This window comes from Pseudomonas sp. LFS044 (assembly GCF_047978245.1).
Taxonomy (GTDB): Bacteria; Pseudomonadota; Gammaproteobacteria; order Pseudomonadales; family Pseudomonadaceae; genus Aquipseudomonas.
Window position 1 is genome coordinate 1 of the sequence record NZ_JBFPFX010000018.1, and the last position, 57,325, is coordinate 57,325.

Sequence of the window (57,325 nt, forward strand, 5' to 3'; positions counted from 1 at the left end):
GCTGCGAAGCAGTCGTAAATTCTGTATCCGGGTTCTGTCTGACACTGCGCGGATACCGATTTTACGACTGCTTCGCAGCCGATCGCCGGCAAGCCAGCTCCTACAATGATTGCGATCCTTAAGCTGAAGCCACCGCACCAATGAAGTTGGCCAGCTCCGCAGTCCTTGGCGCGGCGAACACTTCGCGGGGGTGCCCCACCTCATGCACCTTGCCATGGTGCATGAACACCAGCTTGTCGCCGACCTCGCGGGCAAAGCGCATTTCATGGGTGACCATGATCAGGGTCATGCCCTCGCTGGCCAGCTGGCGCACAACCCCCAGCACTTCATTGACCAGCTCAGGGTCGAGCGCCGAGGTGATCTCGTCGCACAGCAACACTTTGGGTGACATGGCCAGCGCCCGGGCGATCGCCACCCGCTGCTGCTGGCCCCCTGAAAGCCGGTCCGGGTAGGCGTCGAACTTTTCCGCAAGGCCCACCCGCGCCAGCATCTGCTCGGCCAGCTTGCGCGCTTCGGCCCTGCTGGCCTTTTTCACCACCTGCGGCGCGAGCATCACGTTTTCGCCCACACTCAGGTGGGGGAACAGGTTGAACTGCTGGAACACCATGCCCACCTTCTGGCGCAGGGCACGCAAGTCGGCGCGGCCGGCATCGAGGTATTCACCGTCCACCTCGATCACCCCGTCGCTGATCGACTCCAGGCCGTTGAGCGCACGCAACAAGGTGCTCTTGCCCGAGCCGCTGCGGCCGATGATCGCCACCACCTCGCCTTCTTCGATGCTCAGGTCGACACCCTTGAGCACATGGTTGTCGCCGTAGTATTTGTGCAGCGCAGACACTCTAAGCAGGGGCATGCAGCCTCCTCTCCAAATAACGGGCGCTCAGCGAGAGCGGGTAGCAAAGGATGAAGTAGCCCAGCGCGACCAGGCCATAGACCATGAACGGCTCGAAGGTGGCGTTGGCCAGCATGCCGCCGGTCTTGGTCAGCTCGGTAAAGCCGATGATCGAAGTCACCGCCGTGCCCTTGACCACCTGCACGGAAAACCCCACGGTCGGCGCCACGGCAATGCGCAGCGCCTGCGGCAGGATCACATGGCGCAGCTGCTCCATGCGGCTCAGCGCCAGGCTGCCGGACGCCTCCCACTGGCCACGCGGGATGGACTCGACGCAGCCGCGCCAGATCTCGGCAAGGAACGCGCTGGTGAACAAGGTCAGGGCAATGGCGGCCGCCATCCAGGCAGACACATCCAGGCCCAGCAAGGCGATGCCGAAGAACACCATGAACAGCTGCATCAGCAGCGGCGTGCCTTGGAACAGCTCGATGTAGCCCCGCGCCAGGCCGCGCAGCACCGGCCACTGGGCAATTCGAGCGACCAGCACCAGCAGGCCCGCCAGGCCGCCAAACACGAACGCCACCAGCGACAGCAGCAAGGTCCATTGCAACCCCAGCAACAGGTTGCGCAGGATGTCCCAGAAGGTGAAGTCCATCAGCGTTTCCCCATCAGCAGGCGTTGCCCCAGCCAGGCCAGCAACTGGCGCAGCACAATGGCCATCAGCAGGTACAGCACGGTGGTCAGCAGGTAGGTTTCGAAGGCCCGAAAGTTGCGCGACTGGATGAAGTTGGCGGCGAACGACAACTCCTCGGTGGCGATCTGCGAGCACACCGCCGAGCCGAGCATGACGATCACGATCTGGCTCGTCAGCGCCGGCCAGACCTTGGCCAGCGCTGGCTGCAACACCACATGGCGAAACGCTTCGAAGCGGCTCATGGCCAAGGCCGCAGCTGCCTCCAGCTGGCCTTTGGGGATGGCCTGGATACCGGCGCGGATGATTTCGGTGGAATAGGCGCCGAGGTTGACCACCATGGCCAACACCGCCGCCTGCCATTCGCTCAGGCGAATGCCCAGAGCCGGCAGGCCGAAGAAAATGAAAAACAGCTGAACGATGAAAGGCGTGTTGCGGATCAGCTCCACGTACAGGCCGAACAGCGCATCGAACGGCCGCACCCGCCAGGCGCGCACACCGGCGCCGAGCACGCCGATAGCCACGCCCAGCAGCGTGCCGACTGCCGTCAGCTGCAGGGTGAACCAGGCGCCCTTGACCAGCAGGTCGGCCTGGGCGAGTACGGGGGCGAAGTCGAATGCATAGGCCATGATTCAGGCTCCAGGCCGCTCAGAGGTCGGCCGGCAGCGGCTGCTTCAGCCATTTTTCGGCGTTGCGGTTCAGGCTGCCGTCGGCCTTGGCGGCTTCCAGGGTGGTGTTGACCTTGTCCAGCAGCGCCGGCTCGTTCTTGGCCAGGCCGACATAGACCGGCGAATCCTTGAGTTTGACCTTGACCACCGGCACCTTGGCCGGGTTTTTCTCGGCGATGGCCGCCATCACCACACTGCCACTGGCGATCAGCTCGACCTGGCCCGACAGGTAAGCGGCGATGGTCGAGTTGTTGTCTTCGAAGCGTTTGATCACGGCGCCCTTGGGCGCTACGGCGCTCAGCTCCATGTCCTCGATCGAGCCGCGGGTCACGCTGATGGTCTTGCCAGCGACCGCATCGATGCCGGCGATGTCGGCCTCGGCCGGGCCGAACACGGCGAGGTAGAACGGTGCATATGGCCGGGAGAAATCAATCACCGCAGCGCGCTCGGGGTTCTTGCCCAGGCTGGAGATCACCAGGTCGACCTTGCCGGTGGTGAGAAAGGGAATGCGGTTGGTGCTGTTGACCGGGGTCAGGGCCAGCTTCACGCCCAGCTTGTCCGCCAGCAACTGTGCGGTGTCGATGTCCAGGCCACGGGGTTTGAGGTCGGGGCCGACCGAACCGAACGGCGGGAAGTCCTGCGGCACGGCCACCTTGAGCACGCCACGGGCGCTGATGTCGGCCAGCGCGTCAGCCTGGGCGGTTGGCAGCATCAGGGCGCCGCTGCAGCACAGGCTGGCCAGGAACAAGGTGCGGAATGTCTTCATGGGATGGCCTCGCAGGTTACCAGGGGATTGAGTGCTGGCTGGGCAGTGCACGGGGCATGCCAGAATGCTCGCAAACCTCCCCGACAGCCGCCGAGGCCCGGCATTGAACGGTCTTACTGGTCTGAACAGTTAACGGCTGCCCCTTCATGCCTGAGCGGCCACGCCCCGCTTTCGTGCAAGCCTTGCATCACCTGCGCCAGTGCGGAGCAACGCTTGCCAGCGCGCGGCAATGGCCGTAAAAAGCCAAGGTCATTGCCCTCCGACTGGTCTGAACAGCATGCTCGACACCCTCCCCCGCGCCGTCCCCGAACAGGCCCTGCACAGCATCCGCAAGCTGATTGATGAAGGCGGCTATCAACCGGGCGACGCGTTGCCCTCGCAGCGCGACCTGGCGGAGCAGTTGGGGGTGAGCCGAGCGTCACTGCGTGAAGCGCTGTCATCGCTCAGCGCGCTGGGCTTGGTCAGCGTGCAACCAGGCAGAGGGGTGTTCGTGCAAGCGCCAGCACCCTCGGCGTTCGCCTGGCCGTATGCCGAGCAGGTTTCTGCCACCGATACCTTTCAGCTGCGTTATGCCCTGGAGGGCTTTGCCGCCGGGCAGGCCGCACTGGCGCTGACCGCCGATGATATCGATCGCCTGGAAGAGAACGTCGAAGCGATGCGCCAGGAGCTGCGCGCGGGCCGCTTTGAAGCCGCTGCCCGCCTCGACTTCGCCTTTCACCAGCAGTTGCTGCAAGCCTGCGGCAACCACGCCATGCTGCAAGTCATCACCGCCAGCCAGGAGATCTTCCTGGAAAGCCAGAAGCTGCCCTTCATCCGCCCCGAACGGGCCATGGAAACCTGGCAGGAGCACCGCAAGATCCTCCGCGCCCTCGCCCGCCGTTCGCAGGCCTCGGCGCAGAAGGCGATGCAGGAGCACATCCGCAACGCGGCGTCGCGCACCGGGGTGGTGTTTTCGGTTTAGCGGTTGCTCAGCGCTGCGCCGACACCAGCAGCATCATTGGCCGTTCCAGTTCTTCGGCCAGTGCCGGTAGCGCTGCAATCTGCGCTGCAGTGGGGGCGAATTCGTCGATGCGGTCGATCCGCAGGCCTGCCTCGATCAGGGTGTTGAGCGTGGTTGCGAGGGTGCGGTGATGCTTGAGCACGCCCTTGGCGAACCAGTCGGTGCGCCGCTCGCCTTCCACCGAGTAACCATTGACCGGCCAAGTCAGGCGACCGTCCGCATCCCTGAGCCAGTCCGGTTTGGCAGCCGCCATGTAGATGGGGTGCTCGATGGTGAACACCAGGTGGCCGCCGGGTGCCAGTGACTGGACCAGCGTCGCGATCAGGCGAGCGAAATCCTCGACATAGTGGAACGTCAGCGCGCTGTAGGCCAGGTCGAAGGCCGCCGGGGGCAACTGCAGGTTGTCGAGGTCGGCGATGCGGTATTCGATGGCAGGGTCGGGGGTGTCGCGACGGGCACGTTCGATCATGTTCTGTGACAGGTCCAGGCCCAGCACCGAAGCTGCGCCCTGCTCACGCATCCAGCGCGAGGCCCAGCCAAAGCCGCAGCCCAGGTCGACCACGCGTTTATCGCGCAGGTCGGGCAGCATGGCACGGATTGCCGGCCACTCGGGTGCGCCGTCCAGGCCCAGCACCTGGCGGGGGAGCTGGCTGTAGCCGGCGAAAAAGGCGGGGTTGTCGTAGATGTTCTGGGCCATGGGGGCTCCTGGAAAAGGCGGTAGACCCAGACTTTAATCCATTGCCTCGATCATTTGCTCCGGCCTGTACGCGGGCAAGCCCGCTTTGGGGTGGTCAAAAAAGATATCCCGGTGTCGCCCTCGACAAAGCGCCCTCCCACCTGCGCCGGTCTACTGGCTGTAACAAAAATGATGAAGCGGCCCGGACCGCCTCACTTTCCCTCCAGGCTGCCTTTGGAAACCGGAGCGTTCCCACATGTCTGCAACTCATGAGGTATCCCCCGCCACCCTGCGCCGGGTGATCGCCGCCTCGGCGATCGGCAATTTCGTCGAGTGGTTCGACTTTGCCGTCTACGGCTTCCTCGCCACCCTCATCGCCAGCCAGTTCTTCGCCAGCGGTGATGCCAGCGTGGCCTTGCTCAAGACCTTCGCCGTGTTTGCCGTGGCGTTTGCCTTGCGGCCGCTCGGCGGGATCGTGTTCGGCGCCTTGGGCGACCGGCTCGGGCGCAAGCGCATCCTGTCGCTGACGATCCTGCTGATGGCCGGCTCCACCACGCTGATCGGCCTGTTGCCGACCTACGCCAGCATCGGCCTCGCCGCCCCGGCGCTGCTGACCCTGGCGCGCTGCCTGCAAGGGTTCTCGGCCGGCGGCGAATACGCCGGGGCATGCGCTTACCTGATGGAACATGCGCCACAGAACAAGCGCGCGTTCTACGGCAGCTTCGTGCCCGTGTCGACCTTCTCGGCGTTTGCCTGCGCGGCCGTGATCGCCTACGGCCTGGAAGCCAGCCTGTCGGCCGAGGCGATGGCGGCCTGGGGCTGGCGCATACCCTTCCTGGTCGCGGCGCCGCTGGGCCTGGTGGGCCTGTACCTGCGCTGGCGCATGGAGGAAACCCCGGCGTTCCGCGAGGCCATCGCCCAAGGCAAGGTGCATGAGCATTCGCCGCTCAAGGACACCTTGCGCCACCATGGCCGGGCCATACGCAACCTGGGGGCGTTCATTTCGCTCACGGCGCTGTCGTTCTACATGTTCACCACTTACTTCGCCACCTACCTGCAACTGGTCGGCAACCTGACCCGCGCGCAATCGTTGCTGGTCACTACCGTGGCGCTGCTGTTCGCCGCCATCGGTTGCCCGTTGGCCGGCGCGTTCTCGGACCGGGTGGGGCGGCGCAAGACCATCGGCTTCACGTGCCTGTGGGTGATGGTCTGCGTGTTCCCGGCCTACTGGCTGGCCAGCTCCGGCTCGATGTCGGGGGCGCTGCTGGGGGTAATGCTGCTGGCGGTGGGAGCATTGAGCAGTGGCGTGGTGACCGCGGCGCTGTTGTCGGAGAGCTTCCCCACCCGCACCCGCTATACCGCCTCGGCGATTACCTACAACGTGGCCTATACCCTGTTTGGCGGTACCGCGCCGCTGGTGGCGACCTGGCTGATCGGGCAGACCGGCAGCAGCCTGGCACCGGCGTTTTACCTGGTGGTGATCGCACTGGTGGCGATGGTGGGCGGGTTGGCGTTGCCGGAGACTTCACGGATTTCGTTGCATGAAGAGCCGGCTGTGGACGGCCAACGGCGAGCAGCCGGTAGCGCCCTTTGAGCATTTGCGGCCCCTTCGCGGCAAGCACGCCCCCAACGCTGTAGCTGTGGGAGCGGCCTGGTGTCGCGAATGGGCTGCTCAGCAGCCCCGGCCATCTCAACCCTCCTCAGCCTCTTCACGCCGATACGCCCACTGGTAAAGCGCCGGCAACACCAGCAAGGTCAGCGCCGTGGATGAGAGGATCCCGCCAATCACCACCGTCGCCAGCGGCCGCTGCACTTCAGCCCCGGTGCCCGTGGCCAGCGCCATCGGGATAAACCCGAGCGATGCCACCAGCGCCGTCATCAGCACGGGCCGCAAGCGCGTCAGCGCCCCCTCCTCAACGGCAACGCGCAAGCTGCGCCCTTCTTCGCGCAAGCTACGGATAAAGGCAATCATCACCAGGCCATTGAGCACCGCCACCCCAGACAACGCGATAAAACCAACGCCGGCCGAAATCGACAGCGGAATGTCCCGCAGCCACAGCGCCAGCACACCGCCGGTCAAGGCAAAAGGAATACCGGTGAACACCAGCAGGCCATCGCGCAGGTTGTTGAACATCATCAGCAGCAAGCCCATCACCAGCAGCAATGCTACCGGCACCACCACCTGCAGGCGCTCGGCGGCCGACTGCAACTGCTCGAACTGGCCGCCCCAGCGGGTCCAGTAGCCGGGTGGAATCGGCACTTGCTGCAGCAGGGTCTGCTCTGCCTCTTCGACAAACGAGCCCAGGTCACGTCCGCGCACGTTGGCGCTGACCACCACCACACGCTTGCCGTCTTCGCGGCTGACCTGGTTCGGCCCTAGTTGCAGGTTCAGTGTCGCCACTTGCGACAGGGGAATGAAACCGATTTGCCCAGCCCCGCCTGCCGCGTTTGCAGGCACTGGGATCAACAGGCTGGCCAAGCCATCGACATCGGTGCGCAGCGTCTCGGCAAGGCGCACCACCATGTCGAAGCGGCGGTCGCCTTCATACAGCGTGCCCGCCGTGCGCCCGCCCACGGCAATGGCGATGGCGTCCTGCACATCACCCACGTTCAAGCCATGCCGCGCTGCCTTGTCGCGGTCGATGTCGATGGTCAGCACTGGCAGGCCGGTGGTCTGTTCCACCTTCACTTCCGACGCACCCGGCACCTGCTGCAGGCTGGCGGCGATCTGCGCGGCGGTGCGGTTGAGCACCTCCATGTCGTCACCGAATACCTTCACCGCCACGTCGCTGCGCACACCGGAAATCAGCTCGTTGAAGCGCAGCTGGATCGGTTGCGACATCTCATAGTTGCTGCCAGGCACGCTGGCGGCGGCGCGTTGCACCTCGGCAATCAGCGCCTCACGCGGCTTGCCAGGGTCGGCCCATTGCTCGCGCGGGTGCAGCATCACGTAGGCGTCGGAGATGTTCGGCGGCATCGGGTCGGAGGCGATTTCGGCCGTGCCGGTACGGGCAAACACCCGCTGCACTTCCGGGACCTGGGTGATGATCGCGCGCTCCAGGCGCTGTTGCATGTCCACCGACTGCGACAGGCTGGTGCCCGGTACACGCAGCGCCTGCAAGGCAAAGTCGCCTTCGCTGAGGCTGGGGATGAACTCGCTGCCCATGCGGCTGGCCATGATGCCGGACAGCAGCACCAGTAACGCGGCGCCGGTAAACGCCAGCTTGCGCCGGCCCAGCACCCAGGCCAGCACAGGGGCATAACGTTTGCGCGCAGTGCGCATCAGCACGCCCTCTTCCTCCTTGACCTTGCCGGTGACGAACAACGCGATGGCTGCCGGCACGAAGGTCACCGAGAGGATCATGGCGCCCAGCAGGGCCATTACCACGGTGAAGGCCATGGGGTGGAACATCTTGCCTTCGACCCCAGTCAGGGCAAAGATCGGCAGGTACACCACCATGATGATCAACTGGCCGTAGATCAGCGGCCGGCGCGCTTCACGGGCGGCAGCAAACACCTCGTGAAAACGTTCGCCACGGGTCAGCATGCGGCCGTGGCGTTGCTGGGCATGGGCGAGGCGGCGGATGGCGTTTTCGACGATCACCACCGCGCCGTCGACGATGATGCCGAAGTCCAGGGCGCCAAGGCTCATGAGGTTGGCGCTGACCTTGTTGCTGAACATGCCGGTGAAGGTGAACAGCATCGACAGCGGGATCACCATGGCAGTGATGAGCGCGGCGCGAATATTGCCCAGGAACAGGAACAGCACGGCGACCACCAGGATCGCGCCCTCGATGAGGTTCTTCTTGACCGTGGCGATAGCCTTCTCGACCAGGTTGGTGCGGTCATACACCGTCACCGCGACCACGCCCTTTGGCAGGTTACGGTTGATCTCTACGAGCTTGGCCGCGACCGCCTGGGCCACCGTGCGGCTGTTTTCACCGACCAGCATGAACACCGTGCCCAGCACCACTTCACGGCCGTTTTCGGTGGCAGCACCGGAGCGCAGCTCCTCGCCCAGGCCGACCTGCGCGACATGGCTGACACGGATGGGCGTGCCGTCGGCGCTGGAGATGACGATATTGGCGATGTCCTCGGCCGAGGCCAACTGCCCCGGGGCACGGATCAGCAACTGCTCGCCGTTGCGCTCGATGTAGCCCGCCCCGACGTTGGCGTTGTTGCGCTCCAGGGCGGCGATCAGGTCGTTGAGGGTGAGTTTGTACGCCGACAGGCGCTTGGGCTCTGGGGCGATCAGGTATTGCTTGGCGTGGCCACCGATGCTGTTGACCTCAGCCACCCCCGGCACGTTGCGCAACTGCGGCTTGATGATCCAGTCCTGGATCACCCGCAGGTCGGTGGCCGTGTAGGGCGTACCGTCGTCCTTGAGTGCGCCCTCCTCGGCTTCCACCGTCCACAGGAAGATTTCCCCCAACCCGGTGGAAATCGGCCCCATGCTGGCCTCAATACCGGCGGGCAACTGCTCGCGAGCCACCTGCAGGCGCTCGTTGACCAGTTGCCGGGCAAAGAACAGGTCGGTGCCATCGTCGAAGATGACCGTCACGTGTGACAGGCCGGAGCGCGACAGCGAGCGGGTCTGCTTGAGCCCCGGCAGGCCGGCCATGGCGGTTTCGATGGCGAAGGTGATGCGCTGTTCGGTTTCCAGCGGCGAATAGCCGGGCGCGGCAGTGTTGATCTGCACCTGGACGTTGGTGATATCGGGTACCGCATCGATCGGTAGTTGCTGGTAGCTGTGGATACCCACGGCGGCCATCAGCACCACGGCAAGCATCACCACCAGGCGCTGCTCGATGGCGAATTGGATCAGGCGTTCGAACATGCAAGCATCCCCATGATCAATGACTGTGCTCGGCGGAGCCCTTGCCGAGCTCCGACTTGAGGACGAAGCTGCCCGCAGCAGCCACCTGGGTACCGGCCGCGAGGCCTTCGGTGATTTCCACCTGGCCTGCGTCACGCCGCCCGGCCTTCACTGGGCGAGCCTCGAAGCCCTCTTCGGTACGGGCAAACACCACGGTCTGCTGCTCCCAGGTCTGCAGTGCGCTTTCTGGTACCACCACGGCGGCGTTGAAGCGCTCGACGCTGACAGCGATGTTGACGAACAGCCCGGGGCGCCAGGCGCCGTTGGGGTTGGCCAGGGTGGCGCGGACGGTGGCGGCGCGGTTCTGCTCGCCGAGCAGGCTGCCGACGTAGTTGACCTTGCCCTCGACCTCGGCGCCGAGGTCCGGTGCGCTGACGGTGACGCTGCGCCCGGTGGTGACCTTGAGCAGGTCGCGTGGGGCCACGGCGAACGTGGCCCAGACCCTGCTCAGGTCAGAAAGGGTGAACGCGTTGCTGGTCTCATCGACCACTTCACCCACGGTCAGGTGCTTCTCCACCACCACCGCATCAAAAGGCGCCCGCAGCTCGTACCGGTTGCCCGCCCCGGCCGGGCCGACTGCGGCGACTTTCTGCCGGGCATTGGCCAAGGCGATCTCGGCCTCCTGCAGGGCCTGACGGGCCTGCTGATAGTCCTGCTCGGCACTGATGCGCTCCTGCCACAGTTGCTGCTCGCGCTGGAAGGTCAGGCGCGCCAGCTCGAGGCGGCGCTGGGCGGCCTGCTGCTCGCTGCGCAAGTCGGAAATCTGCTGGCTGGCGATCACAGCCAGTACCTGGCCACGCTTGACCGCCTGGCCGAGGTCGGCGTGCACCGCCTCAACCACGCCGGGCACTCGGGGGACCACGTGCGCGGTGCGATCCTCATCGAAGCGGATTTCGCCGGGGAAACTGATCGCGGTGCCCAGTTCACGCGGCGCTGCAGCGGCCAGCTGAATGCCGGCGGCCTCGATCTGGGTGCTGCTCAAGTGCAACTGGCCTTCTTCTTCCTCATGCACTTCACCCGCTTCTTCAGCGTGGCCGTGGCTGCCTTCACCGTGGTCGTCGTGGCTGGCCTCGCCACTGCGGGCTTGCCCGAGGTTGCCGGTCCAGGCGAGGCCGCCAAGGCCGAGCACGGCGATGGCGGCGGCCAGAAGGGCCAGCTTGCGTGGGTTATTCATGGTTGCTCCTGCTGTTCGGTGTTTTGCTCAAACCCTCAAGGTCGCCGTAGATTCGCTCGACCTGTGCACGCGCGTCGGTCGCCGCAGCGAGCGCCTCGAGGTACAGCCCGCGCGCCTCGATCAGCGTGCGTTGGGCATCGAGCACGTCGAGGAAGGCGAACTTGCCCATCTCGAAACCACGGGTGGCGGTGTCCACGGCCTGTTGCGCCGAGGGCAGGATGGTCCGGTCATAGGCGTCAACCTCCTGCATTGCCGTGTGCCACTGGCTGACGGCGCTGCGGGTTTCGCTGCGCACGCGCAGCTCGACGGCATTGCGCAGGTCGCGGGCCTGGTCGGTACGGCGGGCTGCGGCCAGCACATTGCCTTGGTTGCGGTCGAACAGCGGCAGCGGCATGGATAACCCCACCACGTTGACCTGCTCGCGATCTTCGCGGCTGTACTGGCTGCCGATGCTCACGGTCAGGTCCGGAATACGCTGGGCTTTGGCCGAACCCAACGAGGCCTCGCCACGTTCGATCTGCGCAGCGGCCAGGCGCCAGTCGGCGGTCTGCTCCACCTTGTCGAGCAGGGTTTCGGCCTTTGGCGCCGTACCGGGGGACAATTCGGCAGCCGACAACCGGTCGAACATCGTCACCGGGCTGCCAGTCAGCCGCGCCAGTGCCTGATAGGCCACTGCCTGTTGGGTTTCGGCGCGACGTACCTCGGCTTGCGCCTGAGCCAGCTGCACCTGGGCGCGGGTGCTTTGCACCGGCGACGACTGGCCTGCGCTGACCCGGCCCTGCACCACCCGCACCCCTCGCTCGGTCAGCGCCTGCGATTGCTGCGCCAACGCCAGCGCGGTCTGCGCGCGCAGGGCGGCGTGAAATGCCTGCACCACATCGGCACGCAGGCCGTTGCGCTGACGCTCCAGTTCGAGCTGGGCGATGGCCTGGCCGCTGCCGGCAACGGCGATGCGCGCACCGCGCTTGCCGCCCAGCTCCAGCGGCTGGCTGAGGGTAACGGTGGTGGTGCTGGTGTCGCGGCGGGTGTCTTCGACTTCCCAGGACAATTCAGGGTTGGGCAGCAGCCATGCCTGGCGACGCTCGCCCTCGGCAATGCCAATCTCGCGGCCGGCGGCGGCCAGCTCGGGGTTGTTGGCAAAGGCCGCGGCGAGCGCCTCGGGCAGGCTCAGGCCTTGCCCTGCCTGGGCGCTGGCGGCGGCCGTCAGCAACAGGCAGAGCATGACGATCTTGCGGGGGGTGGGCACTTCGATGTCCTCGTCGGCGAGCGTTGGCGACGGACTGTAGGGAGCGGTGGTTATCGGGGCGGTGGCGTGAACATTACAATTGTGTAATCGAGCATTGATATGACTGCGGGCTGTTGGCGGGCACGTGCAACATCAGTCCGATAATCGCCCACTTTTCCCCCTGCGACAGCCAACCCAATTGACGAAACTAACCGGGTGGTACAAACATAAAGGCGTTCAACAACAATAAAGCGAAGCCCGCCATGAAGCCCCTTATCCTCGTGCTCAACGGCCCTAACCTGAATATGCTGGGTACCCGCGAACCCGCTCAGTACGGCCGTGAAACCCTTGCCGACCTTGCGCAGAGCTGTGCCGACACGGCACACGCCCACGGTCTGGAAATCGAATTCCGCCAGACCAACCATGAAGGCGAACTGATCGACTGGATCCACGCGGCCCGCAACCGTTGCGCCGGTATCGTCATCAACCCCGGTGCATGGACCCACACCTCGGTGGCGATCCGCGACGCACTGGTCGCCAGTGAACTGCCGGTGATCGAAGTGCACCTGTCCAACGTGCACAAGCGTGAGCCCTTCCGCCACCTGTCGTTCGTTTCGTCAATCGCCGTCGGTGTGATCTGCGGCCTGGGCAGCCACGGCTACCGCATGGCCCTGAGCCACTTCGCCGAAACGCTGCGGGAGCAGGCCGCATGACCCAGCCAGCCATCCTTGCCGGCCTGATCGGCCGTGGCATCCAGCTTTCGCGCACGCCTGCCCTGCACGAACACGAAGGCGATGCCCAGGCCCTGCGTTATCTCTATCGCCTGATCGATGCCGACCAGTTGCAACTGGACGACAGCGCCCTGCCGCAACTGCTGGATGCCGCCCAGCACACCGGCTTTACCGGGCTGAACATTACCTACCCGTTCAAGCAGGCGATCCTGCCGCTGCTCGACGAATTGTCCGAAGAGGCCAGTGGTATCGGTGCGGTAAACACTGTGGTCCTCAAGGACGGCAAGCGCGTCGGCCACAACACCGATTGCCTGGGCTTTGCCGAAGGCTTGCGCCGCGGCCTGCCCGATGTGGCCCGGCGCCAGGTGGTGCAGATGGGCGCGGGCGGCGCGGGGTCAGCGGTGGCCCATGCGTTGCTGGGCGAAGGGGTCGAGCGGCTGGTGCTGTTCGAAGTGGATGCGGCACGCGCGCAGGCGCTGGTCGACAACCTCAATGCACGTTTCGGCGTAGGCCGGGCAGTCATCGGTACTGACTTGGCCAGTGAACTGGCCGAGGCGGATGGCTTGGTCAACACCACGCCGGTCGGCATGGCCAAGTTGCCAGGCACACCACTGCCGGTGGAGCTGCTGCATGCGCGGCTGTGGGTGGCTGAAATCATCTATTTCCCACTGGAAACCGAACTGCTGCGCGCGGCGCGGGCTTTGGGCTGCCGAACGCTGGATGGCAGCAACATGGCGGTATTCCAGGCGGTCAAGGCGTTCGAGCTGTTCAGCGGGCGCGAGGCCGATGCGGGGCGGATGCAGGCGCATTTTGCCAGCTTCAGCTGAGCCAGCACCGGCCCTTTCGCGGGCCAAGCCGGCTCCCACAGGCCACCGCTGATACTCGACTCAGCGCAATGGCTGTGGGAGCGGGCTTGCCCCGCGAAGAGGCCGGCACAGACACCCATCAACCTTTTTCATCCAGCAACGCCTGGATGACTTTCTCCTGCCCGTCATAATCCCCCTCGCCAACGTGCACATGCCTAACCTGCCCCTGTCGATCGACGAAGTAATGCGCGGGCCAGAACTGATTGCCCCAGGCATTCCACACCCGGTAATCGTTGTCTACCGCCACCGGGTAACCGATGCCCAGGCGGGTCACTTTGCTTTTCAGCTGAGCGACATCGTGCTCGTAGGCGTACTCCGGCGTATGCACACCTACCACCACCAGCCCCTGGTCGGCATAACGCCGGGCCCAGTCGTTCACATGCGGCAAGCTGCGCTGGCAGTTGATGCAGTCCCAGGTCCAGAAGTCCACCAGCACCACTTTGCCCTTGAGCGCCGGGGCATCCAGCGGCGGCGAGTTGAGCCACTCGCTGGCCCCTGACAGCGAAGGCATGGCGCCGTAGCTGTCGCGGGCCATCAAGTGGCCGGCCAGGCCCAGGCCGACGAGCGCCAAGACCACGCCGCCCACCTTCAACAGCGCGCGATGATCAATTGTCATGGCAACCCGCCGTGGCGTAGGAGCGGTATTCGACACTCTCGTGCTGGCCTTTGGAGTCCAGGTAGTTCATGCGAGTGTTGACAACGCCACAGGCGTTGCTTTGATCATCTTTGACGGACAGCACTTTCTTAACGTCCAGATGGTCGCCATAGCGATACTGCATGGCACTGTTTTCGTTCATCGGCATGCTGGCGGCCTGGGCAGCCAGTGTGCCAAAGCTGAGCACCGCGAACAGGCTGGCGCAAGCAAGGGTTTTGACGTTCATGGTATCGCTCCTGTGCAGCTTCGAAGGGTGAGGAGTATTGCTCCCCGGTCGAGAGCCATTTCACCCCCGCCAGGTATCGCGCATGTGTCGCCAAACCTGTGATGTGCTTCCTGCTGTATCTGTGCAGGCGCCAGATACACTGCAATACAAACCCCTGCAGGCAAGCGCCCGCCTGCTCGATACACTGCGCCCACCCCCCCTTGCACAGGACCCCAGCGATGGAACATGTCGATCACATCCTGATCGTCGACGACGACCGCGAGATCCGCGAACTGGTCGGCAACTACCTGAAGAAGAACGGCCTGCGCACCAGCATCGTCGCCGATGGCCGGCAGATGCGCGCCTTCCTCGAAGCCAACAGCGTCGACCTGATCGTCCTCGACATCATGATGCCGGGCGATGACGGCCTGCTGCTGTGCCGCGAACTGCGCGCCGGCAAGCACCGCAACACGCCGGTGCTGATGCTGACCGCGCGCAACGACGAGACCGACCGCATCATCGGCCTGGAAATGGGCGCCGACGACTACCTGACCAAGCCCTTCTCCGCCCGCGAACTGCTGGCGCGTATCAATGCCGTGCTGCGCCGCACGCGCATGCTGCCGCCCAACCTGACCATCAGCGAAAGCAGCCGCCTGCTCGCCTTCGGCCAGTGGCGCCTGGACACCACCGCACGCCACCTGCTCGACAGCGAAGGCACCCTGGTTGCCCTCAGCGGCGCCGAATACCGCCTGTTGCGGGTGTTTCTCGACCACCCGCAACGGGTGCTCAGCCGCGAACAACTGCTCAACCTGACGCAGGGCCGCGAGGCCGACATCTTCGACCGCTCCATCGACCTGCTGGTCAGCCGGCTGCGCCAGCGCCTGGGTGACGATGCCCGTGAACCCAGCTGCATCAAGACCGTACGCAGCGAAGGCTATGTGTTTTCGCTGCCGGTGCAGCTGCTCGAGTCGCCGTCATGAAGTGGCCACGCACGCTGGCTTCGCGCCTGGCGCTGATCTTCTTCACTGGGCTGGTGCTGGCCTACGGGCTGTCATTCAGCCTGCAGGCCTACGAGCGCTACATCAGCAGCCGTTCGATGATGCTCAACAACCTGGAACAGGACGTCGCCACCTCGGTGGCCATTCTCGACCGCCTGCCCGCCGCCGAACGCGCCGCCTGGTTGCCGCGCCTCGAGCGACGCACCTACCGCTACCGGCTGGATGAAGGGCTGACGGGCGCGGCAATGCCCAGCGAAGACCCTCCCATGGCGGCGGAGTCGATCGTCAAGGCGATCGGCAACGGCTATCGCCTGACATTCCAGGACATCCCCGGGCCGAACGCACACTTTCAAGCCCACCTGCGCCTGGCCGACGGGGCGCCACTGACCATCGACGTAACCCCGACGCCCGTGCCCGTGGCCAAGTGGTTGCCAGGGGTGCTGCTGATCCAGCTGGCCGTGTTGCTGTTCTGTACCTGGCTGGCCGTACGCCTGGCCATCGGCCCGCTGACCCGCCTGATCAAGGCACTGGACGACCTCGACCCGGACAAACCGGGCATGCGGCTGGACGAAAGCGGCCCGCGCGAGGTGCAATATGCCGCCACGGCGTTCAATGCCCTGCAGGCGCGCATCGCGGCGTACCTCAAAGAACGCATGCAATTGCTGGCAGCGATTTCCCACGACCTGCAAACGCCGATCACACGCATGAAGCTGCGTGTGGAAGTCATGGATGAGGGGGTTGAAAAGGATAAGTTGTGGCATGACCTGGATGCCATGGAGCACCTGGTGCGCGAAGGCGTGGCCTATGCCCGCAGCATGGACATCAACACCGAGCCTACCTGCCGCATCAACCTCGATGCCTTCCTCGACAGCGTGGTGTTCGACTACCAGGACAGCGGGGCTCAAGTCGAACGCCATGGCATTACCGGCAGCTTGCTGGAAGCGCGCCCGCATGCATTGCGCAGGGTGCTGGTCAACCTGCTGGACAATGCCCTGAAGTTCGCCGGCAAGGCCCAGCTGGAGGTCAGCCGTGACCACGGGCTGATCTTGATTCGCGTGCTCGACGAGGGCCCAGGCATTCCCGAAGCGGAGCTCAACGAAGTGCTCAAGCCGTTCTACCGGGTGGAAAGCTCGCGCAACCGCAGCACCGGGGGCACCGGCCTGGGGTTGGCCATTGCCCAGCAGTTGACCCAGGCCATGGGAGGGCGGTTGACCCTGAGTAACCGCCAGGGCGGCGGGCTGTGCGCACAGATCGAGCTGAAATGAACCATGCGTGACTACTTCGCGGTGCGAGGCTCCGATGCGCCGCAATGAGGTTTTCCTACGCAATCCATAACTACAGTCCGATACACAACGCAGCCTGCGCTGACACACTGCAGATACCCAACCCCGCCACACTTCCGGTCACACATTGACACACCGGGAGCCCCTTGATGAGAGCCATCGCCCTTCCCTCCGGCTGGAAGCTTTTTGCCGCCCTCGCCGGTTTGACCCTGATCATGACGGCGGTGGTCCTCGCCGCTCATCCACTCGGCTCGGACGGCTTGCGCAGCGCCATCCGTGCCACCGCACGCAGCTCCTTCGCACTGTTTCTGCTGGCGTTCCTGGCGTCCTCGCTGGTGGCCTTGGTGCCAGGCCCCGCAAGCAGGCGAATGTTGCGCGAACGGCGTTTCCTGGGCCTGGCTTTCGCCTTTTCCCACACCGTGCACGGCGTTTTGATCTACCGCTACGCCCAGCAGTTTCCAGAACTGTTCTGGGCCGGCCGCACGGTGACATCCAGCCTGCCCGGCAGCATCGGCTACCTCTTCCTGCTGATGTTGACCCTGACCTCTTTCAAGGCCCCCATGCGCCTGCTCGGCGGGCGGGCCTGGAAAGCCCTGCACAGCACCGGCATGTGGGTGTTGGCCGGGGTGTTCTGCCTGTCGTTCTACAACCGCATCCCCATGGGCGGTTGGTACCCGCTGGCTTTCGCCCTGATGTTCGCAGCCATGGCGCTCAAGCTCACCGCCAAACTGGCGCATTACCAGCGCCGCAGTGGCGCAGCCCTTTCCTGAGGAAAAAAATCATGACCACCCTGAGCCGCACCCTCACCACCGTCGACCGCTTCGGCAACTGGAGCGCCGACCTGCCGTTACGGCTTTTTCTGGCCTGGGAGTTCTTTGAATCCGGCGTCGAGAAATTCAATGGCAGCAATTGGTTTGCCGATTTGCAGGAGAGTTTCCCGTTCCCCTTCAATGTGCTGCCGGCAGAGCTGAACTGGCAGCTGTCGATGTGGGCCGAGTTGATTCTGCCACTGTTGTTGTTGCTGGGGCTCGGCACGCGGTTTGCTTCGGCAGGGTTGATGGTGATCACAGTGGTTGCGATAGCCGCAGTGCACTGGCCGATGCACTGGTGGACCCTGGCGGAACTGGCGCAGGGCTACGCCTTTACTGACCAAGGCTTCGGCAACTTCAAGTTGCCGGTGATCTATCTGGTGGCACTGCTGCCGCTTCTGCTCAACGGCGCCGGCCGCCTGAGCCTTGATCACTGGCTCAAAGGGCGCTTCGCTGCCCGAACCTGAGCAGTACGCACAACGACGGGCTCGTCGCCGCTGGCGACGAGCCCGTTTTCAGTTCAGCGCGTACCGATCACAACACCTAGCCCACGCAGGCTCTCGAGCAGCGCCAGGCCTTGCTGATGGTCTGCTCCCAAAGCCTGCAAGCGCTCGCGCCCACTGCCGTTCACCTGTGCCAGCAAGCGGTACGCCATGGGCGCCAGGCGTGAAAAGCGCACTTGCAGGCTGGCATCGCGATACACCATCAGCAAGGTTGGCAGCTCAGGGGCGTGCTCTGGCTGGAAGTCAGGGCCAATACGCTCCACCGGCCATTGATAGGCCAGTACCCTGGCCGTGCACGACAACAGCGGTTCGCCCTGCAGCAAATCGCCCTGTGGGTCGTGGGGCGGGTCTTCGGCATCGCTCAGGTAGAGCTGCGCCTCAACCCACTCGTAGTGCGCAAGCTCCAGCTGCCACGGGGTATCAGCCTGGATGCCCTGAAGGTAGTCGATGAACGCCTCGGCAACCTGGGTGAACAGCGGGGTTTGGCTGCGGTAGTTGGCGTAGAAATCACGCACCCGTGCATGCCAGCGCGGCTCGCCCAAGGTCTGGCGCAACACCGGGAAACTGCCCGCCAGCAGGCCTTCGATGGCGCCGTAGAACAGCTCGCGATAGACCTTCAAGCGGCGCTCTTCAATACCAGGCGGAGGGGGATGCCGGCCTGGGTCGCGCAGGTGCCGGGCCAAGGTGAACTGCTGCTCACGCAACGTTTTGCCCATGCGACACCCCCTGCTGTATCGCACGGATGCGCGCGGTTTCTTCAAGTAGCTTGGCCAACGGCGGGTAGTTGAAGTCACGTTCAAGGACTGTCGGTTGCGCCCCAAAGCGCTGGCAGGCCAGTGCGAACAAGGCCCAGACGTCATCCTTTACCGGCGCGCCGTGGGTGTCGACCTTGAAGTCCGGTGCTTCATCGTAATGCCCGGCTACATGCATGGCGGTGACCCGCGCAGCCGGCAGCCCGCGGAGAAAAGCCAGGGCGTCGTAACCCTGGTTGCAGGCATTGACGAACAGGTTGTTGACGTCCAGCAGCAGGTCGCAATCGGCCTCCGCGAGCACTGCCCGGATGAAGTCCAGCTCACTCAGCGCTTGATAAGGCGCGGCGTAATAGCTGATATTTTCCACGGCAATACGCCGCTGGAGATGGTCCTGGGCCTGGCGGATTCTGCCTGCAACCTGGTGTACCGCCTCGTCGGTAAAGGGGATCGGCATCAAGTCATAGAGATGGCCGTCATCGCTGCAGTAGCTCAAATGTTCACTGTACAGGCGCACCTTATGGCGATCGAGGAACTGTCGCGTCTGTTCCAGCAGTTCGAGGTTCAGCGGCAGGCTCCCCCCCAGCGACAACGACAAACCATGGCAGGTCAGCGCAAACCGCTCGGTGAGCTGCGACAGGCTACGGCCGTAGGCGCCCCCAACTCCGATCCAGTTTTCCGGTGCACACTCCAGAAAGTCCAGCGCACCCTCATCGAGAGTCAGCAGCTCGGGCATCAGACCACGGCGCAGGCCAAGGCCGGTGAACAAGGGTAAGAGGCTCATCGGTAAAGATCTCCACAACACGCACAACGCCCCACCTGACCTGCAGGCGGGGCGTTGCTTAACCCATGGGCAGGTCGTCAGCCTTTGGCGTCGGTCTTGGGCTTTGCGCCGCATTTGCCTTCACCGCACTTGCCTTCACTCTTAGTGGCCTTGTCGTCGGCGCCGCACTTGCCTTCACCACATTTGCCTTCCCCCGGCGCCTTGGCAGATGCCAGTTGATAACCCTGGGACAGTGGTTCTACAGCGAAGGCACTACTGCCAAGGGCCATGCTGCCGATCAAGGCGGCGCCGAACAGGCCGAGGTTTTTCCGTGCATCAATCATGATGAAGCTCCACATAAGTGCAATAGAGGAGCCATTAGAGCGTGAGGGAGCGTCGCCGATACATCACCACAATCAGCGCGATGTATAGGACTGGATGTCCAGAGTTGTCAGATTACAGAGCAGCAGTGCGCCCGCTCCTACGGCATACAGCGAGGAGCGGGTGAGCCCTGTCAGTCCTCCAGCGGCTTGGGCGGCGCTGCAGGCTTGGCGGGTTTGGCGGGTTTGCTGTCCTTGGCCTTGGGCTCAGGAACGGCCGCAACCGGTTCCGGGGCGGCCACAGCCTTCTCGGTCGCTGGCAATTCATCGACCGCCTTGATGATGGCCTGCGGATCGAGCTTCTCGCCCGACTCGTCATCCTTGAGCATATGCCGCTCGCCATCCTTGCCCACGAGGATCACTTTGGTGCCCTTGCTCGCACCCAGCTTGAGCTCACGGATCAGCGCCATGGTGGTCTGCTGTTCGAGGTTCTTGTCCTCGCGCTTGCCCATCATGTTGGCGACGCTGTAGACAACCACGCCGCGCTCCTTGAATGCCGCTTGGGTAGCGGGATCCTTGAGCGCCTCGTTCAACCCCCGCAACGTAGGGTCGGCTGAACTGGGCGCAATGATCACCAAAGGCCGTGCCTTGCCCAGCTCCTTGGCCAGAGGGGCATCACTGTCGGCGGCGAACAACGGGCCAGTGACGGCGAGCAAGGTGGCGAGGGTCAGTGACCGGACGAGCATACGCATCTCCTTATTGTCTCGATAAACCAGTGACTACAGATCACGGAGAAAAATCCGACCCGGAGCCTAAACCACTTCGAACATCAGTTGGTCAGGGAAAAGTAACTGGCGGTTTCCAATGAGGCTTCAGCCCAGGATGCAAGCGTTATGGGAAACAGCCAACACCCTGACTGAGCATAGTCCAAAGCCACTGCGGACAAAACTGCACAAGGCCTTGCCTTCCTCGGGGACTGTCAGCGCACCTCTATGGGAGGGTCCGCCGGGCCGGACGCCAGAAGCCTGAGCGTCACATCCAACATCAAGCCACGCCGCGCCGCCCGCTGCTCCCCCAGAATGGCGTCCGACTGGTCACGCCGCTCCTCGTCCGTGAGTGCCTCGTCGTCGAGTACTGCATCCAGACGGCGGCGGAATGGGAGGTCCACCTGGGCGAAAGTATCGGGTTGGGCGCGTTCCAGGTGCGCCTGCCAAAACGTGCGATCCACCAGCGAGCGTGCCACCGCTTCCTGCGTTTCGGCCTGGTAGACAGCCGCTTCTGCCCGAGCCAGATGCTCATCCGTGACCCCTGCCAGCGGACGGAAACTCATCTCGCCCACCTCGATGGGCAAATTCAGACGATGGCGCAAACCCAGACGATAGGCGAGCCCCACCTCGCTTTCATCGGGATTGCCACCGCGGTCGATGATCTCCTGTACGGCAAGGCGGTCAACTTCGTCCAGGCGCCACAAACGCCGCCCCAAATCAATCAAGCTCTGTTCGGTACCCCCGTGATCACCGGACTGGGCATTCCACACCAGCCTGTTCAATTCAAGGTTGCTCAGACACCAGGTAGCGCCGTCCTGGCACCCCCACTCATCGTTGGCAACGGTCAACAGTTGCTCACGCAGGGCTGGCTCCTTCGCCATCGCCTGCAACAGGCTCAGCACCCGCTGCGCCATTGCCTGAGCATCGATGTGAAAGTCGGCGGAATGCAGCAGTTGCTGCAGCACACGGAAGAAGCGGTCTGCAGGCTCCCCTACATCCACAGCTTCCCACGCGGCCACCAGCAGCCCTCGATAACGTGGCCCCACAGCGTCCCCCCAGACATCACGGGCACGAACGATCTGTTCGCGCAGAAACGCCTCATCAGACGGTGCAAGTGGTGCCATCAGAGAAGCTTGCAGGCGTATCAGCTCGGCCTCCCCGAACGGATTCCCGGCCAGCCTGATCCTTCGTCGAAATGCCACAGGCACTTCATGGAACCACGCCGGGACCTGCCTGATACGGTTCTCGCGCAAATCCACGTAAAGCAACCCAGGGTTATCGCTCAGCCCAGCGGGGAACTGGTCGACCCCAGTGTTGCGCATGTTCAGCCACCGCAGTGCCCCCAGCCCTCGGAGCGTGAACGTGCGCCCCAGCGGGTTGTGGGACAAATCGATGTATTCCAGCCCGCTGGCGCTTCCCAGGGTAGCCGCCTGGCTGCTACTCAAGACAATCTGGTTGTTGGTCAGGGTCAGCTGGCGCAAGTGCTGCATTTGCAGCAGAGGTTGCGGCAAACGCGTCAAAACGTTGCCCCCGAGGTCCAGCTCTCTCAGATTAGGGAAGGCCAGCAGAAAGCTCGTTGGAATATCTTGCAGCTCCATGCGCAGCAGCGACAGATCCGACACATGTGAAAAGCTGACCTGCGCCGGGATTTCCGGAAGCTCGCCAGGTTGATTGTTGTACAGGACCATGCGGTAGTCGTGGTCAATGTTGAGATTGGCCTGCCCAGCGTCGGTCGTACGCCGCCAGCAGTCGATCAGCGTATCGACCACATTGATCCGGTCGTCCCTCACCGCGCCGTCTGACTCCACCATCCACGCCCACAAGCTGTCACGCAACACCGTGAGCTCCTGCCTCAGTTCAACCAGAACCTCCCCTACCCGACGGCCCGACAACTGGACACGTTCGCTCCAGACCGCCACTTGCTCGTCACTGAAGGACGGGTACAGGTCCCGCACGGTTGCCGCAAGCGACCTGTCGCCACGGCCAAGCCCACCCGAGTTGCAGCCCCCCAAGGGGTAACCCAACAAACCTTCGCCGACCCGCCGTGGTGGCCGGAAAGCGCCGGGCCGCTGCAAGCCGAGCAGACGGCCGACTTCGCTGCGTCGTTGCAGCGCCACGCGCCCAAGCAGGACTCGCAAATTGTGTGCGAATGGGGCCCCTACCGTCATGGCCTCTCGTTGGCCGGGTGCGTACGCGAAGGCGATGACGTCGAACATCTCCCCTGGCACGCCATATCGCCCACCCTGTGCATCGAATAGCTGAAAGGAGCCATTTAAGTGGACCAGATCGAATGCCTCGGTACCCTCTTCGGTGGACATCAACAGTGGCCCGTTGAGATAGCCTTCGAATAGCCGCCAACGTACACCCTGAGCGGTGCCAGGCAGGTGCTTGAGCAACCCCAAGGCCACGCGTGCCAGGTCGGCGTTCTGTGGCGTGTCCAGGAAGAAACCCTCGAATACGCGCGCCCGACGAATGTCCTGCACGCTACCCCTGGCGGCTTCCGCCAGGGGTAGCGGGACCCGGCCGGTCGCCAACAGGCGCCTGCGATCATCCCCGCTGGCCGAGCGCAGCAACCCTTGCGCGGCACGCCGGTGCAGCCCAGGAAACACCCGGCGCAGCAGTGCGCAGTCGGCAGTGTCGGTGACTTGGATAGCGTCATAAAGGCGCCCTAACAAAACACGACGCTGGGCCCAGGCCAGCTCGGCCAGTGCCTGGTAAGACAGGCCATCGGCACCTGGCAGGCCCTGGGCGTGTTGCAGCACCGTGATGTCGTCGACCTGCTCACCACCGCGCAAACGGCTGACCATCCGGCGTATGCGCCGGTCGAGCCTTGAGCGCTCTGCGCTATCCAGCAAGCCTGGCTGCGGCGCTCGCCCGTAGACGTGCAGGGCCCTCAACTGATCCGCGGCCAATCCATGAAAGCTCAATACTTCATCAATCTGCTCATCGCTCATGCCATCCAAGGGGGGGCCTAGGCGGCGGAACATGCGGTGTGTGTCACGCCATTCGGACGGTTGCTCGCTCCATAGACGCCAGGCGCCGGCGCCGTTATTTCGCAGCGCTGGGCCATGCTGGTTGCGCGGGCGAAGCTGCCATTGGCCGTTGCCGGCCGAGTCCGTCACTGAATAGTGGTACCCGTCCATTTCGATCCAGGCCTCTCCCTCGAGCCGCCTGACACCCAGCGCATCGGGCGCTGACGCAGCGCTCGGCACCAGGCTGCGGAACGGAGCAAGCTCGGGCTTCCAGAGTTTGGTGCTGCCGTCCTCCAACCGCGCAGGCAGCATGCCGTCGACTACCGCAGAGCGCGTCCACAAGCGCCGGGCGACGGTGATGCCTGCTGCGGTGGCCGCGAGCACTGCGAGGTCGGTAGCCACATTGGTCATATGGTCGAGGGCCGCTTGAGCATCACCGTCATGCCAAGCCTCGATGCCATGGTAGACCTCACCCAGCAGCTCCCACGCAGTAACCGCCAACAACACCAGGCCTATGCTCGGCACAAACAGGCCGGCCAGATTGAGCAGCGCCCAGCCTTCTGCGGCCAGCCGCTCATCATGGGCGCGCTGCAGGTCACGATCGAGTCGGGCCACCGGCATCACGATGAGCGATGCATCCTCCTTGATCTGGCGTATCCGCGATTGTGCGAGGCTGTTGAACAACGGCTCCGGATAAGCCCGCAGGTGTGGCTTCAAGTCAAAACTTGCCCAGTCGGGAAGGTCGTCAAAAGCCGTGACCACACTGGCAAAGAACGCCGAGCTGTCGCGGCGCAGCACGAACCGGCTGAAAAAACGCTGATACGTCTTGACGCGTAAGCGATGCCCCAGCTCGCGGTTGAGGGCCTCCAGGCTTTGGAATGCGCGCCAAGGCGCTACCGGATCGCCTGGCACGTATATCAATAGCCGTCGCGTGGTATCGAGCAGCGGGCCTTGGTCGATCACATCCAGCACAACAATCTGTTCCAGCGCACAGTTGAGCAGCGTCAGGCGCTTGGGCACTACCAGGTCACCCGCAAGGCGCAGCAATTTGCCGTCGATGCACATGGCGGTTATCAGTTCCAGCTCACTGTCCTCCAGGGCCTCATCCAGCCTGGCTTTGTACGCATCCACCAGCATCGCGTAGCGGCTGGTGTTGACCAGCAGCGCCTCCACCCGCTTCTCGTCATTGGCGGGCTTGAGGATGGCATCCAGATGGCGTTGATAAGCCTGCCCCATGTCCAACTCCCGGCACAACGCCGCAAATTCGATCGCCGTGGGTGGTTCGGCCTGCCCCTGCCGCGGCACGAGCAGGCGGTTGCCCACGGGTTGGCCGCCAGCCGTGGCTTGTTCGCAAGTAAAGTTTCGCAGCACCACTTCGAGCAGCGGTTTTTCTTCGTACACCACCCTGGTGAGGTGGGCCCCTACGGGTTGAGCATTGATTACTGGCTCTCGACGGCCTTGCAAGAACGTCAATCGACGCAGGTTGTAGCTGACACCATGACGCTGCGCGAGCGCGTCCTCCATGGCCGAGGCAACAAAATCGTCGATGTTTTCGATACGCGCCTCCAAGGCGCCCAGCTGTTGACGGAACTTGAGGCTCTTGGCCAATGCCTCGGCTAATGCCGGCAGCTGCGCAACGGGTACTTTGCGCAGCCAGGGCGGCAGCCGCTCGCCGATGATGCCATCCTGAAAAGCCTCGCTGGCGCGACGCAATTGCTCGTAACGGTGCTCATCTGGCGGTGATGCGGTAGCCATCTCGAAGCCTCCTTAAAATAAAGAGGCCAGGCTAGACAGGGCACGTTGGTCGAGGCGTTAGATAGCTAACGCCAGGGCTCAGAACAACAGCAACTGGCGGTCGGTCAATGCCGCAAAATCGTCACCGACGAAGGGCAGGATGGCATCGGCCACCGGCTGCAGTTGCCTGCTGAAGTAGTGGTCATAGTCAATTGGCGACTGCAGGTTCTCCATCGGTTCCGGCCCCGCCGTGGTGATCACGTAGCTGATCCAGCCACCCTTCTGGTATTGCTGCGCACGCCCCAGGCGGCGGTTGTAGTCATCAGCCAGGCGCGCGGCACGGACATGCGGTGGCACGTTGCGTTGGTAGTCGGCCAGCGGCCGGCGCAGGCGCTTGCGGTAGATCAGCAGCTCGTCCAGCTGGCCCGCCAGGGTCTGCGCCACGAACCCGCGTACATAATCACGGTACGGCTGGCCGCGGAAGATCCGCCCGTACAAGGCCTGCTGGAACTGTCGGGCCAGTGGTGACCAGTCGGTACGCACCGACTCCAGGCCCTTGTACACCATGTCTTCGCTACCATCGGCGCGCTGCACCAGCCCTGCATAGCGCTTCTTGCTGCCCTCGTCGGCACCTCGAATGGTGGGCATCAGAAAGCGCCGGTAATGGGTTTCGAACTGCAGCTCAAGCGCGCTTTCCAGGCCCATGGTTTCGCGCAGGTGCTGGCGCCACCACTGGTTGACCTCGGCTACCAGTTCGCGGCCAATGCGGGCCGCAGCTTCCTCGCCATGGGCGCCCTTGAGCCAGACGAAGGTTGAATCGGTGTCGCCATAGATCACGTCGTAGCCCCGCGCCTCGATCAGCGCGCGGGTCTGGCGCATGATCTGATGGCCACGCATGGTGATCGATGACGCCAGGCGCGGGTCGAAAAACCGGCAACCGCTTGAACCCAGAACGCCGTAGAAGGCATTCATGATGATCTTCAGAGCCTGCGACAACGGTGCGTTGCCTTCGCGCTTGGCTTCTTCCCTGCCCTGCCAGACCCGCTCGACGATCGCCGGCAGGCAATGCAGGTTGCGCGAGAAACGCCCGCCTCGAAAACCCTCGACCGAACGCGTGTCATCCGGCTGGCGCAAGCCTTCGACCAGGCCCACCGGGTCGATCAGGAACGTGCGGATGATCGCGGGGTACAGGCTTTTGTAGTCGAGCACCAGCACCGAGTCATACAGGCCCGGGCGCGAATCCATCACAAACCCACCGGGGCTGGCCTCATCCGGTCGGCTGCCCAGATTAGGCGCCACGAAGCCAAGCCGATGCATGTGCGGGATATACAGATGACAGAACGCCGCCACCGAACCGCCGCTGCGGTCCACTGCCAGCCCGGTGACGGATGAGCGCTCGAGCAGAAACTCCAGCAACCGGGTATGGGCGAAGATACGCGTCACCAGCTCGCAGTCCTTGAGGTTGTAACGGGCCAGGGCCGGCTTGTCCTCGGCGAACATGCGGTTGATCTCGTCCATGCGCTGGTAAGGCGTATCGATCGCCTTGCCTTCACCCAGCAACGTCTGCGCGACGTTTTCCAGGCTGAACGAGGGGAAACTCCAGGTGGCCGAACGCAGGGCTTCGATGCCATCGATCAGCAGCCGGCCAGGTGCATCTGCGAACACATGGCCGCCGTTGGCGTGGGCACGCAAGGTCATGGGCGCGCCATTGCGCCCCAGCGTCAACGGCACCTGCAGTTGTTTGGCATGCTCATGCAGGATGCGCAGGTCGAACTGGATCAGGTTCCAGCCGATGATTGCATCCGGGTCGTGTTCGGCCATCCACTGGTTCAGGCAGTGAAGCAGCTCAGCGCGGTCGGGGCAGTAGCGCAGGTCGAAATCCACGTTACTGGCCTGAGCATTGGCACTGCCCAACATGAATACCTGGCGTTGGCCGCATCCCTCTACGGCAATGCTGTACAACTCGCCACGTTCGCTGGTTTCGATATCCAGCGATGCCAGACGCAATGGCGGGCGGTAGTGTGCGCAGGGTTTGAGTTGAGCATCACAGATGACCCCTTGGGCATCCGGGTGCCCGGCAAACTGCACCGCAGCCGTGATGAACCGCTCCATCAGGTAGCGCTCGGGCGGGCGGATATCGCCCTCGAACACCTCGACGCCGGCGCTGCGCAGGCGTTGTTCCAGTTGCATCAGTTGCCGCTGCTGACGGCAGTAAACACCCATCACTGGCCGGTGCTCGAAATCACGCAGGCTCAAGGCTTTGAGTTCAACACCTGTTTCATCGGCCAGCAACAGCCGCGCATGCTCGGCCTGCGCCTGCAGGATGAACATCACTGAGCCGTGCGGGGCCAGGCGCAACAGGCGTGGCCCCTGGTCGGTGGCCAGCCAGAACTCCACGCAGGTGCCTTCGGGCGTGTCATGCCAATGCCGGGTCAGGACAAAGCCCTGCTGCAACTCCACTGCGTTGTCCTCGGTGCAACCGATAGGTCGGATAAGGTAATTCTACCCTTGTGCGGGCAATCAGCCGTACAGGTAGTTGATGTCCTTGTAGGCCAACGGTGGCACCTGGCCGAGCAGGAAGTCGCGCAACTTGTGCATCTGTCTTGCCTTGGGGCTGGATTTGAGCCAGGTCATGTAATACCCGTCTCCTGTCGCCACGGCATGCTTGAACGGCGTGACCAGGCGCCCGGCACCCAGGTCGGCACTGGCCAGCACCAGGTCGACCACCGAGATACCCAGGCCCTGTTGGGCTGCGGAAATGCCCTGATCGAGGGTGTCGAACACCTGGCCCTGGTCGATGCTGATGTCCAGCGCATCCATGCGCGCCAGCCAGCGCCGCCAGTCGCGGCGGTCCGGTGACGGGTGCAGCAGTTCGCACTGGCGCAAATCGCCCAGTGCAGGTTGCTCATGTGCCATGTAGTCCGGGTGGCACACCGGGATCAGCCATTCATCGAACAGCTTGAAGCTCTCGATATCGGCGGCAAAGCTGCCGCTGGACAGCAGAAACGCGCAATCGTAGGGCTCGGAGTAGAAGTCCACGGTGTCGATGTCCATCCACACGCTCGACAGCTGCACGCTGCAGCTGTCGTCGACTTTCTTGAACGCATCCAGTGCCCGCAGCAGCCAGCGCACGGTGAGCGTCGAAGGTGCCTTGAGGCGCAGCCCGTAGCGGTCCTGGCGCAGCAGCGCGCAAGCGTTTTCGATGATCTTGAAGCCGACCTTCAGCTCCTGCGACAGCAGCCGCCCGTGTTCGGTGAGGCTCAACTTGGGGCCGCGGCGCTCGAACAAGTCGCAGCCGAACATACCTTCAAGGGTCTTGATGTGGTGGCTGACGGCGCCCTGGGTCAGCGCCAGCTCTTCAGCCGCGCGGGTGAACGACCCGTAACGCGAGGCGACCTCGAAGGCACGCAATGCATGCAAAGCCTGAATCCGTTCCGACATGACGCCCCCGAAGCATGAGTAAGACTAATAGTAGGTCATAGTTCCACGCGTTTTACAACGTTAACTGCGTCTCAGAAAATGCAGGTAAATAACAAAGATAAGCCAATAACCTGCCTGCATATGTCTGTAACTTTCTGTTAATCAAACGCCTGGGGAAATCATGTTTACGGGTTATGGAAACTGCTATCGCCTGGATGCGCTAGAGCTGGCCGCTGAACATGTCCGGAACACGCAGCATTGGACGCACAAAACCATACAACATTTTCGCGACATCCTCGCCAACCCTGACTTCCCTTGCCTGTTCGGGCGCAAGGCGGTGGCTGGCGAATCCTGCCACATTCTGTTCGCCCGGGCCGAACAACTGGCCGACGACATCGCTCAAGGCCTCGCCGACTACGTCCGCACCATTACCCCCGTGCCAATCAAGCAACGTATCGGCAGCCCGCTGGTGGTGTTTCTCGAAACGGCCGCCGACAGCACCCTTGCCGAACAACAGGCGCTGGCCTGGAAGGTACTGCGCGGCGTGCACGCGCGCGACCCGCACCCCTGGCCCCAGGCGATACCCAGCGACCCCAATGACAGTGGCTGGTCATTTTGCTACGCCGGCATGCCATTGTTCATCAACATGAACTTTCCCGGCCACCGACAGATGAGAAGCCGCAACCTGGGCAACCACATCACTTTCGTCATCAACCCGCGGGAAAACTTCGACGAAGTAGCCAACGCCGGCACCGAGAGCGGCAAGCGGATTCGTGCACGCATCCGCGAACGGGTGCACCACTACAACGACGGCGTCATGCCCGACAGCCTCGGCTTCTTCGGCCAGGCCGACAATTTTGAATGGAAGCAATACCAACTGCAGGAAGCAGGCTCGCTCAACCCGTCGCGCTGCCCCTTTCATGCCCACGCCCACGCCACGCCCGACACACAGATCGAGAATTGACCGTGAATACCGCACTGACCCTCACCTACGCCCTGACCGTCCTGCTGCTGATCGCCACCCCTGGCCCCGTGGTGGCATTGATCGTCAACACCGCTGCGGCCTCTGGCTCGCGCAAGGCCATGTTTACCGCCGTTGGCACCAACTGGGCATCCTTGGTACTGATCGGCGCCGCTGCCTGGGTCATCCTGACCAGCGCGGCCATCGACAAGGCCTGGCTCAGCGGCATGAGCCTGCTGGGCTGCCTGTTCATCGGCTACATCGCCGTAAGCACCCTGCGCGAGTGCCTTCAGGCGCCTGCCGCCGAAGCCGAGGCGCACCCCCCAAAAGCTGGGCGCGGCGGCTTGTGGCAAGGGTTCATGGTGGGTATTTCCAACCCGAAGGACATCATTTTCTTCATCGCCTTCTTCCCGCAGTTCATCCAGATCACCGAATCATTCGGCAAAAGCATGGTGGTGCTGTCACTGCTCTGGGTGGCCATCGATTTCGCTGTGCTCAGCCTGTACATCTTCGCCATCGGCAAGCTCGCCTCGCAGCGCAGCAACCGCGTGATTTCCCTGGCCTCAGGGGTTGCCCTGCTGCTGATCGCCGTCGGCGGCCTGGCCTACAACTTCAAGGAGCTGGCGGGCTGAAGCCCAAAGCGACAGCAACGCCAGAGCCGAAGGATCGCCCATGACCTCGTCCAACCCCGCAACGCACGCTTCGACGCTGCAACCGGACTACCAGCGCTTCCTGCAACTGGGCACTCGGCGCGCCCCACATACCCTGCATGTGCACGAAAGTGGCTACCGCTCGGGTACCATCAACACCGACGCACTTGGGCTGCGCTACAGCCATTGCACCGGCAAGCGCTTTTCCGCCGCCGAACGCGGCGGCACGGCACGGGTCAACCTGCTGGTCGGCGGCTCGACCGCGCTGGGTATCGGTGCCAGTTCCGACGAGCATACGGTGGCCTCGCAGCTGTCGATACTGACCGGTGAAGTGTGGCTGAGCTTGGCGGGCTGTGGGCTGAATGCGAGCCAGGAGCTTCTGCTGTTTCTCACCCACCAGCACCGCCTCGGCGAAGTGGGCCATGTGGTAGTGCTCAGCGGCCTGAATACCTTGGCACATGAAGCGCTGGGCGAGGTGCTGACTGGTCCGCACGAGCTGCAGCACGCCAAGGCGCATCAGGGGTACCTGCACAGTTTCAACGAAGGCCTGCAGCCCACCAGCCCGGCGCGCCGGGATTCACTGTGGCAACGCCTGGGCCAGGCGCTGGCGCCGCGCCGGCAGGAGCAGGCCTTGGGCTGGTCGTTATCGCCGCCGGAGAAGCGCCTGGCACGCGCCGCCGACAGCATTGGCCGCACCTTGCGCCAGTGGGAGCGGATGCTGGCCGACAGCCACGCCACCCTCACCTTCATTCTGCAACCGCTGCTGCCCTGGTGCCGCGAAACCCTGCCTGCCGGTGAGCAAGCCATGCTGGCGTCGGTGGAACGCCAGCCTGCCAATTTCGACCGCCTGCTCGATGGCGCCTTCGACAGCCAGCTGCACATGGCATTCTTCAGGCGCATCAAAAGCCAGGCAGACCCGGTGCCGTGCTACGACATGAACAGCATGCTCAGCAGCTCGCCCGTTTTCGGCGCTGACCTGTTCATAGACCGCTTGCACCTCAACGATTTGGGCAACAATGCCTTGGCCAAGGTGATCACGGCCAAACTGGGCCTTGCCCAGGAAAAACATGCGCAACGCAAGGTCACGCCGATCAAGCTCGTCTGACAGTTGACCGCCGGCCTTTCGGTCTGCCCCTACGCTTGGCTAGAATAGGCAGTCGTTCCGATTCGCCCGAGGCGCACGCGTACCTGTGATGAACACCCATTCTGCCCACCTGTACCTGGCTACCCACCGTGGCTTCACCTGCTGCGAGGCGCCTACGTGAGCCGCGCAGCGCTCGGGCCGGTGTTGCTCGTCACCTTGGCACCGTTAGCCGCACAAGCGCTCGAAGCGCGCATCGACCCCCACGCCGACCTGTTGTACCGCCAGGCGCTGCCCTTGCTGGAGCAGGCGGACAACCCCGACGACAGTGCCAGCCCCCTGCGCACCGCCGTTGGCGGCGACCCGGAACTCAACCGGCAAGGCCAGGCACTGGCTCGCACGCTGCCAACGGCGGTGGCACTGCTGAAAAAGTCGGTGGAACTCGGCCACCCGGTGGCCCAGTATCGCCTGGCGCTGTACTACACGACCTACCTGCCTGCGGCACAGATACCCGATGCCGCCTGCCCGTTGCTGGAGGCCAGCCTCAATCAGGGCTTTGCCCCGCCGGCCACGGCAATTGCCACCTGGTGCTCGGGGTACAACGCCAGCCCAGCCTATCGCGAGGCCCTCGAAGCGATCCCGAGCATGGCGACGCTTTATGCACCCTATTACCCACAGCCGGCCACCCGCCTGGCGTGCAGCCGCAGCCAGCCACAGGGCCTGCAGATGCAGTGGGGACGCCAGCGTGACTACCAGGCCGAAGTCTATCGCCTGCTGGGTGACCTGGACCCGCAACACAGCCGCTCCCTGCTGCAGAAGGCCGTGGAAATCAATGGCTGTATAGCGGCCCAGCAACGCTTGACCAGCCAGCGGTAACACGCCTGCCTTGAGTGGGCGCAGCGGCGCCAAACGAGCAAGATCGTTCAAGCCACCCGCCCCAGCCTCTGGCATGCTGCTCTGCCGAACAACAGTGTCGCAACCATCATGCACAGCAGTCCGCCCATTGCCCGCCAGGCCTTTCTGCACGGCGCCATCGCCATTCTCCCGTTATCGCTGGCCGTCGCCCCGTGGGGCCTGCTCGCAGGCTCGATGGCCATCGAGGCCAACCTCAGCGCCTGGGAAGGCCAGGGCCTGTCGGCGATCGTCTTTGCCGGGGCTGCGCAGCTGGTAGCCATCGGCATGCTCAAGGGCGGCGCGAACCTGCTGTCGATCCTGCTGACCACCCTGCTGCTGACCTCGCAGCACCTGCTCTATGGCTTATCCATGCGCCCGGTGCTGTCAAACCAGCCGCTACGCTGGCGGCTGGGCCTGGGCTTTCTGTTGACCGACGAGTTTTTCGCACTCACCAGCCACTATGACCAGCAGCAGTTCAACCGCTGGTACGCACTCGGTGTCGGGCTGACGTTCTACGTGGCCTGGAACCTGTTCACCCTGGCCGGCATCGTGCTGGGCCAGAACATCCCGCACCTGGACCAGTTGGGCCTGGACTTTTCCATCGTCGCCACCTTTGTTGCGCTGATTGCACCGCTGGTACGCAATGTCGCCACGGTGGTATGCGTGGCGGTGTCACTGTTCTGTTCGGTGCTGTTCAGCTATTGGCACTGGGAAACCGCGCTGGTGGCTGCCGGGCTGCTGGGCATGGCCGCTGGCTTCATCTGCCAGAAATACTTCGGAGGCCGCGCATGACCTGGCTACTGATCTTCGCCATGGGCGCCGTGGTGTTCCTCAACCGCTATGCCTTCCTGGAACCACGCCTGCCCTTGCGCCTGAGTTCCAACGCGCGGCAGTTCCTGGGCTTTGCCGTACCGGGCATGCTCACGGCAATCTGCGGCCCGATCATCTTCCTGCCCGGCCACCAGTTGGACCTGAGCCCGCTCAACCCCTACCTGCTCGGTGCCTTGGTGGCCGTCGCCCTGGTGTTGTTGACCCGCAGCGTGTTGCTGAGCATGCTGGTGAGCATGTTGATCTTCTTCCTGCTGCGTAGCTGGCTGGCATGACCACACCCCTGCGCGAACAGACCCACCTCTGGCAAGCGCCCGCCCTGGGCGACGTCGAGATGCTGCACGCGCGCTATTTCCAGCAGCGCTTTGCCCCGCATGTGCATGAAGGTTACGTGTTCACCGTTATCGAGTCCGGCGCCCAGCGCTTCTGGCACCGCGGCAGCGAGCACCTGGCGCCGGTCGGCAGCATGGTGCTGATCAACCCGGACGAACTGCACACCGGCGCCACGGCCCATGAAGCCGGTTGGCGCTACCGCGGTTTCTACCCGGAGCATGAACGGGTGACCGGGGTGCTGGATGAGCTGGAACTGGGCCGGTATGGCATGCCGCGCTTCAACGCCAGCGTGATCCAGGACCCGGAGCTGGCGCGCGCCTTCAGCCAGGTGCACCAGTTGTCCGAGTCGGGTGCCAGCGCACTCGAGCAACAGACCGCCTGGCGCCAGGCGGTGCTGGCACTGGTGCAGCGCCACGGCCACTGCCCGGCGCCCAGCGCCCCCGGCAACGAACCGCTGGCAGTTGCCCGCGCCCGCGAGCTGCTTGAAAGCCGACTGGCGGATCCCCCGTCACTGGAAGAGCTGGCAGCGGCTGTCAACCTATCGCCCTTTCACTTCGCGCGCGTATTCCGCCAGGCCACTGGCCTGCCGCCGCATGCCTGGCTCAAACAGCGGCGCCTGGCCCGCTCCCGCGAACTGCTGAAAAGTGGGCTGGCCGCCGCCGACGTGGCGTTCAACCTGGGGTTCGCCGACCAGAGCCACCTCAGCCGACAGTTCAAACAAGCTTATGGCGTCACGCCGGGCGCCTACCGCACCGCTTGCCTGCACGGCTAGGCCACGGCGACACCAGGCCCCAGGCAATCGCGCCAGCCGCTGCTACACTGACAGGGCTGAATGGAGGATCCTGCCATGTCCGAAAGAGAGCTCACCACCCTCATATCGCTGATGAACCAGCGCCAGGCTGCCCTGAGCAGTGCCTGCAAGGAGATTGCCGACTGGATCGACCGGCAGGGCGATGTGCCCGTCGCTGGCAAGATCCGCGCGAGCCTCAAGGCCCTGGAGGCCGATGAAGCCCAGGTTCGCAAGACCTTGACCTCGCTGACCCTCGAAAGGCCTCTGCCACGCTTTCGTAGCTGAATGAAGCGGGGCCGCAAAAGCGGCCCCGTTCAAGTCAGTGTTTCATGTGCATGTGGTCGTGCCCACCGCCCATCTCGGCGTTGAGCGCGCGGACTTCTGCCTGCACATTCAGGGTTTCCTTTGCGCCCTGCGCATCTTCGACCGTCAAGGTCAGCGGTACTTTCTCGCCTTCCTTCACTTGCTGGGTCAAGCCCATCAGCATCACGTGGTAACCGTTCGGGTCCAAGCTCACCGGCTTGCCGGCAGGCAGCTCGACAGCCTTGACTTCCTTCATGCCCATCACGTCACCGTTCATGGTCATCTCATGCACCTGCACGGTCTTGGCGATAGGCGAGGCCACGCCAACCAGCTTGCTATCGCTACTGGCCGTCAGGGTCATGAAGGCACCGGTGGACTGCTGGTGCGCAACGCTCGCACGCACCCAGGCATCACTTACGGTGGTCTGGGCCAGGGCTGGCAGCGCAAGGCCCAGCAGGGCGATGGCGGCCAGGCCGCGCTTGATCGGTTGCAGTGAAACAGCCATTAGCAAATCTCCATCAGAGTAAGCAGGTCTTCGGCGCATTCCTTGGCATTCAGCGAATGGCCCAGGCTCAGGCGCAGGGTGCCACGGGTATCGTAGACGTAGCTGGTGGACGAGTGAGAGATGGTGTAGGTGTCACCGGCCGGAACCTTCTCGTAGAACACCTTGAATTCCCGGGCCACCTCGGCGATTTCTTCCGGTGTACCGGTCAGCGCGGTGAACGTCGGGTCGAAGGCCTTGACGTAGGCATCGAGCACTTCCGGGGTGTCGCGCTCCGGGTCCAGGGTGATGAACACCACGCGGAACAGTTCGCGGTCGCGACCTTTAAGCAGCTTCCTGATTTGCGCCGCACGCGCCAGCGTGGTCGGGCAGACCGCCGGGCACTGGGTGAAACCGAAGAAGATCATCGGCATGCTGCCGTAGAAGCTCGACAGGGTGACGTCGTTGCCCTGGGGGTCCTTGAGGCGGAACTTACGCCCGAGGATCTCGTTGCTCATGTTCTTGCCGTACTTGAACTCAAGCCCCCGGGCCGGGTTGCAGCCTGCCAGCAGGCCGAGCCCGAGAACGCCCATCCCGGCGACTACCGCGCGCCGGGTCAACAGATCATTCATGGAACCATCCTTTACAGGGAAGGTGCCGGCCCCAGAAGCGGGCCGGCCCAAAAACCGGGGCATTCTTGCATGGCACCCCGCGGGCTTCTACCCGACCAAGGCGGTGATGGCCTGCAGCCCTTTGAATACGGGCTGCGACCTGTTGTCGCAGGGGTTGAAACCGTAACAGTTTGTTGCTAGGAGCGCGTAATACTACAAATCAGTAGTAGGCGTTTTCCTTCTGGGTGTGGTCGGTCACGTCACGCACGCCCTTGAGTTCCGGAATACGCTCAAGCAGGGTGCGCTCGATGCCTTCCTTCAAGGTTACGTCCGCCTGGCCGCAACCCTGGCAACCGCCACCAAACTGGAGCACGGCAATACCGTCGTCGACCACGTCGACCAGGCTCACCTGGCCACCATGGCTGGCCAGCCCAGGGTTGATTTCGGTCTGCAGGTAGTAGTTGATGCGCTCGTTGATCGGGCTGTCTTCATTGACCATCGGCACTTTGGCGTTCGGCGCCTTGATGGTCAGCTGGCCGCCCATGCGGTCGGTGGCGTAATCGACCAGCGCGTCTTCCAGGAACGGCACGCTGACCGCATCGAGATAGGCGGTGAAGCTCTTCAGACCCACGGCGGTGTCGTCAGGCTTCTCTTCGCCAGGCTTGCAGTAGGCGATGCAGGTTTCGGCGTACTGGGTGCCCGGCTGGGTGATGAAAACGCGGATGCCAATGCCAGGCGTGTTCTGCTTGGAAAGCAGATCGGCCAGGTAATCATGGGCGGCGTCGGTAATGGTTATAGCGCTCATGGAAGTTCCTCACAGACTTGCGGCCAAGTGTACGCCAACCTGGCCCCTGAACAAAGTCCTAGCATTTTACTCTGGAAAGGGCATAAGCCGGCGTTTGCTCCCGCGGCGCCGCCAGCCACGCCTGCATCCGCCGGTACAAACCGCGCTCCAGCCACTGGTAACTGAACCACGACATTAGTCCAATGGACGGCACGCAGAGGGCGAAGACCAGGTAAGGGTTGAGGTGCAAACGCTGGCTGGCGAACCAGCCGGCATACAGCACCAGCACGTGGATCAGGTACACCGAATACGAGCAGTCACCCAACGCCTTGAGCACCCGGCTGCCCTGGAAGTACGGCTCCAGCGCGACGAAGGCCAGCACCACCAGGGCACTTGGCAAGCCCCAATGCAGCAGGCGCTGGGACGCGTCCAGGTGATAAATCGCGTAAGCCGCTACCCCAAGTACCGCCAGCGGCAGCCACAACCCTTCGCGCACCAGCCCGCGGCGGTACAGCACGCCGATGCCGATACCAAGCAGGAACTCGTAGATGATGCCGTTGTTGTAGAAGTGGCTGAGTACGCCAAGGCGGCTCAATACTTCACTGACCAGCAACAGTGCAGCCGTTACCAGCAGCAGGTGGTGACGCTGGCGCACCAGGAACGCAAGGCCAAAGAGGAGGTAGAAGAACATCTCGAAGTTCAGCGTCCAGCCCACGTTCAAGGTCGGGTACAGGCCGTAGCCGCCGGGGTTCTCTGCCGGGATGAACAGCAGCGACAGCAGCAGGTGACGCCAGTCGAATTCCTGGTGTGGCATCCATTGGCTGAAGGCCAGCAGCAGCGCTGCCATCAACGCGGTATAGAACCAGTAGGCAGGGACGATACGCAGGGCGCGGTTGAGCAGGAAGCGGCGCGGCTCGATGGCCTTGTCACGGGTCGAGAGGTAGATCACCAGCCCGCTGATGACAAAGAAGATATCCACGCCCACGGCGCCGCGATCGGTAAGGAACTGGCCCACGGGGCCTGTGGCATGGAACTCGAAGAAGATCTGCATGAAATGGTGGCAGACCACCACCCAGGCGGCGAACGCCCGCAGTGCCTGAAGCGAATACAGCATGGAATACCTGCGATTGCCGGTGCATTGAGGCCCTTGCAAGCGCTGCTTGCTCGCAAGGGCCACCCACCGATTCCGACCGCAGTGATGGCGGAAAGGTCAGCTCAACCGATCAGAGGTTCTCGTAGCGGTTCATGTCCAGCACCCCCGCCTCCACAGGTTCGGTTTCCTGGATGAACGTGCTCAGGTCATGGAAGTAGCGCCAGAACTCCGGGTGGCTGCGGCGCACGCCCCAGCGCATGACGATACGCTCGAACTTGGCGGCGTCGTCGCGCGCGTACTCCAGGTCCTCGACAAACTCCGGCACGTCCGCCGCCGGGATATTGAAGATGAAGTTCGGGTAGCTGCTGAGTACCCCGGGGTACAGGGTCAGGGTATCCAGGCCCGGCTGATACCGAGCGCTTTCGCCGAGCAGGAAGGCAACGTTGCTGTGTGCACGGTTGCGCAGCAGGCTGTAGACCTGACGCTGGCCGCCCTGCCCTTCGATGCGCAGCATGGTCGCCTCGGGCAACTGGTTGATTACCTTCAGGCCTGCGGCCGGGCGTGACACCAGGCGGCTGAGCGACTGCTCGACGTTGCGAAATTCCTCGCTCATCTGTGGCCGCGAGCAGTAGGCGCCCTGGCAACGGTTGATCGGGTCGGGCGCAGCGTTCAGGCTACCGGTACGCTGCAGCAGCTTGAGGCCGAAGTCGCGCTTGGCATCGCGCGCGTCGAGCGAGATGCCGCTCGGCGTGTCGGTGTCGATGTCTTCGTAGTCGAGCCACATCTTCACCTTGCCGCTGTTCTGGTACCAACTGCTGAGAATCGCGCCACGCTGGTCGGCCGGCATCAGGCGCAGGAAGTTGACCTCGGCGCCATTGCGGATCAGGTCAAAGTACAAACGCGTCTGCAGCTGGTGCGAGACATTGCCGAACACATCGAAGTTGACCGCCAACTGGTAGTAGGTGCGCTCGAACAGTGGGTAGTCGAACAGCCACATGGTCAGCGGCACATCGCCCACCAGGCCTTTGGTCACGGCGGCACTGTCGAAGTGGCGGAAGATGCTCAGCAGCGCGTTGTCGTTACCGGCCCACAGCGTCGACCAGCCTGGCGCAGGCATGTCGGCATAGGCGTCGCGGCGCAGTTTTTCGTACTCGTTGCGTTTGTCGCGGTAGGCGTGCCACAGCGAAAGCACGCTGCCCACATCGTCGATCTGCCCCGGCATGGCCAGCAACGGCGTGGCCTCGCCCCGGTACTTGGCGTCGGTGATGTAGCGGTCGTGGGCGGGCTCCTGGAACAGTGCCCAGAAGTTGTCGCGGATCACGTCGGTGGCGATCTGGCCGCGGCACACCGGGCCGCGTATGAAGGTGCGCACGAAGTATTCGGCGTTATCCAGCATGAACTGGTACCGCGCCACCGCCGGGATCGCCTCGAAGGTTTCGAACGGGTTGGCGCGGTGGCGTGGGCCGTAGCCCGGCAGCGCGGTGGCGTGCCAGTCGCCGGCGTAGAACAGCTGCTTCACGCGTTTTAGCTTCTGCGGCCCCATCGGGTAGGTGATGTGCGTTTTGTGCACGATCACGCCCTGCACCGGGATCAGGCGGTAATAGAAGTCGGTCCCGGGCGGGTCGTTGGGGCGGCGCGTGGCAATGATGTCGGCCGGCTGGCCGCTTGGGGTACGCGAGCGCACCCACTGGAAGAAGTGACCTTGCTCGCCACCGACAAAATGGATGTGCGCCAGGAACAGGTGCTCGTACAGCCAGCGACCAACCAGTGCCTCGGTGGAACCCGGGCGGTTGAGCAGTTCTTCCCAATCGGCGATCTGCTTGGCCTCGACCGCGCTGGGCTTGATCGGCTGGTACTCGACCGGCGCGCCCGCAGCCAACCAGCGCTGCAGGGTCTGGTACTCCTGGTCGGTCAGGCCGGTGACCGCCAGCGGCATGCCCTCCTTGGGGTGAGCGCCGGCGTAGGCATCGAACTCATGGGGCAACGGGCACATATTGGTGCGGTTGAGCCCCAGAACGATCTCCTCCGGCAACTTGGCGTTGGGCGTGAGCGGCGTCTTGTGCCCCAGTTCGAGCATGCGCGCCATCAGCGCAGCCTGGCTCCCCTGGTTGTCCAGCACCGAATAAAAGCCCTTGTTACGCCAGGCCTCTTCACTGTGAGCGTCGTAGAACAGCCGCGTCGTCGGGACCGCCTTGCTTCGCTCGCCTTGATAAACCGGCACCTTGGTGGCGCCGCGTACCGCGCCCTCCGGGCTTTCCAGCTTGAGCTGGCAGGCCGCGTCGTTGCAGGCATGGCAGGCCACGCACTTCTCGGTGAAGATCGGTTGAATATCCCGGGTGTAGGAGATTGCCGGGCTCGATGGGGGGGCCTGCCCGAATGCCACGCTGCTGATCAGCAAGGCGAAGGCAGCAGCTATAAAACGATGCACCATGTGCCGAAAGTCCTGGTTCCTGAAAGCCATCACGATTGCCTGGTCGTCCGTGGGTGCTGATGGCTCAACATGAACAGATTTCATGCAAATGGCCGATGCGCCTAAAAACCGCGCAGCTTTGTTATGATTCCGCACCTTCTGATATTCGCCCGACCAGGTAGTTCCTATGTCCGACCGCAGCGCTCGTTACCAAGCACTCCAGCACGCACTCAAAGAGCGCATTCTGATCCTCGACGGCGGCATGGGTACTATGATCCAAAGTTATCGCCTCGAGGAACACGACTATCGTGGCACGCGCTTTGCCGATTGGCCAAGCGACGTCAAGGGTAACAACGATTTGCTGCTGCTCAGCCGCCCCGATGTCATCGCCGCGATCGAGAAGGCATACCTGGACGCCGGCGCCGATATCCTCGAAACCAACACCTTCAACGCCACGCAGATTTCCCAGGCCGACTACGGCATGGAGTCGCTGGTCTACGAGCTGAACGTCGAAGGCGCGCGCATCGCCCGCCAGGTCGCCGATGCCAAGACCCTCGAAACGCCGGACAAGCCGCGCTTCGTCGCCGGCGTGCTCGGCCCGACCAGCCGTACCTGCTCGATTTCCCCGGACGTCAACGACCCCGGCTACCGCAACGTCACCTTCGACGAGTTGGTGGTCAACTACATCGAGGCCACCCGCGGCCTGATCGAGGGCGGCGCCGACCTGATCCTGATCGAGACCATCTTCGACACCCTCAACGCCAAGGCGGCGATCTTCGCCGTGCAGCAGGTGTTCGAGGACGACGGTATCGAACTGCCGATCATGATCTCCGGCACCATCACCGATGCCTCGGGCCGCACCCTGTCGGGCCAGACCACCGAAGCGTTCTGGAACTCGGTGCGCCACGCCAAGCCGATTTCCGTGGGCCTGAACTGCGCACTTGGCGCCAAGGACCTGCGCCCGTACCTTGAAGAGCTGTCGACCAAGGCCGACACCCATGTCTCGGCGCACCCCAACGCCGGCCTGCCGAACGCCTTCGGTGAATATGACGAAACCCCGGCCGAAATGGCTGCAGTGGTCGAGGAGTTCGCTGCCAGCGGCTTCCTCAACATCATCGGCGGTTGCTGCGGTACCACCCCTGGTCACATCCAGGCCATTGCCGAGGCCGTGGCCAAGTACAAGCCGCGTGAAATTCCGGAAATCGCCAAGGCCTGCCGCCTGTCCGGCCTGGAGCCGTTCACCATCGACCGCCAGTCGTTGTTCGTCAACGTCGGCGAGCGTACCAACATCACCGGCTCCGCCAAGTTCGCCCGGCTGATCCGCGAAGAGAACTACACCGAGGCCCTGGAAGTCGCCCTGCAGCAGGTCGAGGCTGGCGCCCAGGTGATCGACATCAACATGGACGAAGGGATGCTCGACTCCCAGGCCGCCATGGTCCGTTTCCTCAACATGATCGCCGGTGAGCCAGACATTTCCCGCGTGCCGATCATGATCGACTCCTCCAAGTGGGACGTGATCGAAGCGGGCCTCAAGTGCATCCAGGGCAAGGGCATCGTCAACTCGATCTCCATGAAGGAAGGCGTCGAGCAGTTCAAGCACCACGCCCGCCTGTGCAAGCGCTATGGCGCCGCGGTGGTGGTGATGGCGTTCGACGAGGTTGGCCAGGCCGACACCGCCGCGCGCAAGAAGGAAATCTGCAAGCGCAGCTACGACATTCTGGTCAACGAAGTCGGCTTCCCGCCGGAAGACATCATCTTCGACCCGAACATCTTCGCCGTTGCCACCGGCATCGAAGAGCACAACAACTACGCCGTCGATTTCATCGAGGCCTGTGCCTACATCCGTGACCACCTGCCGCACGCGCTGACCTCCGGCGGTGTGTCCAACGTGTCGTTCTCGTTCCGTGGCAACAACCCGGTGCGCGAGGCGATCCACTCGGTATTCCTGTTCCACGCCATCCGCAACGGCCTGACCATGGGCATCGTCAACGCCGGGCAGCTGGAGATCTACGACGAGATCCCGGCGGCACTGCGCGAGAAGGTCGAGGACGTGGTGCTCAACCGCACCCCGGAAGGCACCGACGCATTGCTGGCCATTGCCGACGACTACAAAGGCGGCGGCGCTACCAAGGAAGTCGAGAACGAAGCCTGGCGGTCGCTGCCGGTAGGCAAACGCCTTGAGCACGCCCTGGTCAAGGGCATCACCGCACACATCGTCGAGGACACCGAGGAGTGCCGCCAGCAATGTGCGCGCCCCATCGAGGTCATCGAAGGGCCGCTGATGAGCGGCATGAACGTGGTTGGCGACCTGTTCGGCGCGGGCAAGATGTTCCTGCCCCAGGTGGTCAAGTCGGCGCGGGTGATGAAGCAGGCCGTTGCTCACCTGATCCCGTTCATCGAAGCGGAAAAAGGCGACAAGCCGGAAGCCAAGGGCAAGATCCTCATGGCCACGGTCAAGGGCGACGTGCACGACATCGGCAAGAACATCGTCGGCGTGGTGTTGGGCTGTAACGGCTACGACATCGTCGACCTCGGCGTGATGGTGCCGGCGGAGAAGATCCTGCAGACCGCCCGCGATGAGAAGTGCGACATCATTGGCCTGTCCGGCCTGATCACCCCGTCGCTGGACGAGATGGTTCACGTTGCCCGCGAAATGCAGCGCCAGGGCTTCGAGCTGCCGCTGATGATCGGTGGCGCCACCACCTCCAAGGCGCACACCGCGGTCAAGATCGAGCCGAAGTACAGCAACGACGCGGTGATCTACGTGACCGACGCCTCGCGTGCGGTGGGTGTAGCCACCCAGCTGCTGTCCAAAGAGCTCAAACCTGGCTTCGTCGAGAAAACCCGCCAGGACTACGTCGAAGTGCGCGAGCGCACCGCCAACCGCAGCGCCCGCACCGAGCGCCTGAGCTATGCCCAGGCGGTGGCGACCAAGCCCAAGTACGACTGGGCCGGCTACCAGCCAGCGGTGCCCTCCTTCACCGGCGTCAAGGTGCTGGATAACATCGACCTGCGCACCCTGGCCGAGTACATCGACTGGACCCCGTTCTTCATTTCCTGGGACCTGGCCGGCAAGTTCCCGCGCATTCTTACCGACGAAGTCGTCGGCGAGGCGGCCGCCTCGCTATACAAAGATGCCCGCGAGATGCTCGACAAGCTGATCGACGAGAAGCTGATCAGTGCGCGCGCCGTGTTCGGCTTCTGGCCAGCCAACCAGGTCGCCGATGACGACATCGAAGTCTACGCAGGCAACGGCCAGCCGCTGGCCACCCTGCACCACCTGCGCCAGCAGACCATCAAGCCCGACGGCAAGCCGAACTTCTCCCTGGCCGACTTCGTCGCGCCGAAAGACAGCGGCGTCACCGATTACGTGGGTGGCTTCATCACCACCGCCGGCATCGGTGCCGAGGAAGTGGCCAAGGCTTATCAGGACAAGGGCGACGACTACAGCTCGATCATGGTCAAGGCCCTTGCCGACCGACTGGCCGAAGCCTGCGCCGAGTGGCTGCACGAACAGGTGCGTAAAGAGCATTGGGGTTATGCCCGCGACGAGCACCTGGACAACGAGGCGCTGATCAAGGAGCAGTACAGCGGTATCCGCCCTGCCCCAGGCTACCCGGCGTGCCCGGATCACACTGAGAAAGAAACCCTGTTCCGCCTGCTTGATGGCACGGCCATTGGCGAGACCGGACCAAGCGGCGTGTTCCTGACCGAGCACTTTGCGATGTTCCCGGCGGCCGCGGTCAGTGGCTGGTACTTTGCCCATCCGCAGGCGCAGTACTTTGCCGTGGGCAAGGTCGACAAGGACCAGATCGACAGCTACAGCGCGCGTAAAGGCCAAGACATCAGCGTGACTGAGCGCTGGCTGGCGCCTAACCTGGGGTACGACAACTAAAAGCGTGTGCAGCCCCATCACCGGCACGCCGGCGATGGGGCCAGTACATTCACCTACACTGTCTCTGATTGCCTCTGATTTCCTCAGGAGCCACCATGGACGACTCAAGCCAAGGCAAGCCCCCCACCTTCTGGCAAATGCTGCACAGCATCCTCGCCGCCGCGTTCGGCGTGCAGAGCGGCAAGAACCGTGCGCGCGACTTCACCCACGGCAAGGCCAGCCACTTCATCGCGTTGGGTACGGTGTTCACGCTGGTGTTCATTCTGGTGCTGCTGGGCCTGGTGCAACTGGCCATGCACCTGACTGCGCGTTAGCCACACGAAAACGCCTGCGGGCATCCACCCCCCAGGCGTCGTGGCTGGCTCACGGTCTGAAGACACGTCTACTGATGGCTGACCCAATACACGGCGGTGACCACCACCAGGACGATCAGGCAGAGGATCGCCCAGGCATCGACACTGCTGTCAGCTTTGCGGACCTTGGTTGAGTTTCCCATTGCATTGCCTCTTGTAGTGGTTATGGGAATGCACTTCACACCAGCAGTTAAGATGAGCAATGCCCTTTCCTCAAGCAGGGTTTTTCGCCAATCGACGGGTGACGCGTGGCGCAGCCCTTGAGCGTGCAGTTACACCTGCGCAACAAACCCGCAGGGACAAACCTGTGCCCTGGATGGCGAACAAATGCCAGTCAGTCTCACTTAGTCCGTTTGGTTCTTTTCATATGCAAAAACATCACTTTAGCGCATAAACGCAACCTGATATCGTTTCCCGGCTCCGAACCGGAGTGCGCGGCCGTGCGCGCGAATAGCTGCATGCAGCCTGAGACAGGACTTTTATGTACGTATACGACGAGTACGATCAGCGGATCATCGAGGACCGCGTCAAGCAGTTCCGTGATCAGACCCGCCGCTACCTGGCCGGTGAGCTGAGCGAAGAAGAATTCCGCCCTCTGCGCCTGCAGAACGGCCTGTATATCCAACGTTTCGCGCCGATGCTGCGCGTCGCCGTGCCTTATGGCCAGCTGAACGCCCGCCAGGTCCGCACACTGGCCAAGATCGCTCGCGACTACGACAAGGGCTATGCCCACATTTCCACCCGCCAGAACGTGCAGTACAACTGGCCGGCGCTGGAAGACATTCCGGACATCCTTGCCGAACTGGCCACCGTGCAGATGCACGCGATCCAGACCAGCGGCAACTGCCTGCGCAACACCACCACCGACCAGTTCGCCGGTGTTGCCGCGGATGAAATCATCGACCCGCGCCCGTGGTGCGAGATCGTCCGCCAGTGGACTACCTTCCACCCGGAATTCGCCTACCTGCCGCGCAAATTCAAGATCGCCGTGAACGGCTCGAAAGAAGACCGCGCCGCCATCGAAGTGCACGACATCGGCCTGGAGCCGGTGCGTAACGCGGCTGGCGAGCTGGGCTTCCGGGTGCTGGTCGGCGGCGGCCTGGGCCGCACCCCGGTAGTCGGCTCGTTCATCAACGAGTTCCTGCCGTGGCAGGACCTGATCAGCTACCTGGACGCCATCCTGCGCGTGTACAACCGTTACGGTCGCCGTGACAACAAGTACAAGGCGCGGATCAAGATCCTGGTCAAGGCACTGACCCCGGAAGTGTTCGCCGAGAAGGTCGAGGCCGAAATGGTCCACCTGCGTGGCGGCAGCACCACCTTGACCGAAGAGGAAGTGCAACGCGTTTCGCGCCACTTCGTCGACCCGGAGTACCTGGCCCTCGACAATGTCGACTACAGTGCCCTGGACGCCGAAAACCCAGGTTTCGCCCGCTGGCGCTCGCGCAATACCCGGGCCCACAAACGCCCTGGCTACGTTGCCGTGACGCTGTCGCTCAAGCCCACCGGCGTTGCCCCGGGCGACCTGACCGACAAGCAGCTGGACGCCGTGGCAGACCTTTCCGAGCGCTACAGCTTCGGTTTCCTGCGCACCTCGCACGAGCAGAACATCATTCTCGCCGACGTCGAGCAGCGCCAGCTGCACGCCTTGTGGCTAGAACTGCGCGAAAGCGGCTTCGCCACGCCGAACATCGGCCTGCTGACCGACATTATCTGCTGCCCGGGCGGTGACTATTGCTCGCTGGCAAATGCCAAGTCGATCCCGATCGCCGAATCCATCCAGCGCCGCTTCGACGACCTGGACTACCTGTTCGACATCGGCGAGATCGACCTGAACATCTCCGGCTGCATGAACGCTTGCGGCCACCACCACGTCGGCCACATCGGCATTCTCGGCGTGGACAAGAAGGGCGAGGAGTTCTACCAGGTATCCCTGGGCGGCAACGCCGCGCGCGACGCGAGCCTGGGCAAGATCCTCGGCCCGTCCTTCGCCCAGGACGCCATGGCCGATGTGATCGAAAAGCTGATCGCCGTGTACGTTGAACAGCGTACCGAGGAAGAGCGCTTCATCGACACCTACCAGCGTATCGGCATCGACCCCTTCAAGGAACGCGTCTATGCAGCGAATCATTAAGAACAACCAGATCGTCGACGAAACCTGGCACCTGCTGCCCAAGGAAACCTCGTTCGACGAGCTGACCAACTGCGACGACTACATCGTCCCCCTGCAGATGTGGCGCGACCATGCCCACGTGCTCAAGGCTCGCGATGGTGGCTTGGGTGTGTGGCTGGACAGCGACCAGGAAGCGGAAGAGATCGGCGAAGACGTGCAACACTTCCAGGTCATCGCCCTGAACTTCCCGGCCTTTACCGACGGCCGCAGCTATTCCAATGCACGCCTGCTGCGGGACCGCTACCAGTTCAAGGGTGAGCTGCGCGCCATTGGCGACGTGCTGCGCGACCAGCTGTTCTTCATGGCCCGCTGCGGCTTCGACGCATTCGCCATCCGTGCCGACAAGGACCCTGAAGACGCCTTGCAAGGCCTGCAGGACTTTTCGGTGACCTACCAGGCTGCCACCGACCAGCCGCTGCCGCTGTTCCGCCGCCGCTGATGCAGTACACCCATGGCCCACTTGCACGTGGGCCATGGGCTGCGCTTCACCTCAGCCGGTTCACCCTTTCCGGCCAGCTTGCACCTTCCCCTCCCCCTGCCGCCGCCCACTCTGCCTGGACACCCTGAATCCGCATTCAGGTTTCATGCTGGCCTGCCGATATCAAGGATTACACCTCCAGACCAGTAAGGAAGCTGGCGATGACCACCATCAACTCAGCGGTACGCTTGACGCCCGTCGCTCAAATCGCGGCCCGCCCGGCCCAGTTCGTCAGCACCAGCATGCCCCAGGCTGCAACCGTGCGCCCCAGCACTGTGGTCAGCCTTGGCCAGCAGATCACCGACGTGGATACCCAGACCTACACCGCCAACGGCACCACGCGAGAGGCGCAGAGCCAGTATGTGTGGGAGCGCAGCGGCCTCGACAAGCTCAGCATGTACATGGCGAGCGCGGTCCAGTCGTCGTCCACCGCCGCGCGCTTCCAGGGCCTTGGCGCCGCTCTGCTGGAACAACTGGCGGCCAACGGTGGCCAGCGCATCGCCCAGTCGGGGCTGGCGGTCAATGACAGCACGGCCACCGAGCCCTTGCTGCTGGGCCTGCAGCAGGCCCGGTTGCGCGAATACGCGACCAACACCGTCACCTTCAACCTCACCAGTGCCTCGGGCGCCACTGTGACGCTGGGGCTGTACAGCAGCGCCGACGGCCTCGCGGTGGATGCCGATGTGCAAGGCGGTACCTTGACCAGCGACGAGCTCAAGGGCCTGGCGGCGTTGGCGGGCAGTTTCCAGTCGGCGCTCAACGGCCTGACGAAGGAGCCACCCCAGCTTCAACTGGGCGCCCTGGTCAAGCTCGACCCCAGCCTGTTCACCGGCCTGCAGATGAACGCCAAGCTGGAGACTGCCAGCGGCGCACAGCAAACCTTCGACCTGCAGCTGAACGAGGATACCCGCAGCCTGAAACTGCAAGGCCCCAGTGGCGAAGTGAAGATGAACTTCGACACCCAGGGCGGCGCCCTGCTCGGCAGCCAGGCGCAACGCCAGGCTGCGGTGGCCAATTACCTGACCCAGTTCGATGCCGCGCAGAAGCGCGGTAACGGTGACGCGCAGTTGATGGCACTGTTCAAGGATGCCTTCAGCCAGCTCAACAGTGTCGACGATGCCAGCCCACGCCCCGCCAACCATGATGTCGCGCTGAACAAGGCCAGCCGCCTGCTGTTGAGCGGCCTGGCCGATTTCGATGCCTCGATCAGCCAGACCGAGCAGAAAATCAACCCGATGCGGCCCGAGGAAGTGGACCACTTCGACTACAAGGTCTCGCAGTCGACCCAGCGCCAGGGCAATGCGGCGAACCTGACCGTGCAGCAGGACCAGCAGGCCAACCTCAAGGCGGCCTGGCATCAGGGCCTCAACCCCTTGGTCGACCTGGTGTTGAGCCGTGACAACGAATCGCAGAACTACCGCTACCGCGAGGTCGACGACCAGTCGCGCAGCACCACCCGCTTGGGCTTCTCCAACAATTCGTTGGTGGAAGCCAGCGCCACCCAGCAAGCCAGCCAGCAGGAACGTGTGCGGACCTACCAGAAGGGCACGCTGCAGTCTGACGAGACCAACCGCGCATCGGCGGACCAGTCCCGCGACCTGCTGCACATGCTTGATGCGCTGCTGGATCAGGACCGCGCCGCCCGCCGCACCGGTGCGGCTTCCACCCTGGAAGACCAGTTGGCAGGGCTGCGTCACCTGTGGCTGCTGCAATCCGCCCCGGGGCAAATCGCGGCCTGATACCTATTGCACGCCTGAAATCACGAGCCACGCCTGGACTCGTGATTTCAGGTCAAAGGTCCTTGACCCCACCCTGCCTTAATCAAAGCCTGCGAAACCCGCACACTGCCTACCACTCGAACGAACGTGGGGCGAGCGCAACCAAGCGCTTGTCCACCTCTCAATCAGCAGGAGCAGACGCATGAGCATTCCATCTTTCGGCCTGGGCACCTTCCGCCTCAGCGGCCAAGTCGTCATCGATTCGGTCAAGTCAGCCTTGGCATTGGGCTACCGGGCCATCGACACGGCGCAGATCTACAAGAACGAGGCCGACGTCGGCCAGGCCATCGCCGAGAGCGGTGTACCGCGCAACGAGCTGTTCATCACCACCAAAATCTGGGTCGACAACTACGCTGCCGACAAACTGGTCCCCAGCCTGCGCGAAAGCCTTGACAAACTGCGCACCGACTACGTTGACCTGCTGCTGATCCACTGGCCGGCACCGGGTAATGGCGTCGAGCTGCCTGAGTACATGGCGGCCCTGGCCGAAGCAAAGAAACTGGGGCTGACCCGTCAGATCGGCATCTCCAACTTCAATATCGAGCTGACCCGCCAGGCCATCGACGTGGTCGGCAAGGTTGAGATCGCCACCAACCAGATCGAACTCAGCCCGTACCTGCAAAACAGCAAGCTGACGGCCTTCCTCAAGGAACAGGGCATCACCGTCACCTCCTACATGACCCTGGCCTATGGCAAGGTCCTGAAGGACCCGGTGCTGGCCGAAATTGCCGCCAAGCACAAGGCCACCGTTGCTCAAGTAGCCCTGGCCTGGGCCCTGCAACTGGGCTACGCGGTGATCCCATCCTCGACCAAGCGTGAGAACCTGGCCAGCAACCTGCTCGCCCGCGACCTGCACCTGGATGCCGACGACATGGCACGCATTGCCACGCTGGAGCGCAATGGCCGCGAAGTCAGCCCGGACGGCCTGGCGCCAGTTTGGGACTGATTCCCCGTGAATCGGTAGCGGCCCTCTTGCGGCCGCTACTGGCTGCTTGTTCCCCTTTGTAACCGGAGCTCCTGATGAGCACGCTTTCCCCAAAACGGGTCCTGTTCGCCCTGGCCATCGGCGCCTTCGGTATCGGCACCACCGAATTTACCCCCATGGGCCTGCTGCCGGTGATCGCCCAGGGCGTGGACGTAAGTATCCCCAGCGCCGGCATGCTGATTACCGCCTACGCCATCGGCGTCATGGTCGGCGCACCGATCATGACGCTGCTGTTCAGCCGCTTCGGCAAGCGCGCCGCGCTGATGGCGCTGATGGCGATCTTCACCTTGGGCAACCTGCTCTCGGCGCTGTCGCCGGACTACTACACCCTGCTCGCTTCGCGGCTGGTCACCAGCCTCAACCACGGCGCCTTCTTCGGCCTGGGCGCAGTGGTGGCCGCCAGCGTGGTGCCCAAGGACAGACAAGCGAGTGCCGTGGCCACCATGTTCATGGGCCTGACCATCGCCAACATTGGCGGCGTACCTGCCGCCACGTGGGTCGGCCAGCAGGTCGGCTGGCGCATGGCGTTCGCCGGTACTGCAGTGCTTGGCCTGCTGGCCATGGCCGCCTTGTGGTACGCGTTGCCCAAGGGTGAGCGCGGCAGCGTGCCGCATGTGCGCAAGGAGCTGGCCGTGATCGCCCGCCCCAGCGTGCTGCTGGCGATGGCCACCACTGTGCTGGGCGCCGGTGCGATGTTTACCTTGTACACCTATGTGGCGCCGGTGCTGGCCGAACTGACCGGCGCCTCGGGCAGTTTCGTCACCCTGGGCCTGGTGCTGATCGGCGTCGGCTTCACCCTTGGCAACAGCCTCGGCGGCCGCCTGGCCGACTGGTCGCTGGACGGTGCCGCGCGGATCTTCCTCGGCGTGCTGGCGCTGATCATGCTGCTGATGCCGCTGGTGCTCGGCAGCCACATCGGCGCCGCCATCGCGCTGCTGGTCTGGGGCATGTTCACCTTCGCCGTGGTGCCGCCGTTGCAAATGCGCGTGATGACCGCCGCCGCCGAAGCGCCGGGGCTGGCATCGTCGATCAACGTTGGCGCGTTCAACCTTGGCAACGCCGTGGGCGCGGCCCTGGGGGGCGCGGTGATCAGCCTCGACCTGGGCTACGCCGCAGTGCCGATGGCTGGCGGTGTGCTGGCGGCGGCAGGCTTGCTGCTGGTCTGGCTGGGCGGGCGTGGCAAGGCAGTGGACAAAGCCTTGGGCAATGCCGCCTGAGGGCAGGCTCACTGGGGCTGAAAACAGCCCCAGCACCTCAACCGCCGCAGATCTCAGTGTAGAGGGCGGAAAGTCAGAAATGGACTACAGGGCATGGCGAAACCATGCTTCTGTCTTTGTGCGAGACTGTTCCGCGAACCATTTTACAGGACGGTCTCAATGTATCTCTCTGATGTCTTTTCAACCTGTCGGCGCTATGATGCCCCCAATCCTTGTAACCTGTTACAGGATATGCGGAGGTATTCATCCATGGCTAAAAAGCTTGAGCACAGCGCTGAAACTGACATTGATGCGCTGGAGCAGGAGGTCCCTCGCCTGGCGAGTGAAGCGACTCACTCCGCCTACCTGCGTGCCCTGCTGGTGAGTGAACAGGGCGTCCTTCGTACTGACGACGGCAATCTTGTCCGCGCCTCACCTGACGGTGTCAAAATTATCGTAGCCAGGGCCAAACCGCGCCGTAAAGTCAAGGTTGGCGAGGTGATCACCGTGCGCAAGGTCAAGGGGAAATCGGCCGGTGAAGGTGCCTAGGCTACGCGTTTTCGCAGGCCCGAATGGCTCCGGCAAAAGCACTATCAAAGCCGACGTTCCACCGGCTCTGACACGGTTTTTTGTCAATGCAGACGAGCTGGAGAAAGAAGCGAAAGCGACAGGCTTCATCGACCTGTTGCCGTTCGGCATCGAATCCACACTTCCCGAACTGGTCAATTTCCACGTCAGCCATTACCTGATCAGACAAAAAAAGCTTATCGAACCAGCGAAAAAACTGAGGCTGCAAGGCAACAGCGTCGATTACAGAGGCCTGGACATCGACTCTTATTTTGCATCGGTCATTTCGGACTACATACGTCAGCACTTGTTGGAAAGGCGCGCCAGCTTCAGTTTTGAAACGGTGATGTCACACCCAAGCAAAGTCGAATTCATGCACCAGGCTCAAGCCCGTGGCTACCGTACCTACCTCTATTTCGTTTCGACAGAAAACCCGGCAATCAACATTGATCGCGTAGCGATCCGAGTTCAAGAAGGTGGGCACCCGGTCAGGCCAGACCTGGTGCGTAAACGCTACTCAAGAGCATTGGATCTCCTGCCTGACGCCATTGCCGTCAGCAACCGAGCTTATGTTTTCGACAACTCGGGTAAGAGTGCCGTCTGGCTTGCGGAAATCACCGAAGGTACCCAGCTTGAGTACCGAACAGAGGATATCCCCGACTGGTTCTTCGAGTCGTATGTGGATGAAGTCGAACCCTGAACACCGCGCCGACAGCGCCGAGAGCTGCGCTCGCAGCAGCATTGTTCCGCTGGCTGCAACTATGAAGTGCCTGCTGTACCCATTCTCATCGAGGCCGTCAGCGTACTACGCTCCTTCATGCCCACCACGCCTGAGGAGATACCCATGTCCCGCCCTCCACTTCCGCCCTTCACCCGCGAAAGCGCCATCGAAAAAGTCCGCCTTGCCGAAGACGGCTGGAACAGCCGCGACGCTGCCAAGGTTGCGCTGGCCTACACCGAGGATACCGTATGGCGCAACCGCGTCGAGTTTCCCCGTGGCCGTGCCGAAGTGCAGGCGTTCCTGACCCGCAAGTGGAACCATGAACTGGAATACCGCCTGATCAAGGAACTGTGGGCGTTTACGGGCAACCGCATTGCCGTGCGTTACGCCTACGAATACCACGACGACAGTGGCCAGTGGTTCCGCGCCCATGGCAACGAAAACTGGGAGTTTGCCGAGGATGGCCTGATGCAGAACCGCCATTCGAGCATCAACGAGCAACCCATCGCCGAAGCCGACCGCAAGTTCCACTGGCCCTTGGGCCGCCGCCCGGACGATCACCCTGGGCTCAGTGAGCTGGGCCTCTGATCAACCGACAGGCAGCGTGACGGTGACCTCCAGCCCGCCCCCTTTGCGGTTGCTCAACGTCACGCTGCCGCCCTGCTCGAGCACGATGGCACGCGCCGCCGGCAAGCCCAGGCCGACCCCGCCGGTGTCCTTGTTACGCGACCCTTCAATGCGAAAAAACGGTTCGAAAACACGCGCCTGCAGTGGCTCCGCGATGCCTGGGCCGCGGTCAAGCACACGCATGACCAGCTGTTCGTCATCAACCTCCAGCTGCACCTGCGGCTCGCGCCCATACTTGACGGCGTTCTCGACAAGGTTCCGCCACGCTGCTCAGGTGGATGGCCAGGGAGAGCACGGCACCCTGACCACACCATGTCCGAAACGCGCTAGTGAGTGCCTGTTCGACGTGAGACAGGCAAAAGCACCGCTGGATATCCTCCAGCGGCAATGCCTTGCCATCACTCGAAAAAAGAGCCTCGCTTATGACGACTTCTGCCGCCACCTTGGCCTCGCCAACCACGCACGCCGCCGACCAACCCCAGGGGTTTCTGGTGCGCATTGTCGGCGCCGCTGCATTCGCCCACTTGCTCAATGACCTGATCCAGGCCGTGCTGCCGTCGATCTACCCGATGCTCAAAAGCGATTTCTCGCTGAGCTTCGCGCAGATCGGTTGGATCGCCCTGATCTACCAGGTGACCGCCTCGCTGCTGCAGCCCTGGGTGGGCATGTACACCGACAAACACCCGCAACCGTACCTGCTGCCGGCCGGTATGCTGGTGACCCTGGTCGGTATTGCCCTGCTGGCCTTCGCCGGCAGCTACGAGATGCTGCTGGTGGCGGCAGCGGTGGTCGGCGTCGGCTCCGCGACCTTCCACCCCGAAGCCTCACGGGTCGCGCGCATGGCCTCGGGCGGGCGCTTCGGCACCGCGCAATCGACCTTCCAGGTGGGCGGCAACACCGGGTCGGCCATCGGCCCCCTGCTGACCGCAGCCATCATCATCCCCTACGGCCAGTCAGCCATTGCCTGGTTCATGCTGGCAGCGGCCCTGGCGGTCTGCGTGCTGCTGCGCGTCACCGGCTGGACCGTCCGCCACGGCCAGACCCACCTCAAGAGCTTTGCCGGGCAACAGGCACCGGGGCTTTCAAAGGGCGCCATGTGGCGCGCAGTTAGCGTCATTTGCGTACTGATGTTTGCCAAGTTCGTGTACATCGCTTCGTTTACCAACTACTTCACCTTCTACCTGATCGAGCACTTCGGCCTTAGCGTGCAGCAAAGCCAGCTGTACCTGTTCGTGTTCCTCGCTGCCGTGGCATTGGGCACCTTCGCGGGTGGGCCGGTGGGCGACCGCATCGGGCGCAAGGCGGTGATCTGGGTTTCCTTCCTGGGGGTTGCGCCGTTCGCCCTTGCCCTGCCCTACGCCGACCTGTTCTGGACGGCGGTACTGGCGGTGGCCATCGGCCTGGTGATGTCGTCGGCGTTTGCCGCGCTGGTGGTGTATGCCCAGGAAGCCGTGCCAGGCCGCGTGGGCATGGTGTCGGGCGTGATGTTCGGGCTGATGTTCGGCATCAGCGGCATCGGCGCCGCGGGCTTGGGCGAGCTGGCTGACCTGCACGGCATCGAGTGGGTGTACCAGGTGATCTCGTTCCTGCCGCTGCTGGGTGTAGCCACCGCGTTGCTGCCTGCGACCCGCTCCAAAGCGCGCCCGAAGACCTGCTGCTAAGATGGCCACGCTGAATTACGGCAACATGAGGGGACCATGCTCAAGCCACTGAAGGACATGCTGGTAGAGGTGGATGAATGGACCTGGGAGGTCGGTAGCCGCGCTACCGACTACCCGCCGGACTGGTACATCGCACCGCACTCACATGCCAAACATCAGCTGATCTATGCCATCAAAGGCCTGATGATCGTCGAGTCGCAGGCCGAGCGCTGGACCGTGCCGACCAGCCGCGGCATCTGGATGCCGTGCGGCCAGGAGCATGCCATTCGCTGCGTAGGCGATGTGAAGATGCGCAGCGTGTTCGTGCGCCCGGATGCCGCGGCCAAATTGCCGCGCCAGAGCAAGGCGATCAGCATTTCGCCGCTGCTCAGCGAGCTGATCAAGGCCTCGGTAAACTTCCGCGGGCCGTTCGCCGAGGACTCGCGCGAGGCGCGCATCATGCGCCTGATCCTCGACGAAATCAGCGTGCTGCCAACCCTGCCGCTGAAGCTGCTGCACCCCAGCGACCCGCGCTTGCTGGCGATCTGTTCTGCCCTGCAGCAACGCCCGGACGACCCGTCCACCGTGGCTGACTGGGGGCTGCACCTGGGCGTCGACGAGAAGACCATACAGCGCCTGTTCCGCAAGGAAACCGGCATGACCTTCGGCCAGTGGCGCCAGCAGGCGCGGCTGATGCAGGCGCTGGAACGCATCGCCCTGGGCGAGCGCATCATCGACGTGGCCGGCACGCTGGGCTATGACAGCCCCAGCGCCTTCGCCAGCATGTTCAAGCGCCAGTTCGGCACCACACCCAGCCAGTTTTTCAAATAGCCGCAACGCGGCTCGGCCCGGACAGAAAACGCAGCCAGCGGACAGATCACGCAGGCTTTCGCATCGCGACTGAATTTGTAACATTCAGTTTCATCTTGCCTCCGGAGAGTAGCGCAACCACGCACTCAACCGAGGCTCTTACCCGTGTTGCAACGTCTGTTCTGCTCCCTGTCCCTGCTCACCCTTGGCGTCTGCGCCGCCCACACTGCCGATGCGCTCGACACCCCGCGCCTGGCCGGCATGGACAACTTCCGCGACATCGCCGGCACCACTTCGGCCTACACCACAAGCCACGATGGCGTGATGCGTGCCGGGGTGTTCTACCGCGCCAACGCCCTCACCCCAACCGCCGCCGACCTGGCCGTGCTCAATGGCCTGGGTATCAGCGATGTCTACGACCTGCGCACCCCAAGCGAAATCGCCGCTACGCCCGACACCCTGCCCGCCGGTGCCTCCTACACCAACATCGACATCATCGGCAGCACCACCTCGGGCGCCAACATCACCAACATCTCGTTCACCAGCGCCGAACAGGCGCGGGCCATGATGCAGGAAACCAACCGCGCCTTCGTCAGTGATGCCGGCATGCGTGGGCAGTTTTCGGTGCTGTTCAACGAGCTGGCCAGTACCGACGGCGCCGCACTGTTCCACTGCACCGCCGGCAAGGACCGCACCGGCTGGACCGCCGCCGTGCTGCTGAGCATTGCCGGTGTCGACGACACGACGATCATGAGTAACTACCTGGCCACCAACGACTACACCGCCGCCCGCGTGGCCGCGACCCTGGCCGCCATGCCAGCGAGCATGGCGCAGGTGTATGCGCCACTGCTGGGTGTCGAGGCCAGCTACCTGCAGGCCGGCCTGGACGAGGTCACGGCCGAATACGGCAGCATGGACAATTACCTCAAGCAAGGCCTGGGGCTGAGCCAGGAAACCATCTACGTGCTGCGCGGCAAGATGGTGCGCTACGCCACACTGCCGGGCGAAACGGGCTTGCTGGGCAACGCTGCCGCTGGCGCGCAACTGCTGGGGCAACTGCAGGACACGCCCCTGTCGGGCACCTACAGCGCCTACAACTACTACCTGCAGTCAGCCATCGACGCCGGCACCCTGGGCGGCGTGGAGGCGACCGTGGGTGGCCAGGTACACGCCGATGCCGCCAGCTACCTGCTGCGCCAGGGCGCGATGATCGACCGCGCCGCTTCGCCCTTCGCCGACGGCAGCGACCTGAAGGTTGGCCAGTCGCGGCTGTGGAGCACCGCGCTGGCCGGCTACCTGGGCACCGACGGTTCGGCCCACGCCGCCAGCAGCAACGAGCACAGCCAAGGCTTGATGTTCGGCATGACCCAGCGCTTCTCGGAACAGCTCAGCGCCCACGCAGGCGTCGGCTACAGCAACGGCAACGTCGGCGGCGCAGGCGGCGAAGCAGACACCGACCTGGCCTTCCTCAGCCTTGGCGCGCGCTTCGCCCCGGGCGGCCTGGAACAAGGCCTGTTCATCGACGCCGATGCCAGCGCCGGCTACCTCGACTATTCCAGCAAACGCGAACTCGGCGGCGGCCTGGGCACCGCCAAGGGTGACAGCCACGGTACCCTGGCCGGCGTCAGCCTGGCGCTGGGCTATCGCCTGAACACCGCAGGTGTGGTGCTGGAGCCTAGCCTGGGTGTGCGGGTGAGCCGCGTCGACCTGGCCGGCTTCACCGAAAAAGGCAGCGAACTGGCGCTGCAGGTGGACGACTTGCAGGAAACCCGTCGCAGCGCAGTCGCCAACCTCAAGGCCTCCTTCACCCCGCTCACCCTGGGCAGCTGGCAGTTGGTGCCGGGGGTCGAGGTGGGCTACGAGCATGCCTTGGGCGACCACCAGGTCGACAGCGAAGGGCACCTGTTGGGGCTGGACATTCAGCAGCGCGCGGCCTTCGACAACCGCGACCAGTTCAACGCCGGGGTGAACCTGATGGCCCACCTCGGCGCCCTGAGTGTCGGCGCCGAAGTGGCGGCCTTGAGCGGCGGCGACAGCCATGGCGCCAGCGGCAGCCTCAAGGCCAGCTACGCCTTCTGAGCAAAAACCGAAGCCTTGCATGTGATCGCCAATACATGCAAGGCTGAAAAAGGAATACCCGTCACTGAACAGGAAGCTCATCACCCAATGTTTGGAATCACACGTATCCATCGCTACTTGC

The 57,325-nt window shown here is 63.5% G+C and carries 50 protein-coding genes and 2 pseudogenes; 29 read left to right on the forward strand and 23 right to left on the reverse strand.

Features of this window, described 5'->3' with window-relative positions:
• Positions 1–118: 118 nt before the first annotated feature.
• The 4 genes from ACNQPL_RS16345 to ACNQPL_RS16360 are packed head-to-tail and all read right to left on the reverse strand — an operon-like array spanning position 119 to position 2,957.
• Positions 119–853: an amino acid ABC transporter ATP-binding protein gene (locus ACNQPL_RS16345; protein WP_346612937.1), complete on the reverse strand. Its 735-nt coding sequence runs from the start codon at positions 851–853 to the stop codon at positions 119–121.
• On the reverse strand, positions 840–1,490 hold the full coding sequence (locus tag ACNQPL_RS16350) for an amino acid ABC transporter permease (RefSeq protein ID WP_346613196.1): 651 nt from the start codon (positions 1,488–1,490) through the stop codon (positions 840–842). The genes ACNQPL_RS16345 and ACNQPL_RS16350 overlap by 14 nt, the downstream gene beginning before the upstream one ends.
• Positions 1,487–2,152 (reverse strand): amino acid ABC transporter permease, encoded by a 666-nt coding sequence (locus ACNQPL_RS16355; protein WP_346612936.1) that lies wholly within the window; start codon positions 2,150–2,152, stop codon positions 1,487–1,489. Before ACNQPL_RS16355 ends, ACNQPL_RS16350 begins: the two co-directional genes overlap by 4 nt.
• A 19-nt stretch (positions 2,153–2,171) precedes the next feature.
• A complete protein-coding gene (locus ACNQPL_RS16360) occupies positions 2,172–2,957 on the reverse strand; it encodes a transporter substrate-binding domain-containing protein (protein ID WP_387528248.1) in 786 nt (261 codons plus the stop codon).
• Positions 2,958–3,234: 277 nt separating this feature from the next.
• Here ACNQPL_RS16360 and ACNQPL_RS16365 point away from each other — a divergent pair, with 277 nt between their 5' ends.
• Complete coding sequence (locus ACNQPL_RS16365) at positions 3,235–3,918, forward strand: FadR/GntR family transcriptional regulator (protein WP_346612935.1); 684 nt, start codon at positions 3,235–3,237, stop codon at positions 3,916–3,918.
• A 7-nt stretch (positions 3,919–3,925) separates the two neighbouring features.
• Here ACNQPL_RS16365 and ACNQPL_RS16370 read toward each other — a convergent pair whose 3' ends face one another.
• The gene (locus ACNQPL_RS16370) at positions 3,926–4,654 is read right to left on the reverse strand and encodes a class I SAM-dependent methyltransferase (RefSeq protein ID WP_416467256.1); all 729 of its coding nucleotides are present in this window, start codon (positions 4,652–4,654) and stop codon (positions 3,926–3,928) included.
• A gap of 235 nt (positions 4,655–4,889) precedes the next feature.
• Between ACNQPL_RS16370 and ACNQPL_RS16375 the strand changes: the two genes are divergently transcribed.
• Positions 4,890–6,227 (forward strand): MFS transporter, encoded by a 1,338-nt coding sequence (locus tag ACNQPL_RS16375; RefSeq protein ID WP_416467257.1) that lies wholly within the window; start codon positions 4,890–4,892, stop codon positions 6,225–6,227.
• Between the two features lie 96 nt (positions 6,228–6,323).
• Here ACNQPL_RS16375 and ACNQPL_RS16380 read toward each other — a convergent pair whose 3' ends face one another.
• Genes ACNQPL_RS16380 through ACNQPL_RS16390 form a run of 3 tightly spaced genes read right to left on the reverse strand, consistent with a single transcriptional unit; the run spans position 6,324 to position 11,929 of the window.
• Positions 6,324–9,470, reverse strand: a complete 3,147-nt coding sequence (locus tag ACNQPL_RS16380; protein ID WP_416467258.1) for an efflux RND transporter permease subunit — start codon at positions 9,468–9,470, stop codon at positions 6,324–6,326.
• A 16-nt stretch (positions 9,471–9,486) separates the two neighbouring features.
• On the reverse strand, positions 9,487–10,683 hold the full coding sequence (locus ACNQPL_RS16385) for an efflux RND transporter periplasmic adaptor subunit (RefSeq protein WP_346612931.1): 1,197 nt from the start codon (positions 10,681–10,683) through the stop codon (positions 9,487–9,489).
• Positions 10,676–11,929, reverse strand: coding sequence for a TolC family protein (locus tag ACNQPL_RS16390; protein WP_416467259.1), 1,254 nt, complete (start codon positions 11,927–11,929; stop codon positions 10,676–10,678). Before ACNQPL_RS16390 ends, ACNQPL_RS16385 begins: the two co-directional genes overlap by 8 nt.
• Before the next feature lie 242 nt (positions 11,930–12,171).
• Here ACNQPL_RS16390 and aroQ point away from each other — a divergent pair, with 242 nt between their 5' ends.
• Together aroQ and ACNQPL_RS16400 are read left to right on the forward strand one after the other, a co-directional pair.
• Positions 12,172–12,621 (forward strand): type II 3-dehydroquinate dehydratase, encoded by a 450-nt coding sequence (gene aroQ / locus ACNQPL_RS16395; protein WP_346612930.1) that lies wholly within the window; start codon positions 12,172–12,174, stop codon positions 12,619–12,621.
• The gene (locus ACNQPL_RS16400; protein ID WP_416467260.1) at positions 12,618–13,466 is read left to right on the forward strand and encodes a shikimate dehydrogenase; all 849 of its coding nucleotides are present in this window, start codon (positions 12,618–12,620) and stop codon (positions 13,464–13,466) included. The genes aroQ and ACNQPL_RS16400 overlap by 4 nt, the downstream gene beginning before the upstream one ends.
• 118 nt (positions 13,467–13,584) lie before the next feature.
• Here ACNQPL_RS16400 and ACNQPL_RS16405 read toward each other — a convergent pair whose 3' ends face one another.
• Both ACNQPL_RS16405 and ACNQPL_RS16410 read right to left on the reverse strand, forming a co-directional pair.
• Positions 13,585–14,121, reverse strand: a complete 537-nt coding sequence (locus tag ACNQPL_RS16405) for a thioredoxin family protein (RefSeq protein WP_416467261.1) — start codon at positions 14,119–14,121, stop codon at positions 13,585–13,587.
• Complete coding sequence (locus ACNQPL_RS16410; protein WP_346612927.1) at positions 14,111–14,386, reverse strand: DUF2790 domain-containing protein; 276 nt, start codon at positions 14,384–14,386, stop codon at positions 14,111–14,113. The genes ACNQPL_RS16405 and ACNQPL_RS16410 overlap by 11 nt, the downstream gene beginning before the upstream one ends.
• A gap of 218 nt (positions 14,387–14,604) precedes the next feature.
• Here ACNQPL_RS16410 and ACNQPL_RS16415 point away from each other — a divergent pair, with 218 nt between their 5' ends.
• The 4 genes from ACNQPL_RS16415 (at position 14,605) to ACNQPL_RS16430 (ending at position 17,922) form a co-directional block, all read left to right on the forward strand.
• The gene (locus ACNQPL_RS16415; RefSeq protein ID WP_201207473.1) at positions 14,605–15,345 is read left to right on the forward strand and encodes a response regulator; all 741 of its coding nucleotides are present in this window, start codon (positions 14,605–14,607) and stop codon (positions 15,343–15,345) included.
• Positions 15,342–16,628: a sensor histidine kinase gene (locus tag ACNQPL_RS16420; RefSeq protein WP_416467262.1), complete on the forward strand. Its 1,287-nt coding sequence runs from the start codon at positions 15,342–15,344 to the stop codon at positions 16,626–16,628. The genes ACNQPL_RS16415 and ACNQPL_RS16420 overlap by 4 nt, the downstream gene beginning before the upstream one ends.
• Positions 16,629–16,795: 167 nt before the next feature.
• Entirely contained in the window at positions 16,796–17,416 is a 621-nt protein-coding gene (locus ACNQPL_RS16425; protein ID WP_416467263.1) for a ferric reductase-like transmembrane domain-containing protein, read from the forward strand.
• A gap of 11 nt (positions 17,417–17,427) precedes the next feature.
• A complete protein-coding gene (locus tag ACNQPL_RS16430; RefSeq protein ID WP_416467264.1) occupies positions 17,428–17,922 on the forward strand; it encodes a DoxX family protein in 495 nt (164 codons plus the stop codon).
• A gap of 53 nt (positions 17,923–17,975) precedes the next feature.
• Here ACNQPL_RS16430 and ACNQPL_RS16435 read toward each other — a convergent pair whose 3' ends face one another.
• The 7 genes and pseudogenes from ACNQPL_RS16435 to ACNQPL_RS16465 form a co-directional block, all read right to left on the reverse strand.
• Complete coding sequence (locus tag ACNQPL_RS16435) at positions 17,976–18,674, reverse strand: DNA-binding domain-containing protein (protein ID WP_416467265.1); 699 nt, start codon at positions 18,672–18,674, stop codon at positions 17,976–17,978.
• A complete protein-coding gene (locus ACNQPL_RS16440; protein WP_346612922.1) occupies positions 18,655–19,491 on the reverse strand; it encodes a DUF692 domain-containing protein in 837 nt (278 codons plus the stop codon). The genes ACNQPL_RS16435 and ACNQPL_RS16440 overlap by 20 nt, the downstream gene beginning before the upstream one ends.
• Before the next feature lie 80 nt (positions 19,492–19,571).
• Positions 19,572–19,814, reverse strand: a pseudogene (locus tag ACNQPL_RS16445) (hypothetical protein); the annotation flags it as partial.
• Between the two features lie 170 nt (positions 19,815–19,984).
• Positions 19,985–20,536, reverse strand: a complete 552-nt coding sequence (locus tag ACNQPL_RS16450; protein WP_346612921.1) for a DUF4174 domain-containing protein — start codon at positions 20,534–20,536, stop codon at positions 19,985–19,987.
• Between the two features lie 233 nt (positions 20,537–20,769).
• Complete coding sequence (locus tag ACNQPL_RS16455) at positions 20,770–25,284, reverse strand: NEL-type E3 ubiquitin ligase domain-containing protein (RefSeq protein WP_416467266.1); 4,515 nt, start codon at positions 25,282–25,284, stop codon at positions 20,770–20,772.
• Between the two features lie 78 nt (positions 25,285–25,362).
• Positions 25,363–27,723, reverse strand: a complete 2,361-nt coding sequence (locus tag ACNQPL_RS16460; protein ID WP_416467267.1) for a DNA polymerase II — start codon at positions 27,721–27,723, stop codon at positions 25,363–25,365.
• 60 nt (positions 27,724–27,783) lie between these two features.
• Positions 27,784–28,704, reverse strand: a complete 921-nt coding sequence (locus tag ACNQPL_RS16465; RefSeq protein ID WP_346612918.1) for a LysR substrate-binding domain-containing protein — start codon at positions 28,702–28,704, stop codon at positions 27,784–27,786.
• Between the two features lie 160 nt (positions 28,705–28,864).
• On the opposite strand from ACNQPL_RS16465, the gene ACNQPL_RS16470 reads away from it, so the two are divergent.
• The 8 genes from ACNQPL_RS16470 to ACNQPL_RS16505 all read left to right on the forward strand — a co-directional run bounded on the left by ACNQPL_RS16470 (position 28,865) and on the right by ACNQPL_RS16505 (position 34,505).
• On the forward strand, positions 28,865–29,647 hold the full coding sequence (locus ACNQPL_RS16470; RefSeq protein ID WP_346612917.1) for a YqcI/YcgG family protein: 783 nt from the start codon (positions 28,865–28,867) through the stop codon (positions 29,645–29,647).
• A gap of 2 nt (positions 29,648–29,649) precedes the next feature.
• Positions 29,650–30,276, forward strand: a complete 627-nt coding sequence (locus ACNQPL_RS16475; protein WP_346612916.1) for a LysE family translocator — start codon at positions 29,650–29,652, stop codon at positions 30,274–30,276.
• 40 nt (positions 30,277–30,316) lie between these two features.
• Positions 30,317–31,399 (forward strand): hypothetical protein, encoded by a 1,083-nt coding sequence (locus tag ACNQPL_RS16480; RefSeq protein ID WP_346612915.1) that lies wholly within the window; start codon positions 30,317–30,319, stop codon positions 31,397–31,399.
• 156 nt (positions 31,400–31,555) lie between these two features.
• On the forward strand, positions 31,556–32,251 hold the full coding sequence (locus tag ACNQPL_RS16485; RefSeq protein ID WP_346612914.1) for a sel1 repeat family protein: 696 nt from the start codon (positions 31,556–31,558) through the stop codon (positions 32,249–32,251).
• 108 nt (positions 32,252–32,359) lie between these two features.
• The gene (locus ACNQPL_RS16490; protein ID WP_346612913.1) at positions 32,360–33,061 is read left to right on the forward strand and encodes an AzlC family ABC transporter permease; all 702 of its coding nucleotides are present in this window, start codon (positions 32,360–32,362) and stop codon (positions 33,059–33,061) included.
• Positions 33,058–33,372, forward strand: a complete 315-nt coding sequence (locus tag ACNQPL_RS16495; RefSeq protein ID WP_254480475.1) for an AzlD domain-containing protein — start codon at positions 33,058–33,060, stop codon at positions 33,370–33,372. The genes ACNQPL_RS16490 and ACNQPL_RS16495 overlap by 4 nt, the downstream gene beginning before the upstream one ends.
• The gene (locus ACNQPL_RS16500) at positions 33,369–34,202 is read left to right on the forward strand and encodes an AraC family ligand binding domain-containing protein (RefSeq protein ID WP_416467268.1); all 834 of its coding nucleotides are present in this window, start codon (positions 33,369–33,371) and stop codon (positions 34,200–34,202) included. The genes ACNQPL_RS16495 and ACNQPL_RS16500 overlap by 4 nt, the downstream gene beginning before the upstream one ends.
• A 75-nt stretch (positions 34,203–34,277) precedes the next feature.
• Positions 34,278–34,505 carry a hypothetical protein gene (locus tag ACNQPL_RS16505; protein ID WP_346612911.1) on the forward strand — a complete coding sequence of 76 codons (228 nt, stop codon included), beginning with the start codon at positions 34,278–34,280 and terminating at the stop codon, positions 34,503–34,505.
• A 34-nt stretch (positions 34,506–34,539) separates the two neighbouring features.
• Here ACNQPL_RS16505 and ACNQPL_RS16510 read toward each other — a convergent pair whose 3' ends face one another.
• From ACNQPL_RS16510 to ACNQPL_RS16530, 5 genes are all read right to left on the reverse strand, one after another.
• Positions 34,540–35,028, reverse strand: a complete 489-nt coding sequence (locus ACNQPL_RS16510; RefSeq protein WP_346612910.1) for a copper chaperone PCu(A)C — start codon at positions 35,026–35,028, stop codon at positions 34,540–34,542.
• Complete coding sequence (locus ACNQPL_RS16515) at positions 35,028–35,636, reverse strand: SCO family protein (protein ID WP_346612909.1); 609 nt, start codon at positions 35,634–35,636, stop codon at positions 35,028–35,030. Before ACNQPL_RS16515 ends, ACNQPL_RS16510 begins: the two co-directional genes overlap by 1 nt.
• A gap of 199 nt (positions 35,637–35,835) precedes the next feature.
• Positions 35,836–36,420, reverse strand: a complete 585-nt coding sequence (gene nfuA, locus ACNQPL_RS16520; RefSeq protein ID WP_172218736.1) for a Fe-S biogenesis protein NfuA — start codon at positions 36,418–36,420, stop codon at positions 35,836–35,838.
• Between the two features lie 58 nt (positions 36,421–36,478).
• The gene (locus ACNQPL_RS16525) at positions 36,479–37,513 is read right to left on the reverse strand and encodes an acyltransferase family protein (protein WP_416467269.1); all 1,035 of its coding nucleotides are present in this window, start codon (positions 37,511–37,513) and stop codon (positions 36,479–36,481) included.
• Between the two features lie 109 nt (positions 37,514–37,622).
• Complete coding sequence (locus ACNQPL_RS16530) at positions 37,623–39,923, reverse strand: fatty acid cis/trans isomerase (RefSeq protein ID WP_346612907.1); 2,301 nt, start codon at positions 39,921–39,923, stop codon at positions 37,623–37,625.
• Between the two features lie 166 nt (positions 39,924–40,089).
• Here ACNQPL_RS16530 and metH point away from each other — a divergent pair, with 166 nt between their 5' ends.
• From metH to ACNQPL_RS16580, 10 genes are all read left to right on the forward strand, one after another.
• On the forward strand, positions 40,090–43,797 hold the full coding sequence (metH, locus tag ACNQPL_RS16535) for a methionine synthase (protein WP_416467270.1): 3,708 nt from the start codon (positions 40,090–40,092) through the stop codon (positions 43,795–43,797).
• Positions 43,798–43,892: 95 nt separating this feature from the next.
• A complete protein-coding gene (locus ACNQPL_RS16540) occupies positions 43,893–44,111 on the forward strand; it encodes a DUF2970 domain-containing protein (RefSeq protein WP_416467271.1) in 219 nt (72 codons plus the stop codon).
• Positions 44,112–44,631: 520 nt separating this feature from the next.
• Positions 44,632–46,284 (forward strand): nitrite/sulfite reductase, encoded by a 1,653-nt coding sequence (locus ACNQPL_RS16545; protein ID WP_346612904.1) that lies wholly within the window; start codon positions 44,632–44,634, stop codon positions 46,282–46,284.
• On the forward strand, positions 46,268–46,762 hold the full coding sequence (locus ACNQPL_RS16550; RefSeq protein WP_346612903.1) for a DUF934 domain-containing protein: 495 nt from the start codon (positions 46,268–46,270) through the stop codon (positions 46,760–46,762). Before ACNQPL_RS16545 ends, ACNQPL_RS16550 begins: the two co-directional genes overlap by 17 nt.
• A gap of 200 nt (positions 46,763–46,962) precedes the next feature.
• Positions 46,963–48,540, forward strand: a complete 1,578-nt coding sequence (locus tag ACNQPL_RS16555; RefSeq protein ID WP_416467272.1) for a hypothetical protein — start codon at positions 46,963–46,965, stop codon at positions 48,538–48,540.
• Positions 48,541–48,721: 181 nt separating this feature from the next.
• Complete coding sequence (gene dkgB / locus ACNQPL_RS16560) at positions 48,722–49,525, forward strand: 2,5-didehydrogluconate reductase DkgB (RefSeq protein ID WP_416467273.1); 804 nt, start codon at positions 48,722–48,724, stop codon at positions 49,523–49,525.
• A gap of 74 nt (positions 49,526–49,599) precedes the next feature.
• Entirely contained in the window at positions 49,600–50,781 is a 1,182-nt protein-coding gene (locus ACNQPL_RS16565; protein ID WP_346612900.1) for an MFS transporter, read from the forward strand.
• Between the two features lie 249 nt (positions 50,782–51,030).
• Complete coding sequence (locus ACNQPL_RS16570; protein WP_346612899.1) at positions 51,031–51,309, forward strand: hypothetical protein; 279 nt, start codon at positions 51,031–51,033, stop codon at positions 51,307–51,309.
• Entirely contained in the window at positions 51,296–52,027 is a 732-nt protein-coding gene (locus ACNQPL_RS16575) for a zeta toxin family protein (protein WP_416467274.1), read from the forward strand. The genes ACNQPL_RS16570 and ACNQPL_RS16575 overlap by 14 nt, the downstream gene beginning before the upstream one ends.
• 144 nt (positions 52,028–52,171) lie before the next feature.
• Positions 52,172–52,636, forward strand: coding sequence for a DUF1348 family protein (locus tag ACNQPL_RS16580; protein WP_346612897.1), 465 nt, complete (start codon positions 52,172–52,174; stop codon positions 52,634–52,636).
• Here ACNQPL_RS16580 and ACNQPL_RS16585 read toward each other — a convergent pair.
• Positions 52,637–52,933, reverse strand: a pseudogene (locus ACNQPL_RS16585) (ATP-binding protein); the annotation flags it as partial.
• Between the two features lie 164 nt (positions 52,934–53,097).
• Here ACNQPL_RS16585 and ACNQPL_RS16590 point away from each other — a divergent pair.
• From ACNQPL_RS16590 to ACNQPL_RS16600, 3 genes are all read left to right on the forward strand, one after another.
• Positions 53,098–54,336: an MFS transporter gene (locus ACNQPL_RS16590; protein WP_416467275.1), complete on the forward strand. Its 1,239-nt coding sequence runs from the start codon at positions 53,098–53,100 to the stop codon at positions 54,334–54,336.
• Positions 54,337–54,372: 36 nt separating this feature from the next.
• Positions 54,373–55,146, forward strand: a complete 774-nt coding sequence (locus tag ACNQPL_RS16595) for an AraC family transcriptional regulator (RefSeq protein WP_416467276.1) — start codon at positions 54,373–54,375, stop codon at positions 55,144–55,146.
• A gap of 144 nt (positions 55,147–55,290) precedes the next feature.
• The gene (locus ACNQPL_RS16600; RefSeq protein WP_416467277.1) at positions 55,291–57,204 is read left to right on the forward strand and encodes a tyrosine-protein phosphatase; all 1,914 of its coding nucleotides are present in this window, start codon (positions 55,291–55,293) and stop codon (positions 57,202–57,204) included.
• The last annotated feature ends 121 nt before the right edge of the window (positions 57,205–57,325 follow it).

Bases quoted from the DNA above. Each gene is read 5' to 3' on its own strand.
- ACNQPL_RS16375 (WP_416467257.1), top strand. From the start codon at position 4,890: ATGTCTGCAACTCATGAGGTATCCCCCGCCACCCTGCGCCGGGTGATC.
- ACNQPL_RS16455 (WP_416467266.1), bottom strand. From the start codon at position 25,284: ATGGCTACCGCATCACCGCCAGATGAGCACCGTTACGAGCAATTGCGT.
- ACNQPL_RS16510 (WP_346612910.1), bottom strand. From the start codon at position 35,028: ATGGCTGTTTCACTGCAACCGATCAAGCGCGGCCTGGCCGCCATCGCC.
- ACNQPL_RS16380 (WP_416467258.1), bottom strand. From the start codon at position 9,470: ATGTTCGAACGCCTGATCCAATTCGCCATCGAGCAGCGCCTGGTGGTG.
- ACNQPL_RS16465 (WP_346612918.1), bottom strand. From the start codon at position 28,704: ATGTCGGAACGGATTCAGGCTTTGCATGCATTGCGTGCCTTCGAGGTC.
- ACNQPL_RS16385 (WP_346612931.1), bottom strand. From the start codon at position 10,683: ATGAATAACCCACGCAAGCTGGCCCTTCTGGCCGCCGCCATCGCCGTG.
- ACNQPL_RS16435 (WP_416467265.1), bottom strand. From the start codon at position 18,674: ATGGGCAAAACGTTGCGTGAGCAGCAGTTCACCTTGGCCCGGCACCTG.
- ACNQPL_RS16495 (WP_254480475.1), top strand. From the start codon at position 33,058: ATGACCTGGCTACTGATCTTCGCCATGGGCGCCGTGGTGTTCCTCAAC.
- ACNQPL_RS16480 (WP_346612915.1), top strand. From the start codon at position 30,317: ATGACCTCGTCCAACCCCGCAACGCACGCTTCGACGCTGCAACCGGAC.
- ACNQPL_RS16405 (WP_416467261.1), bottom strand. From the start codon at position 14,121: ATGACAATTGATCATCGCGCGCTGTTGAAGGTGGGCGGCGTGGTCTTG.
- ACNQPL_RS16515 (WP_346612909.1), bottom strand. From the start codon at position 35,636: ATGAATGATCTGTTGACCCGGCGCGCGGTAGTCGCCGGGATGGGCGTT.
- ACNQPL_RS16400 (WP_416467260.1), top strand. From the start codon at position 12,618: ATGACCCAGCCAGCCATCCTTGCCGGCCTGATCGGCCGTGGCATCCAG.
- ACNQPL_RS16415 (WP_201207473.1), top strand. From the start codon at position 14,605: ATGGAACATGTCGATCACATCCTGATCGTCGACGACGACCGCGAGATC.
- ACNQPL_RS16590 (WP_416467275.1), top strand. From the start codon at position 53,098: ATGACGACTTCTGCCGCCACCTTGGCCTCGCCAACCACGCACGCCGCC.
- ACNQPL_RS16595 (WP_416467276.1), top strand. From the start codon at position 54,373: ATGCTCAAGCCACTGAAGGACATGCTGGTAGAGGTGGATGAATGGACC.
- aroQ (WP_346612930.1), top strand. From the start codon at position 12,172: ATGAAGCCCCTTATCCTCGTGCTCAACGGCCCTAACCTGAATATGCTG.
- ACNQPL_RS16505 (WP_346612911.1), top strand. From the start codon at position 34,278: ATGTCCGAAAGAGAGCTCACCACCCTCATATCGCTGATGAACCAGCGC.
- ACNQPL_RS16450 (WP_346612921.1), bottom strand. From the start codon at position 20,536: ATGCTCGTCCGGTCACTGACCCTCGCCACCTTGCTCGCCGTCACTGGC.
- ACNQPL_RS16540 (WP_416467271.1), top strand. From the start codon at position 43,893: ATGGACGACTCAAGCCAAGGCAAGCCCCCCACCTTCTGGCAAATGCTG.
- ACNQPL_RS16370 (WP_416467256.1), bottom strand. From the start codon at position 4,654: ATGGCCCAGAACATCTACGACAACCCCGCCTTTTTCGCCGGCTACAGC.
- ACNQPL_RS16420 (WP_416467262.1), top strand. From the start codon at position 15,342: ATGAAGTGGCCACGCACGCTGGCTTCGCGCCTGGCGCTGATCTTCTTC.
- ACNQPL_RS16430 (WP_416467264.1), top strand. From the start codon at position 17,428: ATGACCACCCTGAGCCGCACCCTCACCACCGTCGACCGCTTCGGCAAC.
- ACNQPL_RS16525 (WP_416467269.1), bottom strand. From the start codon at position 37,513: ATGCTGTATTCGCTTCAGGCACTGCGGGCGTTCGCCGCCTGGGTGGTG.
- ACNQPL_RS16565 (WP_346612900.1), top strand. From the start codon at position 49,600: ATGAGCACGCTTTCCCCAAAACGGGTCCTGTTCGCCCTGGCCATCGGC.
- metH (WP_416467270.1), top strand. From the start codon at position 40,090: ATGTCCGACCGCAGCGCTCGTTACCAAGCACTCCAGCACGCACTCAAA.
- ACNQPL_RS16440 (WP_346612922.1), bottom strand. From the start codon at position 19,491: ATGAGCCTCTTACCCTTGTTCACCGGCCTTGGCCTGCGCCGTGGTCTG.
- ACNQPL_RS16365 (WP_346612935.1), top strand. From the start codon at position 3,235: ATGCTCGACACCCTCCCCCGCGCCGTCCCCGAACAGGCCCTGCACAGC.
- ACNQPL_RS16360 (WP_387528248.1), bottom strand. From the start codon at position 2,957: ATGAAGACATTCCGCACCTTGTTCCTGGCCAGCCTGTGCTGCAGCGGC.
- ACNQPL_RS16555 (WP_416467272.1), top strand. From the start codon at position 46,963: ATGACCACCATCAACTCAGCGGTACGCTTGACGCCCGTCGCTCAAATC.
- nfuA (WP_172218736.1), bottom strand. From the start codon at position 36,420: ATGAGCGCTATAACCATTACCGACGCCGCCCATGATTACCTGGCCGAT.
- ACNQPL_RS16580 (WP_346612897.1), top strand. From the start codon at position 52,172: ATGTCCCGCCCTCCACTTCCGCCCTTCACCCGCGAAAGCGCCATCGAA.
- ACNQPL_RS16345 (WP_346612937.1), bottom strand. From the start codon at position 853: ATGCCCCTGCTTAGAGTGTCTGCGCTGCACAAATACTACGGCGACAAC.
- ACNQPL_RS16530 (WP_346612907.1), bottom strand. From the start codon at position 39,923: ATGGTGCATCGTTTTATAGCTGCTGCCTTCGCCTTGCTGATCAGCAGC.
- dkgB (WP_416467273.1), top strand. From the start codon at position 48,722: ATGAGCATTCCATCTTTCGGCCTGGGCACCTTCCGCCTCAGCGGCCAA.
- ACNQPL_RS16490 (WP_346612913.1), top strand. From the start codon at position 32,360: ATGCACAGCAGTCCGCCCATTGCCCGCCAGGCCTTTCTGCACGGCGCC.
- ACNQPL_RS16570 (WP_346612899.1), top strand. From the start codon at position 51,031: ATGGCTAAAAAGCTTGAGCACAGCGCTGAAACTGACATTGATGCGCTG.
- ACNQPL_RS16545 (WP_346612904.1), top strand. From the start codon at position 44,632: ATGTACGTATACGACGAGTACGATCAGCGGATCATCGAGGACCGCGTC.
- ACNQPL_RS16550 (WP_346612903.1), top strand. From the start codon at position 46,268: ATGCAGCGAATCATTAAGAACAACCAGATCGTCGACGAAACCTGGCAC.
- ACNQPL_RS16355 (WP_346612936.1), bottom strand. From the start codon at position 2,152: ATGGCCTATGCATTCGACTTCGCCCCCGTACTCGCCCAGGCCGACCTG.
- ACNQPL_RS16500 (WP_416467268.1), top strand. From the start codon at position 33,369: ATGACCACACCCCTGCGCGAACAGACCCACCTCTGGCAAGCGCCCGCC.
- ACNQPL_RS16470 (WP_346612917.1), top strand. From the start codon at position 28,865: ATGTTTACGGGTTATGGAAACTGCTATCGCCTGGATGCGCTAGAGCTG.
- ACNQPL_RS16410 (WP_346612927.1), bottom strand. From the start codon at position 14,386: ATGAACGTCAAAACCCTTGCTTGCGCCAGCCTGTTCGCGGTGCTCAGC.
- ACNQPL_RS16425 (WP_416467263.1), top strand. From the start codon at position 16,796: ATGAGAGCCATCGCCCTTCCCTCCGGCTGGAAGCTTTTTGCCGCCCTC.